Source organism: Maritimibacter fusiformis, from assembly GCF_008086115.1.
GTDB classification, from domain to species: Bacteria; Pseudomonadota; Alphaproteobacteria; order Rhodobacterales; family Rhodobacteraceae; genus Muriiphilus; species Muriiphilus fusiformis.
Genome location: NZ_VSIY01000001.1, coordinates 56,134 through 111,229 on the forward strand (window position 1 = coordinate 56,134; position 55,096 = coordinate 111,229).

General features: G+C 66.4%; 60 protein-coding genes (2 of these 60 running past the window's edge). 10 read left to right on the forward strand and 50 right to left on the reverse strand.

Features of this window, described 5'->3' with window-relative positions; translation table 11 throughout:
- Together FVF75_RS00280 and ilvN are read left to right on the forward strand one after the other, a co-directional pair.
- Positions 1-860: the 3' portion of an acetolactate synthase 3 large subunit gene (locus tag FVF75_RS00280; RefSeq protein WP_148375742.1), read on the forward strand. The gene continues 895 nt to the left of window position 1, outside the view; 860 of the gene's 1,755 nt are visible here — the last part of the coding sequence; the start codon falls outside the window, past its left edge; its stop codon occupies positions 858-860.
- A 13-nt stretch (positions 861-873) separates the two neighbouring features.
- Positions 874-1,437: an acetolactate synthase small subunit gene (ilvN, locus tag FVF75_RS00285; protein ID WP_148375743.1), complete on the forward strand. Its 564-nt coding sequence runs from the start codon at positions 874-876 to the stop codon at positions 1,435-1,437.
- Positions 1,438-1,464: 27 nt separating this feature from the next.
- On the opposite strand, the gene FVF75_RS00290 is transcribed toward ilvN, so the two are convergent.
- The 7 genes from FVF75_RS00290 to FVF75_RS00320 form a co-directional block, all read right to left on the reverse strand.
- Positions 1,465-1,758, reverse strand: coding sequence for a hypothetical protein (locus FVF75_RS00290; RefSeq protein ID WP_148375744.1), 294 nt, complete (start codon positions 1,756-1,758; stop codon positions 1,465-1,467).
- 147 nt (positions 1,759-1,905) lie between these two features.
- On the reverse strand, positions 1,906-2,754 hold the full coding sequence (locus FVF75_RS00295; protein WP_148375745.1) for an alpha/beta fold hydrolase: 849 nt from the start codon (positions 2,752-2,754) through the stop codon (positions 1,906-1,908).
- Entirely contained in the window at positions 2,751-3,824 is a 1,074-nt protein-coding gene (locus tag FVF75_RS00300) for a branched-chain amino acid ABC transporter permease (RefSeq protein ID WP_148375746.1), read from the reverse strand. Before FVF75_RS00300 ends, FVF75_RS00295 begins: the two co-directional genes overlap by 4 nt.
- Before the next feature lie 7 nt (positions 3,825-3,831).
- Positions 3,832-4,824, reverse strand: a complete 993-nt coding sequence (locus FVF75_RS00305; protein ID WP_148375747.1) for a branched-chain amino acid ABC transporter permease — start codon at positions 4,822-4,824, stop codon at positions 3,832-3,834.
- 8 nt (positions 4,825-4,832) lie between these two features.
- Positions 4,833-5,537 carry an ABC transporter ATP-binding protein gene (locus FVF75_RS00310; protein WP_148375748.1) on the reverse strand — a complete coding sequence of 235 codons (705 nt, stop codon included), beginning with the start codon at positions 5,535-5,537 and terminating at the stop codon, positions 4,833-4,835.
- The gene (locus FVF75_RS00315; protein WP_148375749.1) at positions 5,534-6,301 is read right to left on the reverse strand and encodes an ABC transporter ATP-binding protein; all 768 of its coding nucleotides are present in this window, start codon (positions 6,299-6,301) and stop codon (positions 5,534-5,536) included. Before FVF75_RS00315 ends, FVF75_RS00310 begins: the two co-directional genes overlap by 4 nt.
- Positions 6,302-6,368: 67 nt before the next feature.
- Positions 6,369-7,568: a substrate-binding domain-containing protein gene (locus tag FVF75_RS00320; protein WP_148375750.1), complete on the reverse strand. Its 1,200-nt coding sequence runs from the start codon at positions 7,566-7,568 to the stop codon at positions 6,369-6,371.
- A gap of 98 nt (positions 7,569-7,666) precedes the next feature.
- On the opposite strand from FVF75_RS00320, the gene FVF75_RS00325 reads away from it, so the two are divergent.
- The 4 genes from FVF75_RS00325 (at position 7,667) to nadC (ending at position 11,843) form a co-directional block, all read left to right on the forward strand.
- On the forward strand, positions 7,667-8,281 hold the full coding sequence (locus FVF75_RS00325) for a LuxR C-terminal-related transcriptional regulator (protein ID WP_246137956.1): 615 nt from the start codon (positions 7,667-7,669) through the stop codon (positions 8,279-8,281).
- Between the two features lie 88 nt (positions 8,282-8,369).
- On the forward strand, positions 8,370-9,422 hold the full coding sequence (gene nadA / locus FVF75_RS00330; RefSeq protein ID WP_148375752.1) for a quinolinate synthase NadA: 1,053 nt from the start codon (positions 8,370-8,372) through the stop codon (positions 9,420-9,422).
- 10 nt (positions 9,423-9,432) lie between these two features.
- Positions 9,433-11,001, forward strand: coding sequence for an L-aspartate oxidase (locus FVF75_RS00335; protein WP_246137955.1), 1,569 nt, complete (start codon positions 9,433-9,435; stop codon positions 10,999-11,001).
- The gene (gene nadC, locus FVF75_RS00340) at positions 10,998-11,843 is read left to right on the forward strand and encodes a carboxylating nicotinate-nucleotide diphosphorylase (RefSeq protein WP_148375753.1); all 846 of its coding nucleotides are present in this window, start codon (positions 10,998-11,000) and stop codon (positions 11,841-11,843) included. The genes FVF75_RS00335 and nadC overlap by 4 nt, the downstream gene beginning before the upstream one ends.
- A 60-nt stretch (positions 11,844-11,903) precedes the next feature.
- Here nadC and FVF75_RS00345 read toward each other — a convergent pair whose 3' ends face one another.
- From FVF75_RS00345 to FVF75_RS00375, 7 genes are all read right to left on the reverse strand, one after another.
- Complete coding sequence (locus FVF75_RS00345; RefSeq protein ID WP_148375754.1) at positions 11,904-12,974, reverse strand: ABC transporter ATP-binding protein; 1,071 nt, start codon at positions 12,972-12,974, stop codon at positions 11,904-11,906.
- Positions 12,975-13,041: 67 nt separating this feature from the next.
- Complete coding sequence (locus FVF75_RS00350) at positions 13,042-13,833, reverse strand: sugar isomerase domain-containing protein (RefSeq protein ID WP_148375755.1); 792 nt, start codon at positions 13,831-13,833, stop codon at positions 13,042-13,044.
- A gap of 17 nt (positions 13,834-13,850) precedes the next feature.
- Entirely contained in the window at positions 13,851-14,597 is a 747-nt protein-coding gene (locus tag FVF75_RS00355; protein WP_148375756.1) for a GntR family transcriptional regulator, read from the reverse strand.
- A complete protein-coding gene (locus tag FVF75_RS00360; protein WP_148375757.1) occupies positions 14,594-15,469 on the reverse strand; it encodes an ROK family protein in 876 nt (291 codons plus the stop codon). The genes FVF75_RS00355 and FVF75_RS00360 overlap by 4 nt, the downstream gene beginning before the upstream one ends.
- On the reverse strand, positions 15,466-16,302 hold the full coding sequence (locus tag FVF75_RS00365) for a carbohydrate ABC transporter permease (RefSeq protein ID WP_148375758.1): 837 nt from the start codon (positions 16,300-16,302) through the stop codon (positions 15,466-15,468). The genes FVF75_RS00360 and FVF75_RS00365 overlap by 4 nt, the downstream gene beginning before the upstream one ends.
- Entirely contained in the window at positions 16,299-17,156 is an 858-nt protein-coding gene (locus FVF75_RS00370; protein WP_222861176.1) for a carbohydrate ABC transporter permease, read from the reverse strand. The genes FVF75_RS00365 and FVF75_RS00370 overlap by 4 nt, the downstream gene beginning before the upstream one ends.
- Before the next feature lie 105 nt (positions 17,157-17,261).
- Positions 17,262-18,542 (reverse strand): ABC transporter substrate-binding protein, encoded by a 1,281-nt coding sequence (locus tag FVF75_RS00375; protein WP_148375760.1) that lies wholly within the window; start codon positions 18,540-18,542, stop codon positions 17,262-17,264.
- A gap of 94 nt (positions 18,543-18,636) precedes the next feature.
- Between FVF75_RS00375 and nagA the strand changes: the two genes are divergently transcribed.
- Positions 18,637-19,716 carry an N-acetylglucosamine-6-phosphate deacetylase gene (gene nagA / locus FVF75_RS00380; RefSeq protein WP_148375761.1) on the forward strand — a complete coding sequence of 360 codons (1,080 nt, stop codon included), beginning with the start codon at positions 18,637-18,639 and terminating at the stop codon, positions 19,714-19,716.
- Between the two features lie 9 nt (positions 19,717-19,725).
- On the opposite strand, the gene FVF75_RS00385 is transcribed toward nagA, so the two are convergent.
- From FVF75_RS00385 to FVF75_RS00540, 32 genes are all read right to left on the reverse strand, one after another.
- Positions 19,726-21,390, reverse strand: a complete 1,665-nt coding sequence (locus FVF75_RS00385) for a ribonuclease J (RefSeq protein ID WP_148375762.1) — start codon at positions 21,388-21,390, stop codon at positions 19,726-19,728.
- A complete protein-coding gene (locus FVF75_RS00390) occupies positions 21,387-22,166 on the reverse strand; it encodes a type III pantothenate kinase (protein ID WP_148375763.1) in 780 nt (259 codons plus the stop codon). The genes FVF75_RS00385 and FVF75_RS00390 overlap by 4 nt, the downstream gene beginning before the upstream one ends.
- A 9-nt stretch (positions 22,167-22,175) precedes the next feature.
- The gene (locus FVF75_RS00395) at positions 22,176-22,940 is read right to left on the reverse strand and encodes a biotin--[acetyl-CoA-carboxylase] ligase (RefSeq protein ID WP_148375764.1); all 765 of its coding nucleotides are present in this window, start codon (positions 22,938-22,940) and stop codon (positions 22,176-22,178) included.
- Positions 22,930-24,372: an NADH-quinone oxidoreductase subunit NuoN gene (nuoN, locus tag FVF75_RS00400; protein WP_148375765.1), complete on the reverse strand. Its 1,443-nt coding sequence runs from the start codon at positions 24,370-24,372 to the stop codon at positions 22,930-22,932. The genes FVF75_RS00395 and nuoN overlap by 11 nt, the downstream gene beginning before the upstream one ends.
- Positions 24,373-24,383: 11 nt before the next feature.
- Positions 24,384-25,922: an NADH-quinone oxidoreductase subunit M gene (locus FVF75_RS00405; RefSeq protein WP_148375766.1), complete on the reverse strand. Its 1,539-nt coding sequence runs from the start codon at positions 25,920-25,922 to the stop codon at positions 24,384-24,386.
- Positions 25,922-27,988: an NADH-quinone oxidoreductase subunit L gene (gene nuoL, locus FVF75_RS00410; RefSeq protein ID WP_148375767.1), complete on the reverse strand. Its 2,067-nt coding sequence runs from the start codon at positions 27,986-27,988 to the stop codon at positions 25,922-25,924. The genes FVF75_RS00405 and nuoL overlap by 1 nt, the downstream gene beginning before the upstream one ends.
- Positions 27,989-27,993: 5 nt before the next feature.
- Positions 27,994-28,299, reverse strand: a complete 306-nt coding sequence (nuoK, locus tag FVF75_RS00415; protein ID WP_148375768.1) for an NADH-quinone oxidoreductase subunit NuoK — start codon at positions 28,297-28,299, stop codon at positions 27,994-27,996.
- A gap of 82 nt (positions 28,300-28,381) precedes the next feature.
- Positions 28,382-28,996, reverse strand: a complete 615-nt coding sequence (locus tag FVF75_RS00420) for an NADH-quinone oxidoreductase subunit J (protein ID WP_148375769.1) — start codon at positions 28,994-28,996, stop codon at positions 28,382-28,384.
- Positions 28,993-29,406 carry a carboxymuconolactone decarboxylase family protein gene (locus FVF75_RS00425; protein WP_148375770.1) on the reverse strand — a complete coding sequence of 138 codons (414 nt, stop codon included), beginning with the start codon at positions 29,404-29,406 and terminating at the stop codon, positions 28,993-28,995. Before FVF75_RS00425 ends, FVF75_RS00420 begins: the two co-directional genes overlap by 4 nt.
- Positions 29,403-29,897, reverse strand: coding sequence for an NADH-quinone oxidoreductase subunit NuoI (gene nuoI / locus FVF75_RS00430; protein ID WP_148375771.1), 495 nt, complete (start codon positions 29,895-29,897; stop codon positions 29,403-29,405). Before nuoI ends, FVF75_RS00425 begins: the two co-directional genes overlap by 4 nt.
- A gap of 1 nt (position 29,898) precedes the next feature.
- Positions 29,899-30,936 (reverse strand): NADH-quinone oxidoreductase subunit NuoH, encoded by a 1,038-nt coding sequence (gene nuoH / locus FVF75_RS00435; RefSeq protein ID WP_148375772.1) that lies wholly within the window; start codon positions 30,934-30,936, stop codon positions 29,899-29,901.
- 11 nt (positions 30,937-30,947) lie between these two features.
- Positions 30,948-31,373, reverse strand: a complete 426-nt coding sequence (locus tag FVF75_RS00440; RefSeq protein WP_148375773.1) for a hypothetical protein — start codon at positions 31,371-31,373, stop codon at positions 30,948-30,950.
- Positions 31,370-33,391, reverse strand: coding sequence for an NADH-quinone oxidoreductase subunit NuoG (gene nuoG / locus FVF75_RS00445; protein ID WP_148375774.1), 2,022 nt, complete (start codon positions 33,389-33,391; stop codon positions 31,370-31,372). The genes FVF75_RS00440 and nuoG overlap by 4 nt, the downstream gene beginning before the upstream one ends.
- A gap of 90 nt (positions 33,392-33,481) precedes the next feature.
- Positions 33,482-33,961 (reverse strand): hypothetical protein, encoded by a 480-nt coding sequence (locus tag FVF75_RS00450; protein WP_148375775.1) that lies wholly within the window; start codon positions 33,959-33,961, stop codon positions 33,482-33,484.
- A 6-nt stretch (positions 33,962-33,967) separates the two neighbouring features.
- Complete coding sequence (gene nuoF, locus FVF75_RS00455) at positions 33,968-35,257, reverse strand: NADH-quinone oxidoreductase subunit NuoF (RefSeq protein WP_148375776.1); 1,290 nt, start codon at positions 35,255-35,257, stop codon at positions 33,968-33,970.
- Positions 35,258-35,263: 6 nt separating this feature from the next.
- The gene (locus FVF75_RS00460; RefSeq protein ID WP_148375777.1) at positions 35,264-35,491 is read right to left on the reverse strand and encodes a DUF5337 domain-containing protein; all 228 of its coding nucleotides are present in this window, start codon (positions 35,489-35,491) and stop codon (positions 35,264-35,266) included.
- Between the two features lie 36 nt (positions 35,492-35,527).
- The gene (locus FVF75_RS00465; RefSeq protein ID WP_148375778.1) at positions 35,528-36,193 is read right to left on the reverse strand and encodes an NADH-quinone oxidoreductase subunit E; all 666 of its coding nucleotides are present in this window, start codon (positions 36,191-36,193) and stop codon (positions 35,528-35,530) included.
- A gap of 96 nt (positions 36,194-36,289) precedes the next feature.
- Positions 36,290-37,426, reverse strand: coding sequence for an NADH-quinone oxidoreductase subunit NuoE (nuoE, locus tag FVF75_RS00470; RefSeq protein ID WP_148375779.1), 1,137 nt, complete (start codon positions 37,424-37,426; stop codon positions 36,290-36,292).
- Positions 37,426-37,791, reverse strand: a complete 366-nt coding sequence (locus FVF75_RS00475; protein ID WP_148375780.1) for a hypothetical protein — start codon at positions 37,789-37,791, stop codon at positions 37,426-37,428. Before FVF75_RS00475 ends, nuoE begins: the two co-directional genes overlap by 1 nt.
- Positions 37,791-39,032 carry an NADH-quinone oxidoreductase subunit D gene (locus FVF75_RS00480; protein ID WP_148375781.1) on the reverse strand — a complete coding sequence of 414 codons (1,242 nt, stop codon included), beginning with the start codon at positions 39,030-39,032 and terminating at the stop codon, positions 37,791-37,793. Before FVF75_RS00480 ends, FVF75_RS00475 begins: the two co-directional genes overlap by 1 nt.
- Positions 39,032-39,304 (reverse strand): hypothetical protein, encoded by a 273-nt coding sequence (locus FVF75_RS00485; RefSeq protein WP_148375782.1) that lies wholly within the window; start codon positions 39,302-39,304, stop codon positions 39,032-39,034. Before FVF75_RS00485 ends, FVF75_RS00480 begins: the two co-directional genes overlap by 1 nt.
- Entirely contained in the window at positions 39,301-39,909 is a 609-nt protein-coding gene (locus FVF75_RS00490) for an NADH-quinone oxidoreductase subunit C (protein WP_148375783.1), read from the reverse strand. Before FVF75_RS00490 ends, FVF75_RS00485 begins: the two co-directional genes overlap by 4 nt.
- Before the next feature lie 4 nt (positions 39,910-39,913).
- Positions 39,914-40,447, reverse strand: a complete 534-nt coding sequence (locus FVF75_RS00495) for a NuoB/complex I 20 kDa subunit family protein (RefSeq protein ID WP_174770078.1) — start codon at positions 40,445-40,447, stop codon at positions 39,914-39,916.
- A complete protein-coding gene (locus FVF75_RS00500; RefSeq protein WP_148375784.1) occupies positions 40,438-40,803 on the reverse strand; it encodes an NADH-quinone oxidoreductase subunit A in 366 nt (121 codons plus the stop codon). The genes FVF75_RS00495 and FVF75_RS00500 overlap by 10 nt, the downstream gene beginning before the upstream one ends.
- Positions 40,804-41,090: 287 nt before the next feature.
- On the reverse strand, positions 41,091-41,879 hold the full coding sequence (locus FVF75_RS00505) for a crotonase/enoyl-CoA hydratase family protein (protein ID WP_148375785.1): 789 nt from the start codon (positions 41,877-41,879) through the stop codon (positions 41,091-41,093).
- Complete coding sequence (locus tag FVF75_RS00510; protein ID WP_148375818.1) at positions 41,876-42,733, reverse strand: hydroxymethylglutaryl-CoA lyase; 858 nt, start codon at positions 42,731-42,733, stop codon at positions 41,876-41,878. The genes FVF75_RS00505 and FVF75_RS00510 overlap by 4 nt, the downstream gene beginning before the upstream one ends.
- Before the next feature lie 67 nt (positions 42,734-42,800).
- Positions 42,801-44,735 carry an ATP-binding protein gene (locus tag FVF75_RS00515; protein ID WP_148375786.1) on the reverse strand — a complete coding sequence of 645 codons (1,935 nt, stop codon included), beginning with the start codon at positions 44,733-44,735 and terminating at the stop codon, positions 42,801-42,803.
- Positions 44,728-45,243: an O-acetyl-ADP-ribose deacetylase gene (locus tag FVF75_RS00520; RefSeq protein WP_148375787.1), complete on the reverse strand. Its 516-nt coding sequence runs from the start codon at positions 45,241-45,243 to the stop codon at positions 44,728-44,730. Before FVF75_RS00520 ends, FVF75_RS00515 begins: the two co-directional genes overlap by 8 nt.
- 111 nt (positions 45,244-45,354) lie before the next feature.
- Complete coding sequence (locus tag FVF75_RS00525) at positions 45,355-46,959, reverse strand: carboxyl transferase domain-containing protein (protein ID WP_148375788.1); 1,605 nt, start codon at positions 46,957-46,959, stop codon at positions 45,355-45,357.
- A 27-nt stretch (positions 46,960-46,986) separates the two neighbouring features.
- Positions 46,987-47,472, reverse strand: a complete 486-nt coding sequence (locus FVF75_RS00530; RefSeq protein WP_148375789.1) for a lysozyme inhibitor LprI family protein — start codon at positions 47,470-47,472, stop codon at positions 46,987-46,989.
- Complete coding sequence (locus FVF75_RS00535; RefSeq protein ID WP_148375790.1) at positions 47,469-48,227, reverse strand: flavodoxin family protein; 759 nt, start codon at positions 48,225-48,227, stop codon at positions 47,469-47,471. Before FVF75_RS00535 ends, FVF75_RS00530 begins: the two co-directional genes overlap by 4 nt.
- Before the next feature lie 87 nt (positions 48,228-48,314).
- On the reverse strand, positions 48,315-49,478 hold the full coding sequence (locus FVF75_RS00540; RefSeq protein ID WP_148375791.1) for an isovaleryl-CoA dehydrogenase: 1,164 nt from the start codon (positions 49,476-49,478) through the stop codon (positions 48,315-48,317).
- A 116-nt stretch (positions 49,479-49,594) separates the two neighbouring features.
- Between FVF75_RS00540 and pyrC the strand changes: the two genes are divergently transcribed.
- The 3 genes from pyrC to FVF75_RS00555 all read left to right on the forward strand — a co-directional run bounded on the left by pyrC (position 49,595) and on the right by FVF75_RS00555 (position 53,059).
- On the forward strand, positions 49,595-50,635 hold the full coding sequence (gene pyrC / locus FVF75_RS00545; RefSeq protein WP_148375792.1) for a dihydroorotase: 1,041 nt from the start codon (positions 49,595-49,597) through the stop codon (positions 50,633-50,635).
- A gap of 89 nt (positions 50,636-50,724) precedes the next feature.
- On the forward strand, positions 50,725-51,405 hold the full coding sequence (locus FVF75_RS00550) for an orotate phosphoribosyltransferase (RefSeq protein ID WP_148375793.1): 681 nt from the start codon (positions 50,725-50,727) through the stop codon (positions 51,403-51,405).
- Positions 51,406-51,565: 160 nt separating this feature from the next.
- Positions 51,566-53,059 carry a replicative DNA helicase gene (locus tag FVF75_RS00555; protein ID WP_148375794.1) on the forward strand — a complete coding sequence of 498 codons (1,494 nt, stop codon included), beginning with the start codon at positions 51,566-51,568 and terminating at the stop codon, positions 53,057-53,059.
- Between the two features lie 76 nt (positions 53,060-53,135).
- Here the strand turns inward: FVF75_RS00555 and FVF75_RS00560 are convergent, their stop codons facing one another.
- The 4 genes from FVF75_RS00560 to FVF75_RS00575 all read right to left on the reverse strand — a co-directional run.
- Positions 53,136-53,486, reverse strand: a complete 351-nt coding sequence (locus FVF75_RS00560) for a hypothetical protein (protein ID WP_148375795.1) — start codon at positions 53,484-53,486, stop codon at positions 53,136-53,138.
- 255 nt (positions 53,487-53,741) lie between these two features.
- Positions 53,742-54,125 (reverse strand): hypothetical protein, encoded by a 384-nt coding sequence (locus FVF75_RS00565; RefSeq protein WP_148375796.1) that lies wholly within the window; start codon positions 54,123-54,125, stop codon positions 53,742-53,744.
- Positions 54,126-54,326: 201 nt separating this feature from the next.
- Complete coding sequence (locus FVF75_RS00570; protein WP_148375797.1) at positions 54,327-54,911, reverse strand: biotin transporter BioY; 585 nt, start codon at positions 54,909-54,911, stop codon at positions 54,327-54,329.
- 167 nt (positions 54,912-55,078) lie between these two features.
- Positions 55,079-55,096 carry the final stretch of a DUF6314 family protein gene (locus tag FVF75_RS00575; protein ID WP_148375798.1) on the reverse strand. 396 nt of this gene lie beyond the right edge of the window, so 18 of the gene's 414 nt are visible here — the last part of the coding sequence; its start codon lies beyond the right edge, outside the window — the gene reads right to left on this strand; the stop codon is at positions 55,079-55,081.

Consider the following 55,096-nt stretch of genomic DNA (forward strand, 5'->3'; position numbering starts at 1 on the left):
CGAAAAAGGCGCATATCGACATCGACCCCTCGTCGATCAACAAGGTGATCCATGTCGATCTGCCGATCATCGGCGATGTCGGCCATGTGCTCGAGGACCTGTTGCGCATCTGGAAGGCGCGCGGGCGCAAGGTGCAGAAGGACGCGCTGGCCAAGTGGTGGACGAAGATCGAGAAATGGCAGGCGGTGAAATGCCTGAGCTACACCAATTCCGACAAGATCATCAAACCGCAGTATGCCCTTGAAAGGCTTGAGGAACTCACCCGCGGCATGGATCGCTACGTGGCCACCGAAGTGGGCCAGCACCAGATGTGGGCGGCGCAGTTCATGGGGTTCGAGGAGCCGGGACGCTGGCTGACTTCGGGCGGTCTTGGCACGATGGGCTATGGCCTGCCGGCCACGGTCGGCGCGCAGATGGCGCATCCCGACAGCCTGGTGATCAACGTCGCCGGCGATGCCTCGTGGCTGATGAACATGCAGGAAATGGGCACGGCGGTGCAGTTCCGCCTGCCGATCAAGCAGTTCATCCTGAACAACGAACGCCTGGGCATGGTGCGCCAGTGGCAGCAGCTCTTGCACGGCGAACGCTATTCGCATTCCTGGTCGGAAAGCCTGCCCGATTTCGTCAAGCTGGCCGAAGCCTTCGGCTGCAAGGGCCGGATGGTGAAAGACCCCGCCGAGCTTGACGACGCGATCAAGGAAATGCTGGCCTATGACGGGCCGTTCATCCTCGACGTGCTGGTCGAGAAGCACGAGAACTGTTTCCCGATGATCCCCTCGGGCGAGCCGCACAACAAGATGCTGCTGGGCGATGCCTCGACCGACGACGCGATCGGGTCGTCCGGTGCGGTTCTGGTTTAAGGAGAACGGATAAATGGCTGCTCTCAATATCAAAAAAGGCTCCACCCGCAAATCGGCCTATGAGCTTCGCGACCCCAACGCCGAGATCTACGAGCGTCACACGCTGGCCGTTCTGGTCGACAACGAGGCGGGCGTTCTGGCCCGGGTGATCGGGCTGTTCTCGGGCCGGGGCTACAACATCGAAAGCCTGACGGTGGCCGAGGTCGATCACACCGGCCACATGTCGCGGATCACCATCGTCACCACCGGAACCCCGGCGGTGATCGAGCAGATCAAGGCCCAGCTTGGCCGCATCGTGCCGGTCCACGAGGTGCATGACCTCACGGTCGAAGGCGCGTCGGTCGAGCGCGAACTGGCGCTGTGCAAGGTCTCGGGCACCGGCGACAAGCGGGTCGAGGCGCTGCGGCTGGCCGACATCTTCCGGGCCAACGTGGTGGATTCGACGCTGGAAAGCTTCGTGTTCGAGATCACCGGCACGCCGGAAAAGATCGACGCCTTCACCGACCTGATGCGCCCGCTCGGCCTTGTGGAAAGCGCGCGCACCGGCGTCGCGGCGCTGAGCCGCGGCGCGCAGTAGCAGGCTGCAGAGCCGGCCCGGGCGCGGTCAGGCGACGATCTTGAGATCGGGGGGTGTTGCGGAGACCTGCGCCGCCGCCCCCGCGAGGATCGCGCGCGGGTCGGTGCCGGGCTTGCCGGCGCGCAGGGACGTGATCTCGCACACGTAACGCACCCCGTCGCGGATCTGAACAAGCAGCTTGATCTCGTCACCGGGGTGCATCGCGACGATCCCTTCGGGCAGCGCCACCTCGGGTCCGAGAAAGGCCAGTGGCCCCTGATCCTCGCACCAGATGACGCCCACGCCCACTTCGGGATTGTGCCACAAAACCAGCCCGATCAATCTTGCCTCCTGCACAAAAGCAGCGCGACCAAACCCCGCCGGTCATCCTTCTGGGTGATCCGTAACGGGAATGTGTAAAAGAAGTATCTGCGATACGCATTGACCGAAATCAATGCGACCCTTCGTGCAGACCATGAGATACGCGGATCATTGCCACAATGTTGCAAGAAGCGCACGGATCAGGACCGCGTCGTCCGGGCGTGACAGCGTCGGCGCATGGCCGCAGTCGTCAAAGTCGGTGACGCCCGGCCTCGGGCCGCTTTCCGCCATCCGGTCGGCGATGTCGGCAGTCAGCAGGTCGGACTGGGTGCCGCGCAGCACATGGGTCGGTGTCTCGATCCGCGCCCAGCGGTCCCAGCTTGTCAGTTCCGGGCGCGAGGCTTGGAACTGCACCGTGATGCGCGGGTCGTAATGCAGGGTCAGCCCGCCCCCGGACATGCGCCGCAGCGAGGTGCGCGCCATCCGCTGCCAGAACACATCATGCGCCGGGCCGAACGGCGCATAGACCTCGCGCAGCCAGGCCTCGCCTTCGGACACCCGCGAAAACTCGGGCAGCGCGCCGACATAGGTCAGGATACGCTCGATCGCGGGCTCCGGCAGCTCGGGGCCGATATCGTTGACGATCAGGCAGGTCAGCCGCGCCGCCACCGGGCTCGACGCCACCCGCATCCCGATCAGCCCGCCCAACGAGGTGCCCAGCCAGCCGACCCGCTCCAGCCCGTAACGGTCGATCAGGTCGAGCGCGATGCCAGCGTAGAATTCCACCGAATACTCCGCCTCGGGCGTCTCGGCCCAGCTTGACAGCCCACGCCCGATCAGGTCGGGGCAGAGCACGAAATAACGGTCCGACAGGGCCGCCGCGATCTCGTCGAAATCGCGCCCGGTGCGCGCCAGCCCGTGCCACATCATCAGGGCCGGATTGCCCGGATCGCCCCATTCGGTGACGTGGATCTCGTGATCCATCACCGGGACGAACGAGAACCGCGGCACGCTCATGTCCGCGCGCCCTTCTGCATGATGGTGCCGACGATGCCCTTGGGAAAGAAATAGACCAGCAGGATGAAGATGATCCCCAGCCAGAACAGCCAGCGGTCGGGGTTCAGAAGGTCGGGCAACAGCGGCACGCCCGCCAGCGCCTCGGACGCCGCCCCCATCAGGTCGCGCAGGTAGTATTGCGCCATCACCATCAGGACCGCCCCGACCACCGCGCCCCACATCGTGCCCATGCCGCCGATCACCACCATCAGAAGGATGTCGATCATGATGGCAAACGACAGCGCGGTGTCGGGGCCGGTGTATTTCAGCCAGACCGCATAGACCGAGCCAGCAAGCGAGGCGACCAGCGCCGAGGCGCAGAACACGAAGGTGCGGTAGGCCACGACGCGGTAGCCGATCGCCTCGGCACGCGCCTCGTTCTCGCGGATCGCCACGAGCACGGTGCCAAGCGGCGACACGGTCAGGCGAAACATCACCGCAAAGAGGATCAGCGCGCTGGTGAAGACGAAGTAATAGGCCGCGATCTTGCCGTTGAGCTTGACGCCGAACCACTCGACGACCTTGCCGTCGGCATCGGTCAGAAGCTTGGTCGCGGGTTTGAACAGGTCCGGCGCGCGGTAGGTGATGCCGTCCTCGCCCCCGGTCAGGTGCGACAGTTGCGAGGCCAGCACCAGCGCGACCGAGGCCGCCGCCAGCGTGATCATGGCGAAAAAGATCGCCTTGACGCGCAAAGAAACCAGACCGATCGCCACCGCGACGACCAACGACACCGCCGCCCCCGCCAGCGCCCCCAGCGCCACCGCGTCCCACCCCGGCCCCATCTGTTTCAGCGCAATCGCGGCGCCGTAGGAGCCGAAGCCAAAGAACATCGTGTGCGCGAAACTGACGATGCCGGTATAGCCGATCAACAGGTCATAGCTCGCCACCAGCACGATGAAGATGCAGATCCGCGCCGCCACTTCCAGCGCGCGCACGTCCTGGAACAGAAACGGCGCGAACAGCAGAAGCGCCGCGATCAGGAAGACGGCGATCTTGACCGCCCTGGCTCCGGTTGTGTCCTGCTTTGCCATCACCGCCTCACTTCACCGCCGGCGCCAGCCCCTTGGGGCGCCACATCAGGATTGCCATCATCAGGATCATGTTCGAGGCCAGCGCCAGCTTGGGCGCGAGGTAGCCGACGTAATTCGCCGTCAGCCCGACGATGATCGCACCCAGAAGCGTGCCGCGGATTGACCCAAGCCCGCCGATGATCACCACGATGAAGACGATGATCATCATCTCGCCGCCCAGTGCGGGCGTGATCAGGGTCTCGTATCCTGCCCACATCGCGCCGCCCAATGCCGCCAGCGCCGAGCCCAGCATGAACACGCCGATGAACAGACGGTCGATGTTGAAGCCGAGGCTCTCGACCATCTCGCGGTTCTCGACACCTGCCCGGATCAGCAGGCCGATCCGGGTGCGGTTGAGCAGGAAATGCAGGCCCACGAAGATCAGCGCGCCCAGGACGAAGGCAAAGCCGCGATAGACCTCGATGCTCACATCCCCGATGATCCACGATCCTTCCAGGAAATGCGGGCGCGGCACCGTCACCGGGGTGCCGCCCCAGATCGCCAGTATCACCTGTTCGGACACGATCAGCGCGCCCATGGTGATCAGGATCTGGCGCAGGTGGTCGCGGTAGACCGGGCGCACGATGATCGTCTCAAACAACCAGCCCGCCACCAGCCCGAAGCCGATCGCCGCGATGAAGGCAAACGCCAGCGCCAGCGCGTTCAGGATCACGCTGTCGGCCACCAGCCAGTGGTTCAGCGCGATCAGCACCGAGGCCGCGACGAAGGCGCCGAAGCTGATGAAGGCGGAATGGCCGAAGTTCAGCACGTCCATCAGCCCGAACACCAGGCTGAGGCCCGAGGCCATCAAGAACACCATCAGCCCCATCGCCAGCCCCGCGACCGTCAGCGTCACCCAGGACGAGGGCGCGCCGATCAGCACGAAAGCCACCAGCGCCAGCGCGACGGGCAACAGGTTGACCCCTCCGAAACGCCCGATCTGTTCTGCCAGTCTGTCCATGATGTCTCCTAGGTCGCCAGGCCCAGCAGGCGGTTTTGCAACTCGGCATCGGCGGCGAAACCGGCCATGGTGCCGGAATGCACGACGCGCCCGTCCTCGATCACCGCCATGTCGCGCCCGAGGCTCTTGGCGAAGTGGAAATTCTGCTCGACCAGCAGGATGGTGGTGGTCCGGGCGATGTCGCGGAACGCCTCGGCCATGGCCGCCACGATCGAGGGGGCCAGCCCCTTGGTCGGCTCGTCGATCAGGATCAGCGCGCGCGGCTCGACGATGGCGCGCGCCACCGCCAGCATCTGTTTCTGCCCGCCCGACAAGCTCCAGGCCTGTTTCGTCCAGAACTGTTCAAGCGCGGGGAACAGCCCGTAGATGCGCGCCAGCCGGTCCGGGTCGAACTTGCCCTTTTCGGTCGCCAGCACCAGGTTTTCCTCGACCGTCAGCCCACCGAATATCCCCATGTTCTCGGGCACATAGGCGATGCCCTTGCGCGCGATCTCGGCGGTGTGCAGGCCCGAGATCACCTCGCCCTGAAACCGGATCGCGCCCGCCTTGGGCCGCCACAACCCCATGATCGAGCGCAGCGTGGTGGTCTTGCCCGCCCCGTTACGGCCCAGCAGCACAAACACGCCGCCCTCGGGCACTTCGAGCGAGATGCAGTGCAGCACCGCGTATTGCCCGATATCGGTTCTCACATCCTCGAGCGACAGCAGGCTCATGCCGTCTCCTCCGTCGCGGTGCCGAGGTAGACATCGCGCACCACCTGGCTGTCCATGATCTCGGCGGGCGGGCCGTCGGCCAGAAGCTCGCCGTTGTGCAGCACGATGATGCGGTCGGCCAGCGCGCGGATCACGTCCATCTTGTGCTCGACCAGCAGCACGGTCTTGGCCGGGTCGGTCTTGATCGTGGCGATCAGGTCCAGCACGTCGGGCGCGTGGTCCAGCGACATGCCCGCGGTCGGCTCGTCGAACATGTAGATGTCCGGCTCCATCGCCATCAGAAGCGCCACTTCCAGTTTGCGCTGGTCGCCATGCGGCAGGGCCGCGGCGGGCTGGTGGGCCAGGTGGGTCAGGCGCGTGGCCTCGAGAAACCGCTCGGCGGCTTCGGTCAGGTGGCCAAAGCGGCCCACGGGTCTGAGAATGCGCCAGCCCTCGCCGGCGCGCGCCTGCACCGCGAGGCGGATGTTTTCAAGCACGCTGAGGGCGGGAAACAGGTTGGTCAGCTGAAACGCACGCCCGATGCCGTGGCGCGCGCGGGTCGAGGGCGCCATGCCGGTCAGGTCGGTTCCGTCCTTGAGCACCTGGCCCGAGCTTGCCGCCAACTGCCCTGAAATCAGGTTGAAATAGGTGGTCTTGCCAGCGCCGTTCGGTCCCACGATGGCCGTCAGCTCACCGGGTCGAAAGGCCGCCGAGACCCGGTTCACCGCGACATGGCCGCCGAACCTAATGGTAAGATCGCGGGTTTCGAGAGAGGGCGTTGTCATGGGAAAATCCGCCGGGGCTTTGCGCGGGGGGTGGCCCGGCCCGGACGATGCCGGGCCGGAACGTGGCTCAGTCGTTGGTGCGACCGATCGGGATGTCCATTTCGCCCGGTTCGATGATGCGCACAAGCTCGGGGATTGCCCAGTCCACGTCGTCATCCACGCGGATCTTGAAGTGCACCATGCTTTGCAGCGCCTGGTGATCCTCGGGGCGGAAGGTCATCTCGCCCTTGGGCGTGTCCCAGGACATGCCTTCCATCGCCGCGATCAGGTCTTCGGTGTCGTAGCTGTCGGCGGTTTCCAGTGCCTTGACCACGGCCAGTGCGGCCGACATGCCGCCAGCGGTGAAGAAGTCGGGCGGGCTGTCAAAGCGCTTCATGTGCTCTTCCACCAGCCAGTTGTTCACCGGGTTGTCGTAGGCTTCGTAGTAGTAATAGATCGCGCCTTCCATGCCGGGGAACCGCTTGTAGGTCGGCAGAACCGCCAGGATATGCCCGCCCATCGAGATCTCGATGCCGTGCCGGCCCGGGTCCATCGCCTGGATCTTGCCCGGCGCATCGCCACCGCCGGCGATATAGATCAGGATGACCTTGCGGCCGTCCTTGTCTTTCAGCGCGTTGAACATCCGTTCCGCCGCGGCGGTGAAGTCGGCGGTGCCCTGCGGCACGTATTCCTCGGTCACCACGGTCGCGCCGGAGCCGTCGAGCGCGGCCTTGAACGCCTCGATCCCGTCATGGCCGAAGGCATAGTCCTCGGCCAGGGTGGCGACATAGAGGTTTTCGTCCGGCTGCAACGCCAACGCCTGGGCCTGCATGTCCATCGACGAGTTGCGCGAGGTCTTGAAGACATAGCGGTTGCTGTCCGGCCCGGTCAGGCCATCGGCCACGGCGGGCTCGACGATCAGAAGCCGCTCGTATTCCTCTGCAATCGGCAACATGCCCAGCGTCACGCCGGACGAGGTTGCGCCCACCGCCAAAAGCACCTCGTCGTCGCCGTAAGCCTCGGCCAGAACAGCACGGGCCACGTCGGGCTTGAACTGGGTGTCCTTCACGATGATCTCGATCGGGCGTCCGTCGATTTCGTTGGTGCCGCCGGTGGCATATTCGATGCCCATCTCGAACCCGGTCAGGGACTGGCGCGAAAACGCCTCGAGGCTCGAGCCTGACATGCCCTGCACCACCGCGATCTTGATCGGGTCCTGCGCCGCCGCCGGGCCTGCAAAGGCGATGGCGCCGGCCAGCACGGCAGCGAGCCGCGTGAATGCTTTCATGGTATCCTCCCTTGTCGACATCGCGCCGCTGTTGTGCCGGTGCGAGCGGTCGTCTAGTTTGTGTCCGCAACATTCAGCACAGGGCGCTTCGGGGCAAGCTGGTGGAAATACGTAACGAAGATCAGGAGGCTTTCGGCGGCGGCTCTCTGGCCGAGCTGGCCTATATGTATGCGCCGGTCGGGCTGGTGGTGACGGAAAACCGGGTGATCCGCGACTGCAACACCGCCTTTGCCGAGATGTTCGGCTATGCCCGCGCCGAGCTGCGCGACCAGCTTTTCGTGATCCTCTACCCCTCCGACGACGAGTTTCGCAACATCCGCGACCGGGGCATCAAGCAGTTGCAGGAAACCAACCGCTACTGGGACGAGCGCGTGATGGCGCGCCGCGACGGCACCCTGTTCTGGTGCCGGGTGCGTGGCCATTCCTTCACCCCCGACGCGCCCCTGCAACGTGCGGTCTGGAGCTTTGCCGACCTGTCGCCCACCCGCCCCTATTTTCCCCTGACCCGGCGTGAACGCGAGATTCTCAGCCATCTGTCCGAAGGACTGTCGAGCAAGGAAATCGCCCGAAAACTGGACATTTCGCACCGCACCGTCGAGGTCTACCGCGCCAAGCTCTTGAAAAAGTTCGAGGTCAAGAATACCTCTGCCCTGTTCAACGCGCTGGGGGCGATCGAGGGCGATCACATCATCTCCCACGGCCCCAAGGCCTGACGCCGTGCCCGCCCGGGGCGCAATACGCTTGAAACCCCCGCGCCCCCCCGTGTAAACCGGCATTCTCTCTACCTGATTGGGGATTATCGTGCTCGACCTGGCAAATATCCGCGACGAACTCGCCAAACACTACGACCTTGCCCCGAACCCGGAGCTGGCGTCGCAGATGGGCGATATCTACGCGCGCATGGACCGGGTCGTGAACCCGGTCGACTGGGCGGTCCACGCGCCCTATGTCGCCGCGATCAACAAGCTCAAGGCCGAAAAGAACGCGGTCATCCTCGCGCATAACTACATGACGCCCGAGATCTACCACGGCGTTGCCGACGTGGTCGGCGACAGCCTGCAACTGGCGATCGCGGCCACCAAGGTCGAGGCCGACATCATCGTGCAATGCGGCGTGCATTTCATGGCCGAGACCTCGAAGATCCTGAACCCCGAGAAGACCGTGCTGATCCCCGACATGGCGGCGGGCTGTTCGCTGGCCGAAAGCATCACCGCCGAAGGCGTGGCCGAAATGCGCGCGCGCTATCCGGGTGCGCCGGTGGTCAGCTACGTCAACACCACCGCCGAGGTCAAAGCCGCCTCGGATATCTGCTGCACCTCGTCCAACGCCGCCCAGATCGTCGCCGCCCTGCCCGAGGACACGATCATCATGACGCCCGACCAGTTCCTGGCCCAGAACGTCGCCAACCTGGTGCCCGAGAAAAAGGTGGTCTGGTGGGCCGGCTCGTGCATCGTGCATGAGCAATACACGGCCAACGACCTGCGCGAATACCGCGCGCTGCATCCCGACACCCGGATCATCGCGCACCCCGAATGCACCCCCGAGGTGATCGCGGAGGCGGATTTCTCCGGCTCGACCAGCGGTATCGTCAAATACGTCACCGACGAGCAGCCGAAAGAGGCGATGCTGGTCACCGAATGCTCGATGGCCTCCAACATCGCCGACAACCTGCCGGGCGTCGATTTCGTCGGCCCGTGCAACATGTGCCCCTACATGAAGAAGATCACGCTGGAAAAGATCCTGTGGTCGCTGCACACCGGGCGCGAAGAGGTCATCGTCGCCCCCGAGGTCGCAGGCAAAGCCCGCCGCGCGGTCGAGCGGATGATCGACATGAGCCGCGAGCTGGGCCTTTGAGGGCAGGCATGTGAGCCACACCATCGAGACCGGGCGCATCGTCATCGTGGGCGCCGGGCTGGGCGCGCTCTATGCCGCGCTCGAGCTTGCGCCCCGCCCGGTCCTGATCGTGTCGCCCGAGACCCTGGGCCAGGGCGCGTCCTCGGCCTGGGCGCAGGGCGGCGTCGCCGCCGCGATGGCCGCCACCGACAGCGCCGAGGCCCATGCCGCCGACACCATCGGCGCGGGCGCGGGCACCGTTGACGCCGAGGTCGCGGCGATGGTCACCAAGGCCGCGCGCGAGCACATCATCGACCTGACCGACAAGGGCACGCCGTTCGACCGCACACCCGATGGCGGCTATGTCATGAGCCTCGAGGCCGCCCATACCGCCCCGCGCGTGGTGCGGGTCAAGGGCGACCAGGCGGGCGCGCGGATCATGGAAACGCTGATCGCGGCGGTGCGCGCGGCGCCCTCGGTGCAGGTCTGCGAACGCTCGATGGCCACCGGGCTCGAGGTCACCGATGGCCGCGTCACCGGCGTGCATGTCCGCGCCGCGGATCGCGAGTCCGGGACGGTCCTGCTGCGCGCGCCGGCGGTGCTGCTGGCCGGCGGCGGCTCGGGCGGGCTCTATGCCGTCACCACAAACCCGCCGCGCATCCGGGGCCAGGTGATCGGGCTGGCCGCGCGCGCCGGAGCTGTGATCGCGGACGCCGAATTCGTGCAGTTCCACCCGACCGCGATGGACGTGGGCGAAGACCCCGCACCGCTGGCCACCGAGGCGCTGCGCGGCGAGGGTGCGCATCTGGTCAACAACCGAGGCGAGCGTTTCATGCTGGCGCTCGATCCGCGCGCCGAGCTTGCGCCGCGCGATATCGTGGCGCGCGGAATCTTTGCCGAAACCCAGGCCGGACGCCGCCCCGCGCTGGACACCCGCGCGGCCATCGGCGCGGCGATCCTCACCCGCTTTCCGGTGGTGGCCGAGGCCTGCCAGCGCAATGCCATCGACCCGGTGACCGAGACCATCCCGGTCGCCTGTGCCGCGCATTACCACATGGGCGGGATCGCGACCGACAAGTCCGGCCGCGCCAGCCTCAAGGGCCTGTGGGTCTGCGGCGAGGCCGCGTCGACCGGGCTGCACGGCGCCAACCGGCTGGCCTCGAACGGGCTGCTCGAGGCGCTGGTCTATGCCCGGCTTGCCGCCCGCGACATCGCCGCCGAAGTCGCCCCGACCGACGCGCCCGAAGCGGCGCTGACCTTTCCAAAGGGTGGCCACGACAGCTTTTCCGAGGCCTCGATGACCGCCCTGCGCCAGATCATGACCGATCATGTCGGCGTCCTGCGCGACGCGGCGGGCCTGTGCACGGCGCTCACCGGGATCGCCCGGCTGGAGGCCCGCGAAAGCCAGTCGCAGACTTTCGCCAACATGACCGCCACCGCCACCCTGATCGCCGCCGCCGCCTTTGACCGCCGGGAATCGCGCGGCGGGCATTATCGCACCGACTACCCCGATGCCGACCCGGCCCAGGCCGAACGTAGCCATTTGACCCTGGCCGAGGCGCTGGCGATCCGCGCCCGCTGTGAGGAGACGCAGACATGATCCCCCCCCTGCCCGACCTCGTGCTCGACCCGATGGTGCGCGCCGCCCTTGCCGAAGACCTCGGCCAGTATGGCGACATCACCACCCGCACGGTGATCCCCGAGGGCGTGCGCTATACCGCGCGGCTCAATGCGCGCGAGGATGGCGTGGTGTCGGGAATGCAGGTCGCGCGCATGGCGTTTCACCTGGTCGACCCGGCGCTTTCGGTCGAAACCCTGCTGGCCGACGGGGCGCCCTGCGCCAAGGGCCAGACCCTTATGACGATCGAGGGCGCCGCCGCCTCGATCCTGTCGGCCGAGCGCGTCGCGCTCAACTTCGCCGGGCGGCTGTCGGGCATCGCCAGCCTGACCGCGCGCTTCGTGGCCGAGACGCGCGGGACCGACGCCCGCATCACCTGCACCCGCAAGACCACGCCGGGCCTCAGGATCGTCGAGAAACTGGCGGTGCTGCACGGCGGCGGTTTCAACCACCGTTTCAGCCTGTCGGACGCGATCCTGATCAAGGACAACCACATCGCCGCCGCCGGTGGCATCAAGGCGGTGCTGGAGGCCACCAAGGCCAGCGCCAGCCACATGGTGCGGGTCGAGATCGAGGTCGACCGGCTTGATCAGCTGGCCGAAGTGCTGGACATCGGCGGCGCGGACGTGGTGCTCTTGGACAACATGGACCCGGACACGCTGCGCGAAGCGGTGGCGATGGCCGGGGGCCGCGTGGTCACCGAGGCGTCGGGCAACATGGTGCTCGGGCGCATCGCCGAGGTGGCGGCGACCGGGGTCGACTACATCTCGTCGGGCGCGCTGACCCACTCGGCCCGTGCGCTGGACCTGGGGCTGGATTTCTGAAGGATCGGCTTTTTGCGGGCCGGGCGGCGAGGCCGGACCAGCACCGACGAAAACGCCCCGTCAGGACTTTGCCGCAGGCCCCGCGATCCGCCTGCCCGCGGCATCGAACAGGTGCACCGGGCCATCGCCGGGCGCGACGGTGACGGTCTCGCCGACCGTCAGGCTCAGCCCCGGGGCGATCTTGGCGACGGCCTGTTGCCCGTCCGCCAGCTTCAACTCGACAAGTATCTCGTCGCCCAAGTGTTCGATCAGAACCACCTGTGCCTCGGCCCCGCCAGCGGCGCCCAGCACCAGGTTCTCGGGCCGGATGCCCAGCGTCAGCGGACCGGCCGGCACCCCACCCTCGGGCAGCGGCAGGCTGCCGAGCACACCGGTTTCGATCCGCTCCGCCCCCGCCTCTGCCGCGATCAGGTTCATCCGGGGCGAGCCGATGAAGCCCGCGACGAAGACATTGGCCGGCGCGTTGTAGAGATCGAGCGGCGATCCCATCTGCTGCACATGCCCGTCGTGCAGAACCACGATCTTGTCGGCCAGCGTCATCGCCTCGACCTGGTCATGGGTGACGTAGATCATCGTGGTCTTGAGCTGCCGGTGCAGGTCGGCGATCTCGCGGCGGGTGTCGACCCGCAGCGCCGCGTCGAGATTGGACAGCGGCTCATCGAACAGAAACACCGCAGGTTCGCGCACGATGGCGCGGCCGATGGCGACACGCTGGCGCTGGCCGCCCGACAGTTGCGACGGGCGGCGCTCCAGGAGCGGCTCGATCTGGAGCATCCTGGCGGCGCGCATCACGCGGGCGTCGATCTCGGCGCGGCTCATGCGTGACAGTTTCAGCCCGAACTCCATGTTGCCGCGCACCGTGCGGTGCGGGTAGAGCGCGTAGCTCTGGAACACCATCGCGATGCCGCGCTCCTTGGGCGAGGCATCGTTGACCCGGCGCCCGCCGATCAGAAGATCGCCGCCGCTGAGGTCTTCCAGCCCCGCGATGATCCTGAGAAGCGTGGACTTGCCGCAGCCCGACGGGCCGACGAAGACCACGAACTCCCCGTCCGCGATCGACAGGTCGATGTCCTTGAGCACCTCTGCCGCGCCATAGGACTTGGATACCTTGTCGAGCCTTACGTCCGCCATCGTCGCACCCTCTTGTGCGCGCCGCCCCCCGTTTCGGGAAGGCGGCGCCTGCCTTGGTGAGCCAGGATCACGCCTTGCCGCTCATCCGGTCCTCGAAGAACGACAGGTGCTTTTTCTGCGCCTCGATCAGCCGCGCCTTGTAGGCGGCATAGGCCTTGTCGGTGTCGTTCAGCGTGACCCCGGGGATCGTCGGTGACGCAAAGACCGGCAGTTCGATGCCGCGATCGGCCAGGGTCTGCGCGGTGCGCGCGGCCATTTCGTGCATCAAGATCATCGCCAGCACGGTCGACGAGCCGCCGACCGGCCTGCTCCAGCCCTCCACCGGCACGATGGCGTCCTCGACCGGGGCGCAGGTGTCAATGGCGACATCGGCGCAATCGGCCAGCACCTTGCCCGAGGAATGGGTGGCCTTCTTGTCGCGGTTGGCAGCCGCGTTCACCGCGATCACCTTGACGCCGCGCGCCTTGCAGTAAAGCGCCGTGTCGATGCCCGAGGCGTTGGTGCCGGAATGACCGAACACCACCAGGGTATCGCCGGGATTGATCGGTTCGTGGTCAAGGAACTTCTCGGCATAGCCTTCGGTGCGCTCGAGCCACAGCAATTCGCGCACCCCGCCCGCGCCCAGCACCGAATGCCACATCAGCCTGGGATCGGTCAGCGGGTGAAAGGCGATGAAGGCACCGTAGCGCGGAAAGGTCTCCTGCGCCGGCAGGACCGAATGGCCGGAGCCGTAAAGGTGGATCAGTCCGCCATTCGCGGCGGTTTCGGCCATGATCGCGGCGGCCTCGGTCATCGCCGCGTCGTTGACCTCGGCGGCCTTGGCGGCAAGCTCGGTCAGGCGACCTATGTAGAGAGACATGTTCGTTCCTTTCGTTATCAGTAAAAGAGTTTCGAGCGGATCTCGTAGCGGTCCGCCCGCATGGTTGACTCGACGTGTTCGAAGGGTCCGTGCGCGTCCGAGGTGGTGCGCCGCACCTCGAAGGCGGGGCTGCCGGGCGCGACCGCGAGGTCGGCGGCGTCCTCGGCGCTGACGGTGCCGGCGCGGTAAAGCTCTTCGGCCGATTGCGGCGCGATGCCCCAGCCTTCGCGCAGGAAATCGTAAAGCGATGTCAGCTCGCCCTTGAGCGGCAGGAACCCGGGCACCCGGTGGGCCGGCAGATAGGCGGTCTGCACCCCGATCGGGTTGCCGTTGGCCAGCCGCACCCGGCGCAGCTTGATCACCGGCTCGCCGGGCTTGAGGGCAAGCGCCTCGGCGATGTCATCCTCGGCGGGCATCTCGACCGCGCTGGTGCCGCGGGTGCCGACCTTGTCGCCGAGGTAGGCCATTTCCTCGGTAAAACTGGTCAACCCGCGAATACCGGCCACGATGGTCGAGCGCCGCACGAAGGTGCCGCGCCCGTGCTCGCGGCGCAGATGGCCGCTTTCCTCGAGCCGGCGCAGCGCGTGGCGCAGGGTGATGCGGCTGACGCCCAGCATTTCGGTCAGCCGGGTCTCGTTCGGCAACTGGTCGCCGTCCTGCCATTCGCCGCGCTGGATCATGTCGCGCAGCGATTGCTCGGTCTGGTGCCAGAGCGGCTCGGGGCGGTTGCGGTCGGGTCGGCGGATGGGCAGGTCTGTGCTCATGTGCGGTTTTCCTCCCAGGCAGGATGGCCGATGGCGGCGATGGCCGCCCCGGCAAGGCTGGCCGACCGGCCGAAGGCGGCGGGTGAAATGGTGGTGTCGCGCAAGTGGCGGGGCAGATGCTCGCGAAGCCGGGCCAGGACCGGCGGCCCAAGCACGTCGAGGGCGCTGGAGACACCCCCCGCGACGATCACCCGTTCGGCCCCGGTCAGGGCGACCGCCCCGGCCAGCGCCGTTCCCAGCGCCGCGATGGCGGGGGCAAGGGCTTTCGTCGCCGCCACGTCGCCCGCCCGGGCAGCCGCGATCAGCGCCGGGCCGTCGGCCAGCCCGATCTGCCGTGCTGCGCGGTCCAGCGCCCGGCCCGCCGCCACGCTTTCCAGCCAGCCATCGTTGGGCGTGCCGGGCGCGTTCATGTCGGCGCAGGCCCAGCCGAACGAGGTGGCGCCGCCCCGGATCACCCGGCCCCCGGCAAGCAGGCCCGAGCCGATGCCGGTGCCGATGGCGATCAGGATCGCGTTTTCCAGCCCGCGCGCAGCCCCGGCGGCGACCTCGGCCAGCAGCGCCAGTTGCGCGTCATTGCCCAGCCGCACCTTGAGGCCGGGAAAGACCCGCGCCATGTCGACCCCGTCGAGCCACGGCAGGTTCGGCACCCATTGGCAGACCTGCCCCTGTGCATGGCCGGGAATGGCCAAGCCGATGGCCGCGGGGCGATGTTCGGCGATCAGCCCAGACAGCACCGCCCGAAACGCCGCAAGCCCGTCCGGCGCGCGGTCGCGCAACAGCAGGCGCGGCGGCGCATCCGGTGTGACCTCCGGCCCCTCGGCCAGCGCCACGCGCAGGTTGGTTCCCCCAAGGTCGATGGCCAGAACCCTCATCCCTTCACCGCCGCACTGACCATGCTGTCAACGAAGAAGCGTTGCAGGAACACGAACAGAACCAGCGGCGGCAGCACCGCCATGGTCGCGCCCGCCATCACCAGGGGCGTGTTCATGGCACCGCGATTGTAGCTCAGAAGCCGCCCGAGGCTCAGCACGATGGGATAGTCCTCGCTGGCCCCCTGAAGCACCGTGAGCGGCCACAGATAGGTGTTCCAGTGATAGACGAAGGCAAACAGCGCCAGCGCCGCGATCGCCGGAACGATGGCCGGCGCCACCACCGAGAACACCACCCGCAACTCCGACGCGCCATCGACTCGGGCCGCGTCGATCAGGTCGTCGGGCACGCCTGCGATGAACTGGCGCATCAGGAAGATGCCGAACGCATTGGCGAGGTTGGGCAGGATCACCCCGACCAGGCTGGCCGAGAACCCCATCGCGCTGACCATCCGGTAAAGCGGGATCAGGGTCACGATCGGCGGCAGGAACATGGTGGCGATCATCACCGCGAACAGGGCGTTGCGGCCCCGAAAGCGGTATTTGGCAAAGGCGAACCCGGCCATCAGCGAGGTCACGAGGATGCCGGTGGTCGTCACCGTCGCGATCACCGCCGAATTCCACAGCGAGCGCCCGGCCTGAATGACCTCGGACACCGCCCCGTAGGCCGAAAGGTTCAACGATCCCGGTATCCAGACCGGCGGCGTCTGCATCGATTCCTCGGGTGTCTTGAAGCTCGACAGCACCATCCAGACCAGTGGAAAGGCCGAGGCCACCGCCAGCGCGATGATGAGCAGCAGGATCAGCCCGTGGGTCGGGCGCGGCAGGCGGGTCATTCGCGCCCCCCCCTGCGGTTGGCCGCGAAGATCGCGAACACCGTGACGATCAGCGCCAGCATCAGCGTCACCGCCATCGCCGACCCCAGCCCGCCTTGCGAGCGTTCGATGCCGACGCGCCGGATATGGAAGGTCAGCACGTTGGTCGACCCCGCCGGCCCGCCTTGCGTGATCAGCGCCACCGGCTCGAACACCTGCACCGCGTTGATGATCGCGATCACGGCGGAAAACAGCAGGGTGCGCCGCATCAAGGGCAGGGTGACCCCGAAAAAGCTTTGCACCGGCCCGGCCCCGTCAATGCGCGCGGCCTCGTAAAGCGTGTTGGGAATCTGCGTCAGCCCCGCCACCGCCAGCACCGTGAAATAGCCGATCTGCTGCCAGACGTTGAGCAGGACCAGCGAATAAAGCGCGGTGTCGGGCGCGGCGAGCCAGGTCTGCGGCCCGATGCCGACCCAGCCCAGGATCTGGTTCAACGGCCCCTCGGTCGGGGCATAGAGCTTGGACCAGACCAGCGCCACCGCGATCATCGGCACCATGTAGCTGGCAAAGAGCACGGTGCGCAAAAACTGCCCCCCGGCGACCGCGCGCTGATAGACCAAAAGCCCCAGCAGCACCGACAGCGGCAGCAGGATCGCCACCGACAGCGCGGTGTAGATCGCGGTATTGCGCAGCGCGGTCTTGAAGTCGCGCCCGACCGACAGGGCGCTGAAAATGTCTTCGTAGTTGCGCAGCCCGACCCATTCGGCGGTGGAGAACGGCGTCTGCGTCGACCATTGGTGAAACGACAGCCAGATGGTCAGAACCATCGGCACCAGGATGAACACGCCGATGAACCCGGCAGCGGGGCCAATCATCAGGATCGGAGAGAGGCGGGCGCGGGGCATGTCGGCGGTCTTCGCTGGCTGAGGGGGCGGCGCGCCCGCAAGAGCGCGCCGCGTTTGCTTGGTCTTGGCGCGGCCCTAGCGGGCGGCGCGTTCGAGGATCGACAGCGCGTCGGCCTGTGCGGCTTCCTGCGCCTGGGCGGCCGTGATCTGGCCATATTCCAGCGATTCCAGCGTCTGCTGCAACGCCTCGGTGAACTCCTGCCCGCCCAGCACGATCGGGAAGGCCCGGGCGTTCTCGAGCACGCTGACATAACCGGCAAGGAAATCGCGGCCCAGAACGTCCTGGTTCGCGGCCACGTCCGAGCTGCGCGACGGCAGGATGCCCATCGACATCAGGATATCGGACATCGCCGAGGCATCGCCCTCGCCGGTGCCTTCACCGTTGAGCCAGGCCAGGAAATCCCAGGCCGCGGCCTGTTCCTCGGCGCTGGCGGTGGCGCTGACCACGGTTTGCCAGGTGTAGGAGATCGAGCTTGCGACCTCGCCCGACGGGCCGACCGGGATCGGCGCGGTGGCGACGTTTGCGAAATCGTCGCCCATGCCCGCCTTGAGCGCGCTTTCCCACCAGTTGGCCATGATGATCATGCCGGTCTTGCCCGACACGAAGTTGTCGAGGAACGGCCCGGTGGTGTTGGCGTCCGCCGTGCCCATCGCGGGCACCGACCAGCCGTTGCTGACCAGTTCCTTGTAAAGCGCGAAGGTCTCGCCCGCCTCGGCGCTGTCCAGCGTCGGCTTGCCATCGGTGATCAGCGCGCCACCGTTCGAGACCAGCAGCGAGGCAAAGGGATGCACCACGCCCGCCGACCACGAGTTGATCAGGCCAAAGCCCTGACGCCCGGCGCCCGCATCGGTCAGCGCGGCGGCGGCGGCGGTGAACTCTTCCCAGGTCGCCGGGGCGGCGTCGATACCCGCCTCGGCGAACAGCGCCTTGTTGTAGTTCAGCGCATAGACGTTGACCTCGTTCGGGATGCCGTAAAGCGTGCCGCCGACCTGGGCCGCGGCGGCGATCCCGTCGGGCCAGGCCGCGCGCACCTCGGAGGCGACACCGTCCGGTGCGGGCGCGACAAGGTCGTCGCGGACCAGTTCCGGCAGCCACAGATCATAGATGCCCGAGATTGTCGGGGCCGACGCCCCGGCGGATGAACGGATCGTGGTCAGCAGATCGCCGAACGGAACCGCCCGGACCGAGATCGAGACATCGGGATGCGTCTCCTGGTATTTTTCGGCCGCCGCTTCCAGAAGCGCCACGGTCTCGGGCGACCAGTGGGTCAGGTAGCTGACTTCTACGGACTGCGCCGAGACGGCGGTGGCAGCGCAGCTCAGCATGAGGGCAGGCAGGGCCTTCCAAGGTTTCATTTCAGCGATCTCCTCTTTCGCAGCGGCGTGATGCCGCTTGTGCGAAAGGTTATAACGACATATCGTCATGTCAAGAAAATTCACGGAGACCCCGATGCAGGATATCCTGGGAACGGCCATGACCCCGCATGGCCCGCGCGCGGTGCGGATTGCGGTCGCGGAAGGCCGGATCGCTGAAATCACGCCGGACTCGGCGGCGGGCGACGCGCTGATCCTGCCGGGGTTCATCGACCTGCATTGTCACGGCGGCGGAGGCGATGACGTGATGGACGGCGACGGCGCGGCGGCGCGCATCGCCGTCTATCATGCCCAGACCGGCACCACGGCGATGCTCGCCACCACCATGACCGCGCCGGTCGACCGGATTCGTTCGGTTCTGGGGGACGTGGGCCGCGCGATGGCCGCTCCCGCGCCCGGTGCCGCCGAGATCCTTGGCGTCCACCTGGAGGGACCGTTCATCAGCCCCGACATGCTCGGTGCCCAGCCCGCCTGCGCGCGCGAGATCGACCTCGGCCTCCTTGACGCGTTCGACGCCCTCGCACCGCTTCGGGTGCTGACCTACGCCCCGGAAGCCGACCCCGAGGGCCGGTTGCTCGCCTTCGCCCGCGCCCGGGGCATCCGCGCCCAACTCGGCCACAGCCCCTGCCCCTACGAGACCGCCGAGGCGGCCTTTCGTGACGGCGCGGGCGGCGCGACGCATCTGTTCAACGCCATGTCTCCGCTGCACCACCGCGCGCCCGGACTGGTCGGGGCGGCGCTGGCCCATGCCGATCACGCCGAGCTGATCCCCGACCTTCTGCACGTCCATCCCGGCGCCATCCGCGCCGCCCTGCGCGCGATCCCCGGCCTCTACGCGGTCACCGATGCAACCCGCGCGACGGGCATGCCCGACGGCAGCTATCCGTTCGGAGAGATCACGGCCACGAAATGCGGCAACGGGCTCAGGCTCGCCGATGGCACGCTGGCCGGGTCGTGCCTGTCGATGCTTCAGGCCTTCCGAAACCTCGTGGAAATCGGCCTGCCCCCCAGCGAAGCCGCCCGGCGCTGCGCGACCCTGCAGGCCGATTATCTCGGACTTTATGACCGGGGTCGCATCGCCACGGGCGCAGTGGCCGACCTTGTGATCCTCGCCCCCGATCTTACGCTGCGCGAGGTTGTCCTGCGCGGACGGTAAGCGGGCCGGTCAACCCTCCAGCCGGCTCACCACCACCGTGACTTCGGGCTTGCGGCCGATTTCGTCTTCGCAGGTCTTGCGCGCGGTGCGGCGCAGCTCTTCCTCGAGCTTGGCATCGTCGGCCAGCGTCTTGCGGCCGGCGCGGGCGATGAACTGGCCAAGGTCCTCTTCCAGCACGTCGACCAGTGCGGCGCGCGAGCGGCCGGTTTCGGGCAGCCCCATGATCTCGACCCAGGGGTCGCCCAGGGCGTCGTTGTCCTCGAGGATCACGTTCACGATCACATGGCCGTTCAGCGCCAGCCGGATGCGGTCGCGCACCACCCCGTCGAGCGCGCCGATCAGGATGTCGCCGTCGAGATAGATCCGGTCGGCCTCGACATGCTCGACGATATGCGGCGTCGCGCCGGTCAGATCGCAGACCGCGCCGTTGGGGACGATCATCGAGGCGCGCCCATTGGCGGCGGCAAGGTTGGCATGTTCGCGCAGATGCCGGTGTTCGCCGTGCATCGGCAACACGATCTCGGGATCGACCAGCGCGTGCATCCGCTCGAGGTCGGGCCGGTTGGCGTGGCCGGAGACATGATAGCGGTCGTCCTCGGCCACCACGTCGACGCCCATCTCGGAAAACGCGTTGTGGATGCGCCCGACGCCGCGTTCGTTGCCGGGGATGGTCTTGGAGGAAAACAGGAACATGTCGCCCTCGGCCATCGACATGCCGAGGTATTTGCCACGGGCAAGCTGGGCCGAGGCGGCGCGGCGCTCGCCCTGGCTGCCGGTGACGATCAGCATCAACTCCTCGCGCGCGAGGTCGCGGGCGTCCTCCGGCGTGATCGTATGCGGGAAATCGGTGACGATGCCGGTCTTGACCGCGACCTCGATCATTCGGCGCATGGCGCGGCCCAACAGGCAGACCGAACGGCCCGCCGCGCGCCCGGCCTCGGCCAGCGTCTTTACCCGCGCGACGTTCGAGGCGAAGGTGGTCGCCACCACCATGTGCGGCGCCTTGGCGATCAGGTCCGAAATCGGCTCGGCCAGCCCGGCCTCGGAGCGGCCGGGATGGGGCGAGAACACGTTGGTCGAATCGCACACCAGCGCGCGCACCCGGCCCTTGGTCGCTTCACCCCAGAGGTCGAAGTCGAACGGCTCGCCCACCCCCGGTGTCGGGTCGATCTTGAAATCGCCCGTATGCACGATCCGCCCTGCCGGCGTGTCGATCACCAGGCCCGCGCTTTCGGGGATCGAATGCGACAGCGGCACGAAGCTGACCGTGAACGGCCCCGCCTCGGTGGTGGCGGGATACGGCTGGGTGATCCGAACGATATCCGGGTCCTGGCCGGAATCCTCGAGCTTGAGCCGCGCCAACTCGCCGGTGAAGGCACGGGCATAGACCGGCACCCGCAGATCGGACCACAGCCGCCCGATGGCGCCGACATGATCCTCGTGCCCGTGGGTGATGAAGATCGCCTCCAGCCGGTCGCGGTTTTCTTTCAGAAAGCCGATGTCGGGCATGATCAGGTTGACGCCGGGCGTGGTGTCCATGTCGGGGAAGGTCACGCCCAGATCGACCAGGATCAGGCGTTCCTTGCCCTTGGGGCCGTAGCCGTAGACATAGGCGTTCATGCCGATCTCGCCCGCGCCGCCGAGGGGGAGATAGATCAACCGGTTCTTGCTCATATGCTGCCCTGTTCCTTGTTGTAATTATAGATGTCGAGCAACCCCTGCATGGTCAGCGTGTCCTCGGTCACGTCGAACAGATCTTCGCCCTGCTGGAACAGGGGTGCCAGACCGCCGGTGCCGATCACTTTCATCGGGCGGGCGTGTTCGGCCTTGATGCGGGCGCAGATCTCCTTGATCAGCCCGATGTAGCCCCAGTAGACGCCCGACTGCATGCAGGCAACCGTATTGGTGCCGATCACCCGTTCGGGCCGCGAGATATCGACATGCGGCAGCGCGGCGGCGGCCATGTGCAGCGCCTCCAGCGACAGGTTCACGCCGGGCGCGATCACGCCGCCGATATAGGCGCCGTCATGGTCGGCCACGTCGAAGGTGGTGGCGGTGCCGAAATCGACGATGATCAGATCGCCGCCATATTGCCGAAAGCCCGCCACGGTGTTGACCAGCCGGTCGGGCCCGACCTGGGTGCCGGCATCGACGCGCACGCCGATCGGAAGCAGGCACTCGGGCTTGCCCACCACCAGCGGACGCAGGCCGAAATAGCGGTCCGAGAAGACCCGCAGGTTGAACACCACGCGCGGCACGGTGGACGAGATGATGACGCCGGTGATCTCGGGGGTGATGCCGTGATGGCGGGTCAGCGTGTCCCACCAGACGAAATACTGGTCGGCGGTGCGCTGATGCTCGGTCGAGGTGCGCAGGGTGCAGAGGATCTTTTCGCCGTCCCAGATCGAGAAGACGGTGTTGGTGTTGCCGGTGTCGATGGCGAGCAGCATGGTGCGCTCCTAAAAGAAGATGTCGCCCGCCGCGATGCGCCGGGTGCCGTGGGGCGTTGATAGGACAAGCTGGCCGTCCTCGTCCACATCGCGGAAGGTTCCGGTGATGTCCTCGCCCGGCAGCCGCGCGGTGATCGGCTGGCCGATCCGGGCGGCACGGGCAAGCCATGCGCTGCGGATCGGGGCGAAACCGTAGCTGGAAAACTGCGCCTCCCAGGCGGCATAGGCGGGGGCGAGGGTTTCGAGAAAGTCCTCGGGCGTGACCTGCAACCCGGTTTCTCCGGCCAGCGACACCGGGGCCAGCGCGCCGGGTTCGACCTGGTCCGGCGCGGGAGCCTTGGCCAGGTTCACGCCGATGCCGATGGCCAGGCCAGAGGGCAACAGCCCTTCCAGCAGGATGCCCGCCAGCTTGCCGCCGTTCAAAAGCACGTCGTTGGGCCATTTCAGCGCCAGCGCCCCGGGCCTGCCGGTCAGCGTGGCCAGCACATCGAACAACGCCAGCGCGGCGACGAAGCTGCGCAGCGCCGCGCGCGCCGGATCGCTCGGATCGGGCAGCACAAGGGCGGCTGCGAAATTGCCCTCGGGGTTGGCCCAGGCCCGGCCCCGCCTGCCCCGCGCGCGGGTCTGCGCACGCGCGCTGATCCAGGTCGGGCCGGCCAGTTCGGGCAGCCGGCGCGCGGCCTCGTCCAGTGTCGAGGTCACGCTGTCGAGCGCGAGGTGGCCGTAGCCGCGCGGCCAGGCGGCTTCGGGCCGCCGGCCTGCGTCAGTTGACAAGGATCAGTGCCGCTGCCGCCGCCGCGCTTTCGACGCCAAACAGGTTCACCACCCCCAGCACCATCGCCGTGGCCGATCCGACCAGCATCACCCAGGCCGCGGGCGACATCGGGGTCTCAATGGTCGTCTCGCTCTCGCCGAAATACATGTAGTAGACGATGCGCAGGTAGTAGAACGCGCCGATCACCGAGGCGATCACCCCCGCCACCGCCAGCCACATCAGGTCGGCCTGCACCGCGGCATTGAGCACGTAGAGCTTGCCGAAGAAGCCGACCAGCGGCGGCACCCCGGCCAGCGAGAACAAGAGCACCAGCATCGCCGCGGCCTTGACCGGCTCGGCCTTGGCGTATTGGTTGAGCGACCGGATATCGACCACGTGCTTGCCGTCGCGCTCCATCGACATGATGAAGGCGAAGGTGCCCACGTTCATGGTCAGGTAGATCGCCATATAGACCAGCATCGCCTGCACGCCGTAGGCATCGCCCGCCGCCAGGCCCATCAGCGCAAAGCCCATGTGCCCGATCGAGGAATAGGCCATCAGCCGCTTGAAATCGGTCTGCGCGATGGCCGCCACCGCGCCCAGGAACATCGAGCCCAGCGAGATCAGCACCAGCACCTGTTGCCAGTCGGCCACCGCCGCCCCGAAGGCGTCGAACAGCACCCGGGCGAACAGCACCATCGCCGCCAGTTTCGGCGCGGTGGCGAAGAAGGCGGCAACCGGCGTCGGCGCACCTTCGTAGACATCGGGCGTCCACATGTGGAACGGCACTGCCGAGACCTTGAAGGCCAGTGCCGAGATCACGAAGACGAGGCCGAACAGCAGCCCAAGCCCGACATGCCCGTCGGTCGCCGCGGCGATGATGCCCGAGAACAGCGTGGTTCCGGCATAGCCATAGACCAGCGAGGCACCGTAGAGCAGCAGCCCCGACGAGAGCGCGCCGAGGACGAAGTATTTCAGCCCCGCCTCGCTCGACTTCACGCTGTCGCGGTTCATAGCGGCGATGACGTAAAGCGACAGCGATTGCAGCTCGAGCCCCATGTAGAGCAGCATCAGGTCGCCCGCCGAGACCATCACCATCATCCCCACCGTCGCCAGCGCGACCAGGATCGGGTATTCGAACCGCGCCATGCCGCGCCGGGCCAGCACCGCCTCGCCCGCCAGCAGCACCGCGCCGGCGGCGATCAGGATCGCGATCTTGGCAAAGCGCGCATAGCCGTCGTCGAGGAACATGCCGCCGAACGCCGCCCCCGGCGTTGCCGTATTGGCCAGGCCGATCCACAGCGCCAGCGCGCCCATCACCCCGGCGGTCAGCCAGGTGAGGGTGCCGGTCAGCTTGTCCTTGCCGGTGTAGACCGCTCCGATCAGCGCGATCATCGCGTAGACCGCGAGAAGCAGCTCGGGCAGGACGGCTTGAAGGTCGGTCGAGGTCATCGTCTCACCCCTTAATGCGAGGTCTGGGCCATTTCCGCGGCTGCGGGAATGGCGGCGTGATATTGGTCGAGAAGCGCGCTGACCGAAGGCCCGATGATATCGGTCACCAGGCTCGGATAGACGCCGAGGATCAGGGTCATGGCCACCAGGGGCGCGAAGATCGCCTTTTCACGGCCGGACAGGTCGGTGATGGCCTTGAGGCTTTCCTTGATCAGGTCCCCCAGCACCACCCGGCGATAGAGCCAGAGCGCGTAAGCCGCCGACAGGATCATCCCCGAGGTGGCAAAAAGCGCGACCCAGGTGTTGGCGTGGAACAGGCCCACGAGGGTCAGGAACTCGCCGACAAAGCCCGAGGTGCCGGGCAGGCCGACGTTGGCCATGGTGAAGAACATGAACACCAGCGCATAGGCCGGCATCCGGTTCACCAGGCCGCCATAGGCCGAGATATCGCGGGTGTGCATCCGGTCATAGATCACGCCGACGATCAAAAACAGCGCGGCAGAGACGAAACCGTGGCTGAGCATCTGGAAGATCGCGCCGTCCAGACCCTGCTGGTTCGCCGCGAAGATGCCCGCCGTGACATAGCCCATGTGCGCCACCGACGAATAGGCGATCAGCTTTTTCATGTCCTCCTGCACCAACGCCACCAGCGAGGTGTAGACGATCGCGATCGCCGCCAGCCACAGCATGAAGGTCGCCATCACGTCCGCGCCCACCGGGAACATCGGCAGGCTGAAGCGCAGGAAACCGTAGCCGCCCATCTTCAGAAGGATCGCCGCCAGCACCACCGAACCTGCCGTCGGCGCCTGCACGTGGGCATCCGGCAACCAGGTGTGCACCGGCCACATCGGCAGCTTGACCGCAAAACTCGCAAAAAACGCCAGGAACAGGAGCGTCTGCGCCCCGCCGACGATCTGGATACCAAGCAGGCTGAAAGTGTCGGAGCCGAAGCTGTGGTTCATCAGGGTCGGAATGTCGGTCGTGCCGGCCTGGGTGAACATGTAGATCATCGCCACCAGCATCAGCACCGAGCCGAGGAAGGTGTAGAGGAAGAACTTGAACGCGGCATAGATCCGGTCCTTGCCGCCCCAGATGCCGATGATCAGGAACATCGGGATCAGACCGCCCTCGAAGAACAGGTAGAACAGCACCAGGTCCAGCGCCACGAACACGCCGATCATCAGCGTCTCGAGCAGGAGGAAGGCGATCATGTATTCCTTGACCCGCGTGGTCACGCCCCAGCAGGCGGCGATGGTGATCGGCATCAGGAAGGTGGTCAGCATCAGAAACAGCACCGAGATGCCGTCGACGCCCAGCTTGTAGGTAAAGCCCATGATCCAGGAATATTCCTCGACCATCTGAAAGCCGGTGTCGGCCGGGTCGAAGCGGATCAGAACCGCCAGCGAGATCAGGAAGGTCGCCGAGGTCGCCGCCAGCGCCACCCATTTGGCGTTGCGCTGCGCCGCAGGGTCGTCACCGCGCAGAAAGAGCGCCAGGATCACCGCCGCGACCAGGGGCACGAAGGTGATGATCGAAAGCAGGTTGTCCATCAGTGCGCCCCTCCGGACATAGCGATAATTGTGACAAACACGACGATGCCGAGGACCATCGCAAAGGCGTAGGTGAACAGGTAGCCCGACTGCCAGCGTCCGGCGAGCTTGGTGAAGTAGGGCACCGCGCCCATCGCCAGCCAGTTGATCAGCCCGTCGATGACCGAGCCGTCACCGCGCTTCCACAGGAAACGGCCAAGCGCCCTGGCGGGCCGCACGAAGACGACGTCGTAGATCTCGTCGAAATACCACTTGTTGAGCAGGAAGCGGTAGAGATGCGGCTGTGCCTCGGCCAGTCGGCGCGGCATGGCGGGGTTCACGATGTAGAACCACCAGGCCACCAAAAGGCCGGTCAGCATCGCCACGAAGGGCGAGACCTTGACCCAGGTGGGGGCGTGGTGGGCCTCGTCGATCACGTGGTTGTCCGGGCCCATGAAGATCGCGCCGACCGGGGCGGTGCCACCGTGCAGATCGGCCGCGGCGGCGTCATCGGTTGCGCCCTCGGCGGGGGCGGCAGCGCCCTCGGCGGCCTCCGCATGCGCCTCGATCCCGAAGAACGCGTTGACCTTGTCGTGGTCGCCGAAGAACGAGCCATACCAGATCATCCCCGAGAACACCGCGCCAAGCGCCAGCACGCCCAGCGGAATGGTCATGACAGCCGGGCTTTCATGCGCATGCTCGTGCGTGTGCTTGTCGCCGCGCGGCTTGCCCCAGAAGGTCATGAACATCAGCCGCCAGCTGTAGAAACTGGTGAACATCGCCGCGATGACCAGAAGCCAGAAGGCATAGCCGCCCTGGGTGCCGGCCCATGCGCTCTCGATGATCGCGTCCTTGGACAGGAAACCGGCAAAGCCGATGGTGGTCAGCGGAATGCCGACCCCTGTGATCGCCAGCGTGCCGATCAGCATCGCCCAGAAGGTATAGGGGAACTTCTGACGCAGCCCGCCGTAATTGCGCATGTCCTGTTCGTGGTGCATCCCGTGGATGATCGAACCGGCGCCAAGAAACAGCATCGCCTTGAAGAAGGCATGCGTCAGCAGGTGGAACATCGCCACCGAATAGACGCCGACACCGGCGGCCACGAACATGTAGCCAAGCTGCGACATGGTGGAATAGGCGATCACCCGCTTGATGTCGTTCTGGACAAGCCCGATGGTCGCCGCGACGAATGCCGTGGCCGAACCGATCAGCACGATGAAGCCCAGCGTCCAGGGCGCGTATTCCATCAGGGGCGACATCCGGCTGACCAGGAAGACACCCGCCGTCACCATCGTCGCGGCGTGGATCAGCGCCGACACCGGGGTCGGGCCTTCCATCGCGTCGGGAAGCCAGGTGTGCAGGAACAGTTGCGCCGACTTGCCCATCGCGCCGACGAACAAGAGGAACGCCAGCAGGTTGGCGGCGTTCCAGTCGCGCCAGAGGAAATGGAGGTCGGTCTCGGCCAGCGCCGGCGCGGCGGCGAAGATGTCGTCGAACCGGATCGAGTCGGTCAACAGGAACAGCCCGAAGATCCCCAGCGCAAAGCCGAAGTCGCCGACCCGGTTGACCACGAAAGCCTTGATCGCGGCGGCGTTGGCAGAGGGCTTCTTATAGTAGAACCCGATCAGCAGATACGAGGCGAGGCCGACGCCCTCCCAGCCGAAGAACATCTGGATCAGGTTGTCCGCCGTCACCAGCGCCAGCATCGCGAAGGTAAAGAGGCTGAGATAGGCAAAGAAACGCGGGCGATAGCTTTCGCCCTCGAACTGCGGATCGTCCGCCATGTAGCCGATGGAATAGAGGTGCACGAGGCTCGACACCGTGGTCACGACGACCAGCATGATCGCGGTCAGCCGGTCCAGCCGGATGCCCCAGTCGACCGAGAAACTGCCGCTGTCGATCCAGCGCATGATCTGGATGTGCTGCGTGCCCTCGGGCAGGGTCAGGAACACGATCCAGCTCAGGAAGGCCGCGAGGAACAAGAGCCCCGTGGTCAGGTATTGCGCGCCCTTGTCGCCGATCACCCGGTGGCCAAAGCCCGCGATGATGGCACCCAGAAGCGGGGCAAAGAGAATGATGCTCGTCATCTGGGTCAGCCTTTCATCACGTTGACATCTTCCACCGCGATGGTGCCGCGGTTGCGGAAGAAGCTCACCAGGATCGCCAGGCCGATCGCCGCTTCGGCGGCGGCGACCGTCAGCACGAAGAGGGTAAAGACCTGCCCGACCAGATCGCCAAGATAGGAGGAGAAGGCCACCAGGTTGATATTGACCGCCAGCAGCATCAACTCGATCGACATGAGCAGGATGATGACGTTCTTGCGGTTCAGGAAAAGCCCGAAGATGCCGATGACGAACAACGCCGCGGCGACCGCCAGGTAATGTTCAAGTCCAACCATAGTGTCCCTCTGGGCCCTTGGCCCGTTTCCTTGTCGTCCCGGCCCGGCAATCCGGGCCTGTTGTCGTCACGCGAGGCGGGTCTTAAAGCCCCTGCCCCGGTTTCACGTCGATCATCTCCAGCGACTTGGCCGGGTCGCGATACATCTGTGACAGCACGTCCTGACGCTTGACGTTGGTGCGGTGGCGCAGGGTCAGCAGGATGGCCCCGATCATCGCCACCAGCAGGATCAGCCCGGCCAGTTGGAACAGGATCAGGTAGTCGTCGTAGATCACCAGCCCGAGCGCCGCGGTGTTGTGGATCTCGTCCATCGCCGGGGTCAACGAGGCACGCGCCGCCTCGGCCCCGTCGGAGAACTGCCAGGTGCCGAAGATCATGCCAAGCTCGATCAGCAGGACCACGCCGATCAGCATCGCGATCGGGATCTGCTTGGCCATGCCGGCGCGCAACGCCGCGAAATCGACGTCGAGCATCATCACCACGAACAGGAACAGCACCGCCACCGCGCCGACGTAGACGATCATCATCAGCATGGCGAGGAACTCGGCGCCGAGCAGCACGAACAGCCCCGCCGAGCCGACGAAAGCGGTGATCAGCCACAGGACCGAATGCACCGGGTTGCGGCTGAGAACGGTGAACATCCCGCCCGCGACCGTGGTCAGCGCGAAAACGTAAAAGGCGAAATCGGCAACGCTCATGCGCCTCCCTCCTCTTTGTCAGTCTCGGCAAAGACGCCCTGGGCCAGTTCGAGCGCACGGTTCATCGCCGGCAACCCGCCCAGCATCGACATCTGATAGATCACCTCGGCGATCTCCTTCTGGCTGGCGCCCGCCTCGACCAGGTGGCGCACTGTCACCTTGATCTGCGGCTCGGCCATCGAACCTTGCGCGACCAGGCCGGCCAGCGTGATCATCAGACGGGTCTTGGCGTCCAGCCCGTCGGGGTTGAAGGCATTGCCGAACATCGCCTCCATCCAGTCGCGCGGCATGGTCGGAAACATCGCCTCCATGCCCTGCGGCTTGAAGGTCTCGAGCGCCGGGTTGAACGCGCGCAGCATCGCGGCCCCCTGCTCCATCATCGCGCTGTATGTCTTGGCGAAATCGTTCATCGGTAGGGCGCATCCAGTTCGAGGTTGCGGGCGATTTCGGCCTCCCAGCGTTCGCCGTTCGCCAGCAGCTTGTCCTTGTCGTAGAACAGCTCTTCGCGGGTCTCGGTCGAGTATTCGAAATTCGGCCCCTCGACGATGGCATCGACCGGGCAGGCCTCTTCGCAGAAGCCGCAGTAGATGCACTTGGTCATGTCGATGTCATAGCGCGTGGTGCGGCGGCTGCCGTCCTCGCGGGGTTCCGCATCGATGGTGATCGCCTGGGCCGGGCAGATCGCCTCGCACAGCTTGCAGGCGATGCAGCGTTCCTCGCCGTTGGGATAGCGGCGCAGCGCGTGTTCGCCGCGAAAACGCGGGCTCAGCGGGCCTTTTTCATGCGGGTAGTTCAGCGTGGCCTTGGGCTTGAAGAAGTATTTCAGCCCGACCTTGAACCCCAGGATCCAGTCACCCAGCAGGAAATACCACGCCGCGCGCCGATAATCAGTCGTCGCCATGTCAGCCTCCAATGGTCCAGCGGGCCCAGAAGCCCCCCAGAACCTCGTATTTTGCCAGGAATGCCACGATCACCACCCAGGCCAGGCTGAGCGGCAGGAACACTTTCCAACCGATCCGCATCAACTGGTCGTAGCGGTAACGCGGCGTGATCGCCTTCACCATCGCGAAGATGAAGAAGAAGAAGAAGATCTTGGCGAGCAGCCACAGGATGCCGTCCGGCAAGCCCGGGATGGGCGACAGCCAGCCGCCGAAGAACAGGATCGAGATCAGCGTGCACATCAGCACGATGGCAACGTATTCGCCGATCATGAACAGCAGGTAGGGGGTCGAGGAATACTCGACCATGAAGCCCGCCACCAGTTCCGATTCCGCCTCCGGCAGGTCGAATGGCGGGCGGTTGGTCTCGGCCAGCGCCGAGATCAGGAACAGGAACACCATCGGGAAATGCGGCAGCCAATACCAGCTCAGAAGCCCCGCGCCGGCCTGTGCGTTGACGATGTCGCCGAAGTTGAGCGAGCCGGTCGAGATGATCACGCCGATGATGATCAGCCCGATCGACACCTCGTAGGAGATCATCTGCGCCGCCGAACGCAGCGCGCCCATGAACGGGTATTTCGAGTTCGACGCCCAGCCGCCCATGATCACGCCGTAGACCTCGAGCGAGGACACCGCGAAGACGAAGAGGATCGCCACGTTGATATCGGCCAGAACCCAGCCATCGTTGAACGGGATCACCGCCCAGGCGACCAGGGCCAGCACCAGGCTCAGCATCGGGGCGAGGAAAAAGACGAACTTGTCCGCCCCCGCCGGCACTACGATTTCCTTGAACACGAACTTGAAGAAGTCGGCGAAGCTCTGCAGCAGACCGAAGGCACCGACCACGTTCGGACCCCGGCGCAGCTGCACCGCCGCCCAGACCTTGCGGTCGAACCACAGAAGGAACGCCAACGCCACCAGAAGCGGCACGACGATCAGCAGCACCAGCCCGAGGGTCACCAGCGCGATCCCCAAATTCGTTGTCGTAAAGAACTCAATCATCTGGTCATGCCTCAGATCGTCGGGATTCGGTTTTCTTCGCAGGCCGCGACGGTGACTTCCGCGTCAATCGTCCGCAGCCCCTCTGGCAGCGCGTCGGAGATGACGAATACCGCGTCGCCTTCCCACATGCCGCCTCTCATGTCCACATTGGTCCGCACGTGGCGGGCAAATCCGTAGCCCCGGATCAGCGCGTATTGCGCCGCGGCGCATTCGCCGTATTTCGCCACGTCCTCGTTGTCGCGCGCACCCTTCATCTTCACCCGGAACGACACCAGGTCGCCGTCCAGCAGCGCGGTCTCGATCCCGAGGTATTCGGGATTGAACGGCGCATCGGCCCGCGTCGCCGGATCGGCCTCCGGCTCGCAGGCCGCCAGCCCGAGCAGGGCAACCGCCCCGAATGTCGCGCGCGACAGGATATGGCGGGTGCCAAGGGTCATTCCGCCGCCATCTCTCCGCGCGCCTGGGCTTTCGCCAGCGCCGAGGCGTCGGCCATCACGGTCGAGGCCCGCGCGATCGGGTTGGTCAGGTAGAAGTCCTTGATCGGGTTGCGGAACGTGGCCTTGCCCGGGGTCTTGGCCGGCAACGGCTGCCAGTCGTTTTCCGGCACCCGGTCGACTTCGGCCAGATGCGGCACGGCCTGAACCAATGCGCCGCGCAGCGCGATCAGGCTGTCCCAGGGCAGGGTCGCGCCAAGCTCGGCGGAGAGCGCGCGCAGGATCGCCCAGTTTTCCTTGGCCTGGCCCGGCGGGAAGTTCGCCCGAAGCGCCAGTTGCGGCCGCCCCTCGGTGTTGACGAACAGCCCCGATTCCTCGGTATAGGCCGCGCCCGGCAGGATGATGTCGGCCCGGTGCGCGCCGCGGTCGCCGTGCGAACCCATGTAGATCACGGTGGGCCCGGCGTCGATGTCGATCTCGTCGGCCCCCATGTTGAAGATCACGTCGGCGCCGTCGGTGGCGGCCGCCATGCCCCCCTCGCAGGTGGCGCCCACGTCCATCGCGCCGACCCGGCCCGCCGCCGTGTGCAGCACCATGAATTTCGACCCCGTGGCCTCGGCCAGTTGCATCGCGGCGGCCAGCACCGCCTCGCCATCGGCCTCGTTGATCGCGCCCTGACCGATCACCACCACCGAAGGCACGTCGAGCACCTTGGTGAAGTCACGATCCAGCAGCCCCATCAGCGCCGCCCGGTCGCCGCCCACATAGGAATAATCATAGGTCAGATCGACCTGTTCCCCGACCAGCCCGATCTCGGCGCCACGCAGCCACGCCTTGCGGATGCGCGCGTTCAGAACCGGGGATTCGTCACGCGGATTGGTGCCGATCAGTTGGATCATCATTGCGTGTTCAAGATCTTCGATGGTCGCGGTGCCGACATAGCCCGAACGGTTGCCCGCCGGCAACCTGGCCCCGTCGGTGCGGCACTCGACATTGCCGCCCAGCCCCTCGATCACCTGTTTCAGGCTGAACGCGGCCTCGGTCGGGGCAAGGTCGCCCACGAGACCGGCCAGTTTGGTCGCCCCCTTCATCGCGGCGGCGGTGGCGGCCAGAGCCTCGGGCCAGTCGACCGGGGTCAGCTTGCCGTCCTTGCGCACATAGGGCCGGTCGAGCCGCTGGCGGCGCAGCCCGTCCCAGACAAAGCGCGTCTTGTCGGAAATCCATTCCTCGTTCACGCCGTCATGGTTGCGCGGCAGGATGCGCATCACTTCGCGGCCCTTGGCATCGACCCGGATGTTCGACCCGAGCGCGTCCATCACGTCGATGGTCTCGGTCTTGCGCAGCTCCCAGGGCCTTGCGTTGAAGGCATAGGGCTTGGATGTCAGCGCCCCGACCGGGCACAGGTCGATGATGTTGCCCTGCAGGTTCGAGCCCAGCGTCTGGTTCAGATAGCTGGTGATCTCGGCGTCCTCGCCACGTCCGGTCTGGCCCATCTGCGAGATCCCGGCGACCTCGGTGGTGAAGCGCACGCAGCGGGTGCAGGAAATGCAGCGCGTCATCGTGGTGGCCACCAGCGGGCCGAGGTCCAGATCCTCGGATGCGCGCTTGGGTTCGCGGAAGCGCGAGAAATCGACGCCGTAGGCAATCGCCTGGTCCTGCAGGTCGCATTCGCCGCCCTGGTCGCAGATCGGGCAGTCGAGCGGGTGGTTGATGAGCAGGAACTCCATCACCCCTTCGCGCGCCTTCTTGACCATCGGGCTGTTGGTGCGCACCACCGGCGGCTCGCCCTCGGGCCCGGGGCGCAGATCCTTGACCTGCATGGCGCAGGAAGCGGTCGGCTTGGGCGGGCCGCCCACGACCTCGACCAGGCACATGCGGCAGTTGCCGGCGATCGACAGGCGCTCGTGATAGCAGAACCGCGGCACCTCGATGCCCGCGATGTCACAAGCCTGCAGGATGGTCATCGCGCCATCCACCTCAAGCTCTTCACCGTCGATGACGATTTTTTTCAGGTCGCTCATTTCAAACCTTCTCGACTTTGCCGCCGCATCGGGCGGTATCCGCATTGTCGCAGCCAATTCCGGGGGTCGGCAGGGTCCACATCCGGCACATCATTGCCACCACTCCGCATCGACCGCGGGGCACTGCGCGTCCACCCGGTAGAGGCCCGGCTCCGCATGCTCGACCCGGACACCGGACAGGGCATCGGCGTCGACCGACGGGCAGACCGCCGTGATCGCGCCGCGCACGAACAGCAGCGTGTCGGCGGGGGCAAGGCCGGACGCCTCGATGAATTCCACCTCGAACACGCCCTTGACCCCGTCCCAGTGCAGCCGCGCCTCTTCGCCGTTCTCGTCGATGAAACGCTCTTCTCCGCCGGTCACGATCTCGGGGAAATATGACACAGCCGCGCGCGCGCCGCTGTCCGTGTCGCGCACAGTCTTGGTCAGGGCAGAGGTCCAGCCGTCATCGGCCAGGCTGCCGGCAACGGACGCGCCGGCCATCAAGGCCGACACCACCCAGACACCGCCCGGCAACGCGTATCCCCGCGCGCCCGGCATCCGGTGAGCTGTTGTGGCTGCCCGCATCATCCGCCGTTACTCCGCCGCCATCCGGCCCGTTTTCTGGGCCTTGATCCGGTCCTCGATCTCGTCACGGAAGTTGCGGATCAGGCCCTGCACCGGCCAGGCCGCCGCGTCGCCAAGGGCGCAGATGGTGTGGCCCTCGACCTGCTTGGAGACATCGAACAGCATGTCGATTTCCTCGACCTCGGCCTCGCCGCGCACCAGGCGCTCCATCACCCGCATCATCCAGCCGGTGCCTTCGCGGCACGGTGTGCACTGGCCGCAGCTTTCGTGCTTGTAGAACTTCGACAGGCGCCAGATCGCCTTGATGATGTCGACCGACTGATCCATCACGATCACCGCCGCGGTGCCGAGGCCCGAGCCAAGCTCGTCGCGCAGGTAGTCGAAATCCATGATCGCGTCGCGCATGTTCTCGCCGCGCACCACCGGCACGGACGAGCCGCCGGGGATCACCGCCTTGAGGTTGTCCCAGCCGCCGCGAATGCCGCCGCAATGCTTTTCGATCAACTCCTCGAACGAGATCGACATCGATTCCTCGACCACGCAGGGGTTGTTCACATGGCCCGAGATGGCAAAAATCTTGGTGCCCGAGTTGTTGGCCCGGCCAAAGCCCGCGAACCACTCCGGCCCGCGCCGCAGGATCGTCGGGACCACCGCGATGCTTTCCACGTTGTTGACCGTGGTCGGCGAACCATAGAGGCCCGCGCCCGCCGGGAACGGCGGCTTCATCCGCGGCATGCCCTTCTTGCCCTCGAGGCTTTCCAGCAGCGCGGTTTCCTCGCCGCAGATATAGGCGCCCGCGCCGTGGGTGATGTGCAGGTCGAAGTCGAACCCGGTGCCGCAGGCGTTGCGGCCGATCAGCCCGGCGTCATAGGCCTCGTCGATCGCGGCCTGAAGTGCTTCGCGTTCGCGGATGTATTCACCGCGGATGTAGATATGCGCCGTGTGCGCGCCCATCGCGAACGAGGCGATCAGGCAGCCCTCGATCAGCGTGTGCGGATCGTGGCGCATGATCTCGCGGTCCTTGCAGGTGCCGGGTTCGGATTCGTCGGCGTTGACCACCAGGTAGGCCGGGCGTCCGTCGCTTTCCTTGGGCATGAACGACCACTTGAGGCCGGTCGGAAAGCCCGCACCGCCGCGACCGCGCAGGCCCGAGGCCTTCATCTGGCTCACGATCCAGTCGCGGCCTTTTTCGATGATCCCGGCGGTTCCGTCCCAATGGCCGCGCGCCCTTGCCCCCGCGAGGGTCCGGTCGTGCATGCCATAGAGGTTGGTGAATATCCGGTCCTGATCCTTCAGCATCCGCGTCTATCCTTCATCCTTCCGGCGTGCCCGCCAGATCCGAAACGTCACGATCAGCGCAAAGACGAACCCGCCCAGTGCCGCCAGATCAATCAGGGCGCGGGTGCGCATGGGCCAATCCCAATGGCTCCCCGCCCAGGTCGCCACGACCCAGAGCGCGCCGGTGGCCGCAATGACCAGACCCGCAAGTCTGCCTTGCCGCGCCAGCGCCTGATGCTCCGGGTCGGTGCCCATCTTCGTCCTTCACTCCGGCGCCTGCTCGGCGCCGCCTTACTTGTTGCGCGACGAGAACTCGGTCTCGCCGCCGTCCGCCAGGGTCTTGGCCTGGCCGATCCAGTCGTCGCGCATGATGCGGCCGCGAAAGCTGAGCTGGTCGTCGACCCAGGCCACTTCGGCGGCACTCCACCCGGCGATCTGGCGGAAATGCCAGACCCCCAGCGCGTTCAGTTTTTCCTCGAGCTTCGGCCCGACGCCCTTGATCAGCTTGAGGTCGTCGGCCTCGCCCTCGGGGGCATCCAGCAGCGCGGGCTTGTCGCCCTCGTCGGGCGTCGCGGGGGCGGCGGCCGGTTCGGCCACGGCGGGCTCTTCCGGCTCGCTCGGCACGTCCTCGACGGTCTCGGCCTCGGCTGCCGCCGCTTCGGCCTTGTCGGCGATCACCTCGGGCTTGGCGGTCACCGCCGAGGCCGCAGCCGCAGCCGCGCCCGTGGTCACAGCAGCGCCCGTGCCGGTCGCGCCGCCGGTGGTGCCCGCCGGCACACCGGCGCAGAACAGGCGGTTCAGCAACAGCGCCAGCGCCACCGCCAGCACGACGCCGATCAGCAGCGCCAGGAACCATCCCGACTTGAGCAACAACAGGAACGCGGCCAGCCCAAGAAGGCCTCCGGCGATCCAGCAGATGTTCCGGCATGTGAACATGCCACCCTCCGTATCACTCATTCTCGATCCCCTTTCCTGTTGGACGTTGTGCGCGAACCCGATGCCCCGGGGTTTTCCCCTGTCTTCACCGGTCGCCCGTCACTGGTAACATGGCGCCTAGTAGACGTCGCCTTTCTTCACCTTCTTCGAGAACGCGGTCTCGCCGCCTTCGGACAGGGTTCTGGCCTGGTCGACCCAGCCATCGCGGCTGACCCGGCCCTTGAAGCCTTCGAGATTCTCATCGACCCAGGCCACCTCGGCCTCGGTCCATTTCGCCACCTGGTCGAAATGATAAAAGCCCATCGAGTTGAGCAGCGACTCGAGCTTCGGCCCGACCCCCTTGATCTGCTTGAGGTCGTCGGCCCCGGTCTCGCGCGGGCCCGACATGGTCTTCGGCTTGGCCGGGGTCGCCTCGGTCGCGGCCATCGCCTCGGAGGTGACGGCGGGGCGGCCCTTGTCCTGCGCGGTAGTCTTGGCCGCCTTGGCATTGGCGTCGGCCACGTTCCTGGCCGGCGTCTTCCTGGCCTTCACCTCGACGGTGCGCCCCTTGCCCAGCCACGGCGCGGTCAGCGGCACCTCGGTGCCGTCGATCCGCTTGAGCGTGTCGCCCAACTCGACCGCGCGCGCCACCGAGGCGTTATACTGCGTGCGTCCGCTGTCGTATTCGGTCAGCGAGGTCAGCCCGTCCAGCGGCTCGGCGGCGTAGCGGCCGTTCTGCGGGCCCGGCACCGGCACCTCGCCCGCCGCCATCCGGTCGATCAGGTCTGAGAAACTCTCGACCGTCAGATCTTCGTAGTAATCCTTGCCGATCTGCGCCATCGGGGCGTTCGAGCAGGCCCCGAGGCATTCGACCTCTTCCCACGAGAACTTGCCATCCGCCGACAGCATGTGCGGCTCGGGCGCGATCTTTTCCTTGCAGACCGCGATCAGGTCTTCGGCGCCCATGATCATGCACGACAGGGTGCCGCAGATCTGGAAATTGGCGACCGAGCCGACCGGCTTGAGCTGGAACATGAAATAGAAGGTCGCGACCTCGAGGGCACGAATCCTGGCCATGCCCAGCATGTCCGCGACGTATTCGATCGCCGGGCGGCTGAGCCAGCCCTCCTGTTCCTGCGCGCGCCACAAGAGCGCGATCACCGCCGAGGCCTGGCGGCCCTCGGGATACTTGGTGATCTGGGTCTCGGCCCAGGCGAGGTTCGCGGGCGTGAAAGCAAAGCTCTCGGGCTGTTCATGGTGCAGGCGGCGCAGCATCAGGCGGCTCCGTTGGTTTGTGCGAGAAAGGCCACCAGCGCCACGCCGGCAGCCGCGATCCCGGCAATCAGATGCGGAAGAAAGGGTTGCTTGACGCGGAGATAGATCACCGCGTCGGCCAGCGCCATGAAGGCGAAGACCGCGAAAAGATAGGCGATCACGGCCAGGTCGCCATACCAGGTGGCCCCCGCTGCCAGCGCCATGAAGGCGACGTAGCGATCGGCCATGACCTTGGGCAGATCCTCGGTCCGGTGGTTGACCAGGACCATGCCACGGGCCGGGTTGACCACGAAGATCGCGGCCAGCCAGCCGGTCACCAGGACGCCGCCCGCCGAGAGGTATATGGCCAGCAGGGAGAGGCTCATCACCGGTCGATCTCCCCGAACACGACATCGAGCGAGCCGATGATCGCGGCCACGTCGGCCAGTTGGTGACCGGTGGCGATGTGGTCCATCGCCTGCAGGTGCTGGAACCCCGGCGCGCGGATCTTGGCGCGGTAGGGCTTGTTGGTGCCATCGGCCACGAGGAACACGCCGAATTCGCCCTTGGGCGCCTCGACGGCGGCATAGACTTCGCCGGCGGGGACGTGGAAGCCCTCGGTATAGAGTTTGAAGTGGTGAATCAGCGCTTCCATCGAGGTCTTCATGTCGCCGCGCTTGGGCGGCGTGATCTTGCCGCGCGCCAGCACGTCGCCCTGCCCATCCGGGGCGCGCAGCTTGTCGATGGCCTGCAACATGATCTTGGCCGATTCGATCATCTCGGCCATGCGCACCAGGTAGCGGTCGTAGCAGTCGCCGTGCTTGCCCACCGCGATCTCGAAATCGAACTCGTCATAGCATTCGTAGGGCTGCGAGCGGCGCAGATCCCAGGCCAGGCCAGAGCCGCGCACCATCACGCCCGAGAACCCCCAGTCGAGGATGTCCTGTTCGCTGACCACGCCGATATCGGCGTTGCGCTGCTTGAACACGCGGTTTTCGGTCAGCAGCGTGTGGATGTCGTCGATCACCTTGGGAAAGGCATGCGCCCAGGCTTCGATATCGTCGAGCAACTCGGGCGGAAGATCCTGATGCACACCGCCGGGGCGGAAATAGTTCGCGTGCAGCCGCGCGCCGCAGGCCCGCTCGTAGAAGATCATCAGCTTCTCGCGTTCCTCGAAGCCCCACAGCGGCGGCGTCAGCGCGCCCACGTCCATCGCCTGGGTGGTCACGTTGAGAAGGTGGCTGAGGATGCGTCCGATCTCGGAGAAAAGCACCCGGATCAGGCTGGCCCGGCGCGGCACTTCGGTGCCCGTCAGCTTTTCGATGGCCAGGCACCAGGCATGTTCCTGGTTCATCGGCGCCACGTAGTCCAGCCGGTCGAAATAAGGCAGGTTCTGCAGGTAGGTGCGGCTTTCCATCAGCTTTTCGGTGCCGCGATGCAACAGGCCGATATGCGGATCGGCGCGCTCGACCAGTTCGCCGTCAAGCTCCAGCACCATGCGCAACACGCCGTGCGCGGCGGGGTGCTGGGGGCCGAAGTTGATGTTGAAATTGCGGATGCGCTGCTCGCCGGTGAGGGCGTCGCGCGATCCGTCGTCGAACGTGGTGCTGCGAATGTCGGCGTCCATCACTTCGATACCTTTCCCATCATCCGGCGAAACGCGAGGTGCCCCAGCGCGCTCCACAACGAAAACGCGGCGAGACCGGCCAGGAACGGACCGATCGCGAATCCGTCGACCCGTTCCATGCGGATCAGCAACCAATCGGTGATCGCGGCGGCCACCAGACCGCCGATCAGGATGATCCATTTCGACTTGCCGAACGACCCGATGGTCAGGGCGATCAACGCCCCGATCGGGTCGAACAGCCGTGCAAGGAATATGGTCCAGAGCGCGCTCATTCCGGCGCCTCCCCCTTCTCATCGCCCGGAAGCACGTATTGCGCGCCTTCCCACGGGCTCATGAAATCGAACTGCCGGTATTCCTGCACCAGGCTCACCGGCTCATAGACCACGCGCTTTTCGACCTCGTCGTAGCGCACTTCGGTATAGCCGGTGGTCGGAAAGTCCTTGCGCAGCGGATGGCCGCGAAAGCCGTAGTCGGTCAGAATGCGGCGCAGATCCGGGTGGCCCGAGAACACGATGCCGAACATGTCGAACACCTCGCGCTCGAACCAGTTGGCGCCGGGATGGATCGAGGTGATCGATGGCACCATCTCATCCTCGTCGACCGCGCATTTGATGCGGATGCGGTGGTTCTGATACATCGACAGCAGGTGATAGACCACGTCGAAGCGCTGTTCGCGCTCGGGATAGTCGACCGCGGTAAGGTCGATCAGCGTCGAGAACTGGCAGGACCGGTCGGCCCTGAGAAACTCGATGATGCCGGGCAGCGCGCCGGCGCGGATCTCGACCGTCAGCTCGCCGAACGCGACCTGCCAGCCGACCACCTGTTCCGGGCGCCTGGCCTCGATCAGCGCGCCAAGTTCGTTCAGGGCCTCGGACATCACTCTACCTCACGATCGTGCCGGTGCGGCGGATTTTGCGTTGCAGTTGCAGCAGGCCATAGACCAGCGCCTCGGCCGAGGGCGGGCAGCCGGGCACATAGACATCGACCGGCACCACCCGGTCACAACCGCGCACCACCGAATAGGAATAATGGTAATACCCGCCGCCGTTGGCGCAGGACCCCATCGAGATCACGTAACGCGGCTCTGGCATCTGGTCGTAGACCTTGCGCAGCGCCGGCGCCATCTTGTTGGTCAGCGTGCCGGCCACGATCATCAGGTCGGACTGGCGCGGGCTGGCGCGGGGCGCGGTGCCATAACGCTCGATGTCGTAGCGCGGCATCGACGCCTGCATCATCTCGACCGCACAACAGGCCAGCCCGAAGGTCATCCACATCAGCGAGCCGGTGCGCGCCCAGTTGATCACCTCGTCGGTCGAGGTCAGCAAAAACCCCTTGTCGGCCAGTTGCTCGCCCAGCAGGCGGGTGGCGTGCTCACGGTCACCGCCCGCGGTGTTCACCCCGGTCATCACTCCCATTCCAGCGCCCCCTTCTTCCATTCATAGGCGAACCCGATCGTCAGAACCGCCAGGAACACGATCATCGACCAGAACGCCACCAGCCCGAGATCCTTGAACGCCACCGCCCAGGGAAACAGGAACGCGATTTCCAGGTCGAAGATGATGAACAGGATCGCGACCAGGTAGTAGCGCACGTCGAATTTCATCCGTGCGTCGTCGAAGGCATTGAAGCCGCATTCATAGGCCGACACCTTTTCCGGATCGGGGTTCTTGACCGCGATCAGGGCGGCGGCGATCAGAAAGACGAGCCCCAGCGCCACGGCCACGGCCAGGAAAATGACGATGGGCATATATTCCCTGAGAAGGTCGTCCACGTTGCTCTCCTTTGGCGGGGTCCGCCCGCGTCGGTTTGGCTCTGCGGCGGTTTACTCCCGTGGGTCGGGGCGGTCAACCGAACCCCTCTCACATTCCCCAGTGTGAATATGACTTGTTTGCAAGGGTCTTCGCCCCTGCCTGCGACATTCCATCCCGGGGGTATGGCGGAATTTTTCTGCATTGCGGCACCATCCGGCGGCCAGACTCGCGCGGTGCCGGGCCGGGTCAGAAATCCGACCGAAATGCTTGGGTCCGGCTTCGCCGGGCGCGATGTCCGAAACGGCGGTCAGCCGGTGCGCCAAGGCGGGCGCGTCTTGTCGAAGAACGCCGCGATCCCAGCGCGCGCCTCGTCGCTTTCCCAACGCGCCACCAGGTCCGCAATGGTCGCGTCGATCAGCGCCTCGGTGATCGGCGCACCGAGCCTGCGCGTCAGCGCCTTGGCCTCGGCCACCGCCCCCGGGGCGCAGGCCAGGTAGGGCGCGACCTCGGCCTCGACCGCCGCGTCGAGGTCCGCCGCCGGCACCGCGCGCGCCAAAACGCCGAGCGTCACCGCTTCATCCGCGTCGAAAATCCGCGCCGACATGAACACCCGGCGCGCCATCGCCTCGCCCATCCGCGCCAGCACATAGGGGCCGATGGTCGCCGGGATCAGGCCCAGCCGGGTTTCGGTCAGCCCGAATTTCGCGCCCTCCACCCCGATCGCCACGTCGCAGACGCAGGCCATGCCGATGCCACCGCCGAACGCCTGCCCCTGCACCCGCCCGATCAGGGGCTTGGGCATTTCGTTCAACGCCTTGAGCATCATCGCCAGCGCCCGCGCCTCGCGAAACCGGGTCTCGGCATCGGCGGCCATCTGGTCGCGCATCCAGCCCAGATCGCCGCCGGCGCAAAAGCTCGCACCCGCGCCGGTCAGCACCACCACCCGCACCGCCGGGTCATCGCCCAGGCGCGCCGCCGCCTCGGTCAACTCCGCGATCATCACCGCGGACAACGCGTTGTGCTTGTCCGCCCGGTCCAGCGTCAGCGTGGCGACGCCCCGCGCGTCGGTCGCGATCGAAATCGTTTGAAAACTCATCTTTCCTCCCGCATCCGGCGCGCCATTGCCGCCGCCTGCTCCAGCACCTCGCGGTCCAACCCGGTCTCGTAGCCCAGTGCGACCAGCCGGTCGTGCACCGCCTCGGTCGCCACGTTGCCCTTGGCCCCCGGCGCATAGGGGCAGCCGCCAAGCCCGCCCACGGCCGCGTCAAACACCCTCAGCCCGGCCGAAAGCGAGACCTCGATATTCTCCAGCGCCCGCCCGCCGGTGTCATGATAATGCCCGGCCAGCATTGCCGCCGGAACCTCGCCCAGCACCGCGTCGAGCATCGCGCCGATGGTCTCCGGCGTGCCCTTGCCGATGGTATCGCCAAGGCTGATCTCGTAGCACCCCATGTCGTGCAGCCGCGCCGCCACCCAAGCAACCCTGGCGGGGTCCGTCGGCCCGTCATAGGGGCAATCGGTGACGCAGGAGATATACCCGCGGACTTTCACTTTTCGAACATTTGCGGCGGCAATTATCGGTTCAAACCGCTTGAGGCTGTCATCAATCGAACAATTTATGTTTGCCTGCGAAAAACCCTCGCTGGCCGCGCCGAAGATCGCCACCTCGTCCGCCCCGGCCTCCATGGCGCGCTCGAACCCGATCATGTTGGGCGTCAGCGCGGCATAGGACACGCCCGTCACGCGCCGGATACCGGCCAGAACCTCGGCGCTGTCGGCCATCTGCGGCACCCATTTCGGGCTGACGAAACTCGCCACCTCGATGCGCCGGAACCCGGCCCGGCCAAGCAGGTCGACCAGCGCGATCTTCTCTTCCGTCGGGATCAGGCGCGCCTCGTTCTGCAACCCGTCGCGCGGCCCCATCTCGAAAATCTCGACCGTTTCGGCCATGACCTGCCCCTTCATCTTGGCAAAAATACTCACGTCGCGGCGATGGCCGCCCGCACGAGGTGCCGGCTCATTCCTCCTCGAGCGCCACCAGCGCCGCCCCGGCCTCCACCTGCTGTCCGGCCACCGCCAGAACCTCGGAAATCACCCCGTCGCGCGGTGCGACCAGCGTATGCTCCATCTTCATCGCCTCCAGCACCGCCAGCTTGTCGCCCGCGACCACCGCCTGCCCGGCCTCGGCGAACACCGCCTTGACCAGCCCCGGCATCGGCGCCTCGACCAGGTTGCCCCCGGCCCCGGCCGCCGCCGCCACCGCCAGCGGGTCGACGATGTCGAACCCGTGCCCGGCACCCGAGAAGACCGTGACCAGCCCCCCGGTCACCACCACCGAAGGCGCGCGAACCCCGTCAAGCACCCAGCCCGCCGCACCGCGCCGCGCCTCGACCACGTCGTCGCGGATGGTCACCCGCGCCGCATTGGGCCCGGCCAGCGCGATCACCACCGCGAAGCTGTCCCCGCCGCGCGCCAGCCGGATCGTGCGTTTGAGAGGCGCCCAGAGCGTGAAGCCGGTTTCGCCCTGCGCCGCCCCGGTCAGCCCCGCCGCTGCCAGCGCCGCGAGCGCCACGTCGCGCGGTGTGGGCCCGGGTGCATCCACCAGCGCCGCCAGGTCACGCTCGATCAACCCGGTGTCGACCTCGCCCGAGGCAAAGCCCTCATGCGCGCAAAGCGCCGAGAGAAAACCGATATTGGTGACCGTTCCGGCCACCTCGGTGCCCGCCAGCGCCGCGCGCATCTTCGCCAGAGCCACCGCCCGGGTCGGGCCGTGGGTGACGATCTTGGCGATCATCGGGTCGTAGAACGGGCTGACCGCATCGCCCGAGCGCACGCCCGTGTCGGCCCGGCACCCGGGCGCGAAGGCCAGGTGCGCAAGCGTGCCGGTGGCGGGCAGAAAGCCTTTGGGCACGTCCTCGGCATAAAGCCGCGCCTCGAAGGAATGGCCGTTTATCGTGAGGTCGGCCTGCGTCGCGGGCAAGCTCTCGCCTGCCGCCACACGCAATTGCCATTCGACGAGATCGACGCCGGTGATCGCCTCGGTCACCGGATGTTCGACTTGGAGCCGCGTGTTCATCTCCATGAACCAGAAGCCCTCGGGGTGCAGCCCCCTGGCCCCGTCGACGATGAACTCCACCGTCCCCGCGCCGCTGTAGCCGATCGCCTCGGCGGCACGCACCGCCGCGCGCCCCATTGCGGCGCGCATGTCCTCGGTCATGCCGGGTGCCGGGGCTTCCTCGATCACCTTCTGGTGGCGGCGCTGGAGCGAGCAGTCGCGCTCGAACAGATGCAGCGCGCGGTTGCCGTCGCCGAACACCTGCACCTCGATATGGCGCGGTTTTTCCACGAATTTCTCGACCAGCACGGCGTCGTTGCCAAAGGCGGTCCTGGCCTCGCCGCGCGCCGAGGCCAGGGCTTCGGCAAAATCCCCGGCCCGCGTCACCTTGCGCATGCCCTTGCCGCCGCCGCCCGCCACCGCCTTGATCAGGACCGGGTAGCCGATGGCCTCCGCCGCCCCCGCCAGATGTTCGTCGTCCTGGTTTTCACCGTGATAGCCCGGCACCACCGGCACCCCGGCCTCTTCCATCAGCGCCTTGGCCGCGTCCTTCAGCCCCATCGCCCGGATCGCGCTGGCCGAGGGGCCGATGAACACCAGCCCGGCAGCCTCGACCGCCTCGACGAAGGCGGGGTTCTCGGACAGGAAGCCGTAGCCCGGATGGATCGCCTGCGCGCCGGTCGCCCTGGCCGCCGCGATGATGGTGTCGCCGCGCAGGTAGCTGTCGGCGGGGGCGGCCCCGCCGATATGCACCGCCTCGTCCGCCATCGCCACATGGCGCGCGGCCGCGTCGGCGTCGGAATAGACCGCGACGGTTGCCACCCCCATCCGGCGGGCGCTGTCGATCACCCGGCAGGCGATTTCGCCCCGGTTGGCAATCAGGATCTTGTCAAACATCTCGCCTCTCTTTCAGGGCCAGACGATGCGCCTCGGCGCTCGCCTCGGAATAACAGCACATGACGATGCGGCGGGGCCGTTCGTGGCTTTCGGACCAGGCCAGAACCTCGGCCATGGCGACCTGCGCGGCGGCCTGTGGCGGGTAGCCGTAAACCCCGGTCGAGATCGCCGGAAAGGCGATGCTGTCGCAGCCGGCGGCTTCCGCCAGCGTCAGGCTCTGGCGGTAGCAGGACGACAGGAACACCGCCTCGCCCTTGTCGCCGCCGTTCCAGACCGGGCCGACGGTGTGGATGACGTGGCGCGCGGGCAGATCATAGCCCGCGGTGATCCGCGCCTGCCCTGTCGGGCAACCGCCAAGCTGGCGGCATTCCTCCAGCAGCCCTGGCCCGGCGGCGCGGTGAATGGCCCCGTCGACCCCGCCGCCGCCAAGAAGCGTTTCGTTGGCCGCGTTGACGATGGCGTCCACCTTGAGCGTGGTGATATCGGCGGTGATGATGTCGATACTCATGGCCGGCGCACCTCGCCCTGCGCAATCCGGCGGCGCGCGCCGCCGGGGCAAGCGGGCGCGCGCCCGCTTTTGCGCCACGACCGCAAGGCAGGAATGCGCCGCATCATCGCCTCACATCCTGAACACGCCGAACCGCGTGTCCTCGATCGGGGCGTTCAGCGCCGCGGTGAGCGACAGGAACAAGACATCGCGCGATTTGCGCGGGTCGATGATGCCGTCGTCCCAGAGCCGGGCAGAGGCATAGAGCGGGTGCGACTGGCGCTCGAACATCTCGATAGTGGGGCGCTTGAATTCGGCCTCGTCCTCGGCCGACCACTCTTCGCCTGCCCGCTCGATGGCATCGCGCTTGACCGTCGCCAGCACCCCCGCCGCCTGTTCGCCGCCCATCACGCTGATGCGTGAATTGGGCCAGGTCCACAGGAACCGGGGCTGGTAGGCGCGCCCCGCCATGCCGTAGTTGCCCGCCCCGAACGAGCCGCCGACCAGCATGGTGATCTTGGGCACGTTGGTCGAGGCCACCGCCGTCACCATCTTGGCGCCGTGACGCGCGATGCCTTCGTTCTCGTATTTGCGCCCGACCATGAAGCCGGTGATGTTCTGCAGGAAAATCAGCGGGATGCGGCGCTGGCTGCAAAGTTCGATGAAATGCGCGCCCTTTTGTGCGGCTTCGGAAAACAGGACACCGTTGTTGGCCACGATCCCCACCGGGCAACCCTTGAGATGGGCGAACCCCGTCACCAGAGTCTCGCCAAAGCGCGGCTTGAACTCGTCGAAGCGCGAGCCGTCGACCAGCCGCGCGATCACCTCGCGGATGTCGTAGGGCGTGCGCAGGTCGGGGGGAACCACGCCCAGCAGTTCCTCGGGGTCATAGGCCGGGTCTTCGGGCGTTTGCCAGACCACGGTGTCGGGCCTGGCCCGGTTCAGGTGCCCGAGCGCGCGCCGGGCCAGCGCCAGCGCATGTTCATCGTCCTCGGCGAGGTAATCGGCCACGCCCGACAGCCGTGTATGCACGTCGCCGCCGCCCAGGTCTTCGGCGGTCACCACCTCGCCGGTCGCGGCCTTGACCAGCGGCGGCCCGGCCAGGAAAATCGTCCCCTGTTCCTTGACGATGATGGTCACGTCCGACATCGCCGGCACATAGGCCCCGCCCGCCGTGCAAGACCCCATCACCACCGCGATCTGCGGGATGCCCTTGGCCGACATCCGCGCCTGGTTGTAGAAGATGCGCCCGAAATGGTCGCGGTCGGGAAAGACCTCGTCCTGGTTGGGCAGGTTGGCCCCACCCGAGTCGACCAGATAGACGCAGGGCAGGTTGCATTCCTCGGCGATCTCCTGGGCGCGCAGGTGCTTCTTGACGGTCATCGGATAGTAGGTGCCGCCCTTCACGGTGGCGTCGTTGGCGATCACCATGACCTCTTGCCCGTGAACCTGACCGATGCCCGCGATCACACCCGCCGCCGGGGCCGCGCCGTCATACATGCCATGCGCCGCCGTCGCGCCGACCTCGAGAAACGGCGCGCCGGGGTCGAGCAGGTTGGCCACCCGCTGACGCGGCAGCATCTTGCCGCGCGACACGTGGCGTGCGCGCGCCTTGTCGCCGCCGCCAAGCGCCGCGGCCTGCGCCGCCTCGTGGATGACAGCCAGCGCGTCGAGATGTCCTGCGCGGTTGGCCGCGAAGGCGTCCGAACCGGGCAGCGCCTGGGATTGGAGTTTCATGCGTGCATCACCTTCTGCCCGTGGCCTTCAATAGAGCCCCACACCTTCGAGATAGATCACCTGTTCGGCGGTCATCTGCAGCAGGCACCCCGCCGTCGCCGGTCCGCCGCCGGTGCCGCCGCCCCACCACGACCGCTCATAGGCGCAGCGCCCGTCGCGGAACGCGATCCAGGCGCGTTGCATTTCGAGCAGCGCGTCGGCCTGGCTGGGGGCATAGTCGCCCGCGGTCGCGTCCATGTCGCGGGCCGCGGTCCGAACCTCGCGGTAGACCTCGTTCAGCCGCGCATCCCACCAGTCAAGCTCCAGCCCGAGGCAGGCGGACATGCCGGCGGTGGAAATGCCGCCCTCGGTCTCGGACATGCACCGCTCGGCCTCGACGCCGATGCAGGCCTTTGGGTCGTTTCCCGGCGGTGCGGCGCGACAGGCGGCGATCCGTGCGCCGTCGAACACCATGTCCTGCGCGGCGGCGGGGCTGGCGGTCAGCGCGAGGGCAAGCGCCAGATAGCGTTTCATGCGCGATACTCCGGGTTCTCGTAGTCGAACCGGCAGCCCGCGTCCCAGGCGCGCCGGTCGTTGCCGTGGTTGGAATAGCCGCCCGCCGCTTTCAGCATCGCGGCCAGGTGCATCAGGTTCCATGTCATGATCGTGGTGTTCTTCTGGGTGAACTCGTTGTCGAACCCGGCCGGTTTGCCGTCGACCTCGTCGCCATAACTCGGTCCCGGCCCGGCCTCGCCGATCCAGCCGCAATCGGCCTGCGGCGGGATGGAATAGCCGAGGTGGCTTAGCGCGAACCCCGTGGTCATCGCCACATGCTTGATGCCGTCCTCGTTGCCGGTCACCACGGTGCCGCCGACCTTGCCGTAAAAGATCGACTGGCCCTTGTCGTTCAGTTCGCCCGACATGCCGTAGAGCCGTTCGATCAGCACCCGGCAGACCGAGCTTTCCTCGCCCAGCCAGATCGGCGTGCCGATCACCAGGATGTCGGCCGCCATGACCTTGTCCCAGAGCATCGGCCAGTCGTCACGGTCCCAGCCGTGTTCGGTCATGTCGGGATAGATGCCCGGCGGCACATGGTGGTCGAGCATATGCACATGTTCGACCGTCACGCCGGATTTCTCCATGATCGCCGCCGACACGCCAAGCAGCGTTCGGGTGTGGCTTTCCTGTGCGTTCTTCTTCAGCGAGGTGTTGACAAAAAGCGCCTTCAACCCGCTGTAATCATGCGGATTGTCGCGGCATAGCTGGTTCTGCTGGTCGGTGAGCGTCATGATCGCCTCCTTTTACCTACTGCCCCAGTCCAGCGCTTCGGCGCGCAACTTGTTCCGAAAAACCGCACCGGCCGCGCGCGCTTCATCTTACCCCATCGCCGCCATCAACTCCCGTCCGATCAGCATCCGCCTGATCTCCGAGGTGCCCGCGCCGATCTCCATCAGCTTGGCGTCGCGGAAGATGCGGCTGACCGGGGTTTCGTTCATGAAGCCCATGCCGCCCATCGCCTGCACCGCCTGGTGTGCCACCACCATCGCCTCCTCGGAGGCATAGAGCACGCAGGCCGCCGCGTCCTGGCGCGTGACCTGGCCGCGATCGCAGGCCTTGGCCACTTCGTAGACATAGGCGCGGGCCGAGTTCATCTTGGTATACATGTCGGCGATCTTGCCCTGCATGAGCTGGAAATCCCCAATCCGCTGGCCGAACTGCTTGCGCTGGACCAGGTAGGGCATGATCTCGTCCATGCAGGCGGCCATGATGCCGGTGCCGATGCCCGACAGCACCACGCGCTCGTAATCGAGCCCCGACATCAGCACGCGCACGCCCTTGCCCTCTTCGCCCAGCACGTTGTCGAAGGGCACGTCCACATCCTCGAAGAAAAGCTGCGCGGTGTTCGAGCCGCGCATCCCGAGCTTGTCGAAATGCGGGCCAACGGAAAAGCCCTTCATGTCCTTCTCGACGATGAAGGCGGTCATGCCCTTCGACCCCGCGCCCGGATCGGTCTTGGCATAGACCACCAGCGTATCGGCATCCGGGCCGTTGGTGATCCAGAACTTGGTGCCGTTGAGGGTGTAGTAGCCGTTCTTCTTCTCGGCCCGAAGCTGCATCGACACCACGTCCGACCCCGCCCCCGGCTCTGACATGGCCAGCGCGCCGACATGCTCGCCCGACAGAAGCCCGGGCAGGTATTTCTGCTTCTGCTCCTCGTTGCCATTGAGCTTGATCTGGTTCACGCAAAGGTTGGAATGCGCACCGTAGGACAAGCTGACCGAGGCCGAGGCGCGGGCGATTTCCTCGGTCGCGACGACATGCGCGAGATAGCTCATCCCCGCGCCGCCGTATTCCTCGGGGACGGTGATGCCCAGGAGGCCAAGCTCACCCATCTCGCGCCACAGGCTCGCGGGAAACTCGTTGGTCCGGTCGATCTCGGCGGCGATCGGCTTGATCCGGTCCTGGGCGAAACGGTGCACCATGTCGCGCAGCGCCGCGATGTCCTCGCCAAGGTCGAAGTTCATGGATGCGGTGAACATGGGGCCTCCTCCCAGGGGCTTTATTGAACGCTTGTTCATTTCTAGGCGCGCGCCCGAGTCGGGTCAAGCACGATTGGCTCTGGCCCCCTGCCCCGGGCTGCGCTATTTCAGCCCCGATGACCGAGAAACTGACGCTCCGCCGCCCCGACGACTGGCACCTGCATTTGCGCGACGGGGCCATGCTGCGCGCCGTTCTCCCCGAGACCGCGCGCCATTTCGCCCGCGCCATCGTGATGCCGAACCTCGTGCCGCCGGTGGTGACGGGGGCCGATGCCGCCACCTATCTCGAACGCATCCTCGCGGCCCTGCCCGAGGGCATGGCATTCACGCCGCTGATGACGCTCTACCTGACCGAACAGACCGACCCGGCGGATGTGCGCGCGGCGGCGCAGAGCGGGCTTGTCACGGCGGTCAAGCTCTACCCGGCCGGGGCCACCACCAACTCGGCCTCGGGCGTGCGCGATTTCGACCGGGTGCGCGGCGTGCTCGAGGTGATGGCCGAGATCGGGTTGCCGCTCTGCGTGCATGGCGAGGTGACGACACCCGAGGTCGACATCTTCGACCGCGAGGCGGTGTTCATCGAGACCGTGCTCGACCCCCTGCGCCGGGCGACGCCCAGCCTGCGCGTGGTGATGGAGCATATCACCACGAAGGACGGCGCCGACTACGTGCGCGCGGGCGGCGACGACATCGCGGGCACGATCACCACGCATCACCTGATCATCAACCGCAACCACATCCTGGTCGGCGGGATCAGGCCGCATTACTACTGCCTGCCGGTGGCCAAACGCGAGGAACACCGGCTGGCGCTGCGCGCCGCCGCCACCTCGGGGGATGCGCATTTCTTCCTGGGCACCGATTCCGCGCCGCACACCGACGCGCTCAAGGAACACGCCTGCGGCTGTGCTGGGGTGTTCTCGGCCACCAACACGATGTCCTGCCTGGCCGAAGTGTTCGACCAGGACGGCGCGCTGGGGGCGCTGGAGGCGTTCACGTCGCTCAATGGCCCGGCCTTCTACGGGCTGCCGGCGAATGACGAGACCATCACGCTGGTCAAGGGCGACCCCGTCGCCTATCCGAAAAAGATCGAGACCGGCGATGGCCCGGTGACCCTGTTCGACCCCGGTTTCGCGCTGCATTGGCGGGTGGAGGCCTGAGTGCAGGGGGCGCTGCCCCCTACGTTCAGTTTGCCAAGGCAAACTGAACGCCACCCCCGGAGTATTTCGGCCAAGATGAAGGACCACGCATGATCCCCGCCGCTTTCCCGCCCAAGGATGAAATCGCCCGCCTGACCGCCCGGATGCTGCTGGAAATCGGCGCGGTCAATTTCCGGCCCGAAGACCCGTTCATCCTGGCCTCGGGCCTGCCCTCGCCCACCTATATCGACTGCCGCAAGCTGATCAGCTATCCGCGCATCCGCAGCGTGCTGATGGATTTCCTCGCCGTCACGGTGATGCGCGAGGCCGGGTTCGAGGCGTTCGACAACATCGCGGGGGGCGAGACGGCAGGTATTCCGTTTGCCGCCCTGGTGGCGGAGCGGCTTGCGTTGCCCATGACTTACGTTCGAAAGAAGCCCAAGGGCTACGGCAGGAACGCCCGGATCGAGGGCGCGATGGGCGAAGGCCAGCGGGTGCTGCTGATCGAGGATCTGACCACCGACGGCGGCTCCAAGCTGAGTTTCGTCGACGCGATTCGCGACACCGGGGCGACCTGCGGGCACACGGCGGTCATCTTCTATTACGACATTTTCCCCGAGACCGAGAAAACTCTTGGGGATCATGGGGTTCGCCTGCATCATCTGGCGACGTGGTGGGATGTGCTGGCCGAGGCACGCGCGCATGGCGCCTTTGACGAGGCCACGCTGGCCGAGGTCGAAACCTTCCTGAACGCACCGCGCGCCTGGCAGGATGCGCATAAAAAAGCCTGAACATCGGCACCGTTGGGCGGAAGGGCGCGCAATATCGGCCAAGTCCCTCGGCTGATCCCACCAGATGTGGTAGGGTGAACTTGTGCACAGGTCATCCACAGGAACATACATTTTGCACCCGGCACCCGGTTTGCCTAAACCGACGCCCTGAGGGGACAGCATGAACGAAATCCGCGCAATCCAGAACCAGGGCGACGCGGCCGGCGAAGACGCCGCCGACGTGATGCCGCACAACATCGAGGCCGAGCAGCAGTTGCTCGGCGCGATCCTGACCAACAACGACGTCTATGACCGGGTGGCCCAGATCATCCGGCCCGAGCATTTCTATGATCCGGTGCATGGCCGCATCTACCAGATCGCGGAAGAGCGGATAACCGCCAACATGCTGGCGTCGCCGGTGACGCTCAAGGCCTACATGGCCGATGACGAGGGGTTGAAAAGCCTCGGCGGCGCGGCCTACCTGGCACGGCTGGCGGGTGCCGCGATCTCGTCCTTCGCGGCGCGTGACTATGCCCAGATGGTCTATGAGATGCATGTGCGCCGCCAGCTCATGCATCTTGGCGCCGACATTTCCGCCAAGGCCGCCAAGATGGAGGCCAAGGGCGACCCGAAAGAGCAGATCACCGAGGCTGAACAGGCGCTCTACAAGCTGGCCGAGACCGGCAGCGCCACCACCGGGTTCCAGAGCTTTCTGACCGCCGTGACCGATGCGGTGCGGGTTGCCAACGCGGCCCAACAGCGCGGCGGCGGGCTGGCGGGGATTTCGACCGGGCTGACCGATCTCGACAAGAAGCTGGGCGGGCTGCATCCCTCCGACCTTCTGATCCTCGCCGGGCGCCCTTCGATGGGCAAGACCTCGCTGGCCACCAACATCGCCTTCAACATGGCGCGCGCCTACAAGCGCGGCAAGCGGCCCGATGGCAGCGAAGGGGCGATCAACGGCGGCGTGGTCGGGTTCTTCTCGCTCGAGATGTCCGCCGAGCAGCTTGCCACGCGGATCCTGTCGGAAGCCTCCGAGGTTCCCTCCGAGCAGATCCGGCGCGGCGACATGACCGAGGGCGAGTTCCGCCGCTTCATCGACGCCGCCAAGGCGCTGGAGGCCTGCCCGCTCTATATCGACGACACGCCGGCGCTGCCGATCAGCCAGTTGGCCGCCCGCGCGCGCCGCCTGAAACGCGAACACGGGCTGGATGCGATCTTTGTCGACTACCTGCAGCTTGTCCGCCCCGCCACCGCCAAGGACAGCCGGGTGAACGAGGTGTCTGAGATCACCCAGGGCCTGAAGGCCATCGCCAAGGAACTCGACGTGCCGGTGGTGGCACTGAGCCAGTTGTCGCGCCAGGTCGAGAACCGCGAGGACAAGCGCCCGCAATTGTCCGACCTGCGCGAATCCGGCTCGATCGAGCAGGACGCCGACGTGGTGATGTTCGTGTTCCGCGAGGAATACTATGCCGAACGCGAACAGCCCTCCGAGGACAAGCTCGAGGAAATGGCCGCCTGGCAGGACCGGATGGAGCGGCTGCACGGCAAGGCCGAGGTCATCATCGGCAAGCAGCGCCACGGCCCGATCGGCAACGTCGAACTCAGCTTCGAAGGCCGCTTCACCCGCTTCGGAAACCTCGTGAAATCCTGGCAGCAGGGCGACGGGTTCTGAGCATGCGGGCGGGCAAACATGGCAAAACGCCGCCCCTAGGGGCGGCGTCCCTGTTCTCTATCAGTCTGGAGCCGCTTCAGAAGCTCTGGTAGCAGGCAACCGCCCGTCCACCCAGCCCCGCGACGATGCCGATCACGTGCATCTGCCCGTTGGGCGACACCTGCGTCACCTCGGTTCCCTCGACATCGATCATTACCCGCTCGCCAGCGGCCAGTCGGGCCTCGATGTCGGCAAGCAGCGCGGGATTGTCGACGTAAGCGATCAGGCCGAATCCACCAGGCAGTTCGCAAGTGGCCGTGTAGGTGATCGGCTTGTCATTCGGCGCCTCGCTCGAGCCTTCGTATTTGGGCGGCTCGTTACCGTTGCCGGGTGGCCCGTCCCCGTCTCCGGGCGGAATGCCCTGAGCCATCGCGGCACCGGCGAGCATTGCCAGAACCGCCGCCTATTTGAAGGTGTTTTTCATGTCTTCCTCCGTTCTGTTCTGCCATGCTCTCTGCATTGGCGTGTCGATCTCTCGACGCGCCAATTGTTTCATTTTTCGTGGTTTCTGTCATTGATCCGGATCAGAACCAGATCAACGTCACCCCCCCAAAAATGCCAAGGCCCGAAGCTGACCGGGCCTTGGCATGCCACGGTTCGCAAGCGCGGCAAACGTGACTTGCCACCGCGTCCCCTGGCGGGTTCAGAATGTCTGGTAACAAACCACCGGACGCCCGCCCGGCCCGTCGACCACGGCGATCACCCGCATCTGGCCGTCGGGCGAGACGCCGGTCACGCTGGTCCCCTCGACATCCGCCATCACCGCCTCTCCGGCGTTCAGGCGAGTGCGGATCAGGTTGGCAAGCCGGGCACTTTCGGGAAAGGCCATCAGGCCGAAACCGCCTTCGGTTTCACAAGTCGCGGTCAAGTCCAACGGCGTGTCGTTGGGCGCTTGTGGAACGACCAGGATCTTTTCGCACTCCTTTTCGCCCTCCTTGCATTGCGGCGCCTCGATGCCGGCTGCCGACGCAATGGCGCCGATGCTGGCAAAGGTCGCAAATGTGGCGGAAAACTTGAGAATGTTCATCATAACCCCTCACTTTCAAACATGGCCCCCGCAATGTGCGCGGGCCGGACACCCATCCCCAAGCTCTCAAAATAGCATAATTCGTCGCAAATTTCACCGTTCTTGACCCGACCGCGCTGCGCGCGCCCGGCGCGGCGGTGAGCGAATGGCAAAAGGGCGCGGAGTTTCCTCCGCGCCCCCGACAATGAATTCAGGCTCGGATCAGCGCGTGAGCTTCCACAGACCCGGCACCACCAGCGCCGCCAGCACCAGTTTCAGCGCGTCGCCGATTAGGAAGTTGGTCATGCCATACTGCATCACCCAAGCCGCGCCCTTGTCGGCCAGGAACAGGTAAGCCATCCACGACAGCCCGAAAGCATAGATCACCCCGGTGCCCACCAGCATCGCCCCGGCCATGCCGGTGACGGTCTTGTCCCAACCGCGCCGGGCCAGGAGGCCCATCACGCCGGCCGCGACCGCGAAGCCCACGAGATAGCCGCCGGTCGGTCCCGCGAAATAGGCCAGCCCCGCATTCTCGCCCGAGAACACCGCAAAACCCGCGGCCCCCAGCACCAGCCAGCCCACCAGCGTGGCAAGCCCAAGGCGCGTGCCGTAGGCCGCGCCGATGGTCAGCACCGCGAAGGTCTGCATCGTCACCGGCACCGGCCACATCGGCACCCGGATGTTCGAGGCCACGACCAGCGCCACGATCCCGGCCACGACCAGCCCGACCTGTTTCGCGCGCAGTCCGGCGCCGGTTGTCGGCCCGAAGCTCTCGCCCAGCACCCTGTTCATCGTGATCGCCATGGGTATCTCCCTGTGAATGTTCACCGTTGAAAGGTGTTTTGCCGCAGCCCCGACGCATGTGCAAGCGTGTTGACGCGAAACCGCCCCAGAACTCGTGCGGGCTTTGCAAAACCCACGATGGTATTCTGCGAACCTGCGAAGACCGCCCGGATTTGCAAAAGCCGTGCCTAAATTCTGGTCAGATC

Coding starts and splice junctions, on each gene's coding strand:
- ilvN (WP_148375743.1), top strand. CDS start 874: ATGGCTGCTCTCAATATCAAAAAAGGCTCCACCCGCAAATCGGCCTAT.
- FVF75_RS00295 (WP_148375745.1), bottom strand. CDS start 2,754: ATGAGCGTGCCGCGGTTCTCGTTCGTCCCGGTGATGGATCACGAGATC.
- FVF75_RS00300 (WP_148375746.1), bottom strand. CDS start 3,824: ATGGCAAAGCAGGACACAACCGGAGCCAGGGCGGTCAAGATCGCCGTC.
- FVF75_RS00305 (WP_148375747.1), bottom strand. CDS start 4,824: ATGGACAGACTGGCAGAACAGATCGGGCGTTTCGGAGGGGTCAACCTG.
- FVF75_RS00310 (WP_148375748.1), bottom strand. CDS start 5,537: ATGAGCCTGCTGTCGCTCGAGGATGTGAGAACCGATATCGGGCAATAC.
- FVF75_RS00315 (WP_148375749.1), bottom strand. CDS start 6,301: ATGACAACGCCCTCTCTCGAAACCCGCGATCTTACCATTAGGTTCGGC.
- FVF75_RS00320 (WP_148375750.1), bottom strand. CDS start 7,568: ATGAAAGCATTCACGCGGCTCGCTGCCGTGCTGGCCGGCGCCATCGCC.
- nadC (WP_148375753.1), top strand. CDS start 10,998: ATGATCCCCCCCCTGCCCGACCTCGTGCTCGACCCGATGGTGCGCGCC.
- FVF75_RS00345 (WP_148375754.1), bottom strand. CDS start 12,974: ATGGCGGACGTAAGGCTCGACAAGGTATCCAAGTCCTATGGCGCGGCA.
- FVF75_RS00350 (WP_148375755.1), bottom strand. CDS start 13,833: ATGTCTCTCTACATAGGTCGCCTGACCGAGCTTGCCGCCAAGGCCGCC.
- FVF75_RS00355 (WP_148375756.1), bottom strand. CDS start 14,597: ATGAGCACAGACCTGCCCATCCGCCGACCCGACCGCAACCGCCCCGAG.
- FVF75_RS00360 (WP_148375757.1), bottom strand. CDS start 15,469: ATGAGGGTTCTGGCCATCGACCTTGGGGGAACCAACCTGCGCGTGGCG.
- FVF75_RS00365 (WP_148375758.1), bottom strand. CDS start 16,302: ATGACCCGCCTGCCGCGCCCGACCCACGGGCTGATCCTGCTGCTCATC.
- FVF75_RS00370 (WP_222861176.1), bottom strand. CDS start 17,156: ATGATTGGCCCCGCTGCCGGGTTCATCGGCGTGTTCATCCTGGTGCCG.
- FVF75_RS00375 (WP_148375760.1), bottom strand. CDS start 18,542: ATGAAACCTTGGAAGGCCCTGCCTGCCCTCATGCTGAGCTGCGCTGCC.
- nagA (WP_148375761.1), top strand. CDS start 18,637: ATGCAGGATATCCTGGGAACGGCCATGACCCCGCATGGCCCGCGCGCG.
- FVF75_RS00385 (WP_148375762.1), bottom strand. CDS start 21,390: ATGAGCAAGAACCGGTTGATCTATCTCCCCCTCGGCGGCGCGGGCGAG.
- FVF75_RS00390 (WP_148375763.1), bottom strand. CDS start 22,166: ATGCTGCTCGCCATCGACACCGGCAACACCAACACCGTCTTCTCGATC.
- nuoN (WP_148375765.1), bottom strand. CDS start 24,372: ATGACCTCGACCGACCTTCAAGCCGTCCTGCCCGAGCTGCTTCTCGCG.
- FVF75_RS00405 (WP_148375766.1), bottom strand. CDS start 25,922: ATGGACAACCTGCTTTCGATCATCACCTTCGTGCCCCTGGTCGCGGCG.
- nuoL (WP_148375767.1), bottom strand. CDS start 27,988: ATGACGAGCATCATTCTCTTTGCCCCGCTTCTGGGTGCCATCATCGCG.
- nuoK (WP_148375768.1), bottom strand. CDS start 28,299: ATGGTTGGACTTGAACATTACCTGGCGGTCGCCGCGGCGTTGTTCGTC.
- FVF75_RS00420 (WP_148375769.1), bottom strand. CDS start 28,996: ATGAGCGTTGCCGATTTCGCCTTTTACGTTTTCGCGCTGACCACGGTC.
- FVF75_RS00425 (WP_148375770.1), bottom strand. CDS start 29,406: ATGAACGATTTCGCCAAGACATACAGCGCGATGATGGAGCAGGGGGCC.
- nuoI (WP_148375771.1), bottom strand. CDS start 29,897: ATGGCGACGACTGATTATCGGCGCGCGGCGTGGTATTTCCTGCTGGGT.
- nuoH (WP_148375772.1), bottom strand. CDS start 30,936: ATGATTGAGTTCTTTACGACAACGAATTTGGGGATCGCGCTGGTGACC.
- FVF75_RS00440 (WP_148375773.1), bottom strand. CDS start 31,373: ATGACCCTTGGCACCCGCCATATCCTGTCGCGCGCGACATTCGGGGCG.
- nuoG (WP_148375774.1), bottom strand. CDS start 33,391: ATGAGCGACCTGAAAAAAATCGTCATCGACGGTGAAGAGCTTGAGGTG.
- FVF75_RS00450 (WP_148375775.1), bottom strand. CDS start 33,961: ATGATGCGGGCAGCCACAACAGCTCACCGGATGCCGGGCGCGCGGGGA.
- nuoF (WP_148375776.1), bottom strand. CDS start 35,257: ATGCTGAAGGATCAGGACCGGATATTCACCAACCTCTATGGCATGCAC.
- FVF75_RS00460 (WP_148375777.1), bottom strand. CDS start 35,491: ATGGGCACCGACCCGGAGCATCAGGCGCTGGCGCGGCAAGGCAGACTT.
- FVF75_RS00465 (WP_148375778.1), bottom strand. CDS start 36,193: ATGAGTGATACGGAGGGTGGCATGTTCACATGCCGGAACATCTGCTGG.
- nuoE (WP_148375779.1), bottom strand. CDS start 37,426: ATGCTGCGCCGCCTGCACCATGAACAGCCCGAGAGCTTTGCTTTCACG.
- FVF75_RS00475 (WP_148375780.1), bottom strand. CDS start 37,791: ATGAGCCTCTCCCTGCTGGCCATATACCTCTCGGCGGGCGGCGTCCTG.
- FVF75_RS00480 (WP_148375781.1), bottom strand. CDS start 39,032: ATGGACGCCGACATTCGCAGCACCACGTTCGACGACGGATCGCGCGAC.
- FVF75_RS00485 (WP_148375782.1), bottom strand. CDS start 39,304: ATGAGCGCGCTCTGGACCATATTCCTTGCACGGCTGTTCGACCCGATC.
- FVF75_RS00490 (WP_148375783.1), bottom strand. CDS start 39,909: ATGTCCGAGGCCCTGAACGAACTTGGCGCGCTGATCGAGGCCAGGCGC.
- FVF75_RS00495 (WP_174770078.1), bottom strand. CDS start 40,447: ATGGGAGTGATGACCGGGGTGAACACCGCGGGCGGTGACCGTGAGCAC.
- FVF75_RS00505 (WP_148375785.1), bottom strand. CDS start 41,879: ATGAGTTTTCAAACGATTTCGATCGCGACCGACGCGCGGGGCGTCGCC.
- FVF75_RS00510 (WP_148375818.1), bottom strand. CDS start 42,733: ATGGCCGAAACGGTCGAGATTTTCGAGATGGGGCCGCGCGACGGGTTG.
- FVF75_RS00515 (WP_148375786.1), bottom strand. CDS start 44,735: ATGTTTGACAAGATCCTGATTGCCAACCGGGGCGAAATCGCCTGCCGG.
- FVF75_RS00520 (WP_148375787.1), bottom strand. CDS start 45,243: ATGAGTATCGACATCATCACCGCCGATATCACCACGCTCAAGGTGGAC.
- FVF75_RS00525 (WP_148375788.1), bottom strand. CDS start 46,959: ATGAAACTCCAATCCCAGGCGCTGCCCGGTTCGGACGCCTTCGCGGCC.
- FVF75_RS00530 (WP_148375789.1), bottom strand. CDS start 47,472: ATGAAACGCTATCTGGCGCTTGCCCTCGCGCTGACCGCCAGCCCCGCC.
- FVF75_RS00535 (WP_148375790.1), bottom strand. CDS start 48,227: ATGACGCTCACCGACCAGCAGAACCAGCTATGCCGCGACAATCCGCAT.
- FVF75_RS00540 (WP_148375791.1), bottom strand. CDS start 49,478: ATGTTCACCGCATCCATGAACTTCGACCTTGGCGAGGACATCGCGGCG.
- pyrC (WP_148375792.1), top strand. CDS start 49,595: ATGACCGAGAAACTGACGCTCCGCCGCCCCGACGACTGGCACCTGCAT.
- FVF75_RS00550 (WP_148375793.1), top strand. CDS start 50,725: ATGATCCCCGCCGCTTTCCCGCCCAAGGATGAAATCGCCCGCCTGACC.
- FVF75_RS00555 (WP_148375794.1), top strand. CDS start 51,566: ATGAACGAAATCCGCGCAATCCAGAACCAGGGCGACGCGGCCGGCGAA.
- FVF75_RS00560 (WP_148375795.1), bottom strand. CDS start 53,486: ATGCTCGCCGGTGCCGCGATGGCTCAGGGCATTCCGCCCGGAGACGGG.
- FVF75_RS00565 (WP_148375796.1), bottom strand. CDS start 54,125: ATGAACATTCTCAAGTTTTCCGCCACATTTGCGACCTTTGCCAGCATC.
- FVF75_RS00570 (WP_148375797.1), bottom strand. CDS start 54,911: ATGGCGATCACGATGAACAGGGTGCTGGGCGAGAGCTTCGGGCCGACA.